The following is a 57671-nucleotide window of genomic DNA, read 5'->3' on the forward strand; positions in this document are numbered from 1 at the left end:
CTATTCCATAGTGATCGGGGCTTTCAGTATACAAGTCGCTCTTTTTATAAAAAGCTTATGAATGCAGGAATGACTCAAAGTATGTCCAGAGTAGGTAAATGCATTGACAATGGTCCTATAGAAGGATTCTGGGGAATCTTAAAAAGAGAGCGGTATTATGGAAAGAAGTTTACAAACAAAAAAGATTTAGTAGAAATGATTAAAGAATATATGACTTACTATAACAATAAACGTCTTCAGAGAAAGCTTGGTGTATTAACACCTTTTGAAAAACACCAAGCTTATTTGCAGGTAGCATAAAAAACTACCACTAGATCTGAATCTAATGGTAGTAAAAAGTTTTTATTTTTTTAGTTGTCTACTTGACGGGTAGCAGTTCAAAATGTAGCATCCTTTTATTTTAATGTTTTTGAAAATTTAAGTTTTTTATGTTTGAAGCGTTTTTTATGTTTACGTTTAATGATTATAATAAGTATAACACAAATACTTACTAGAATTCCCAGTAAAGTGAGGAAAGAGGAAAGAGGAAAAGTAATAAGTGGTTTAGTAGGCTGGTTTGCCGTATAGGGTGAAGAAGCATATTCAAAATCTGCTACTTTAAGATCACTACGTGCAAGAACTTTATTATTGTAAATATATTCAATGGAGCCTACGACATCGCCTGGACTTACGCCCATTTCGAGATATTCTGGGAGCGATATATTCGTAACAAGGTCACGTAATTTAATGTTTTTATTAATAAGTACGGATTCGTTGCTTGAAGCAATAATATCACATTTTGCAAATTCAATAAGTTTGCCGCTTTTAATAGAATAGATAGGTAGTGTGGAAATGACTTCATCTTGTGTAAGGAGATCAAAGATTTCATAGTTGTTGAAGCCATAGTCGAGTAATTTAGAAGTATCTTCATACATACCTTGTTTACTGCTACTTTTTAAAATAACGACGATAAGATCAATATCTCCTTGTCTGGCTGCTGTAACTAATGTATGTCGTGCTTGGTCAGTATACCCTGTTTTACCCCCAATAACATCTTGCCTATATAATGTACTATCACCAAATGGTGTTAATAATTTATGTTGCTGAGCAAGATAGCGTTTTTCATTTACTTTATTAGTTGGGGGAATCTCATAAGTGAAATTTCCCATGATTTCTAAAAAGTATTCATTGTTATAAAGAGCGCGCATAATAAGAGCCATATCTAGTGCAGTTGTATAGTGATTGTCGTCGTGCAAACCATGGGGATTAGCAAAATGAGTGCCTTTAGCTCCTAAAGATTCAGCCTTTCTAGTCATGGCAACAGCAAAGTTTTCAATAGATCCACTTACTTTTTCAGCGATACCATTAGCAACTTCATTTGCAGACATAAGAAGGAGTCCGTGTAAGGCTTGATCAACTGTAATTTGTTCCCCTACACGCATTCCAATGTGGCTACTATTAGGTTCTATCCCATAAATAGCTTCTTCTGAAAAGGTAATCATATCAGAAGGCTTCAGATTTTCAATAGCTAATAAAGCGGTCATAAGTTTTGTAATACTTGCAGGATATTGTCTAAGTGTACTATTTTTCTCAAATAAGATTTCCCCTGTTTTAGCATCCATCAAAATAGCAGATTCAGCTTCTACTGTAGGAGCTCCAGAAGAACTGTTATTGGCATCTAATTCAGCAGAATAAATAGGTGTATTAAATAATAATGTTAAAATTAATACAATATTAATAAATTGTCTAAAAGTATTTTTTTTCATAAGTACGATGATACTCCTTTCAATAGTAATAGTATATAAAAAATATAAGTATTCGTAAAGGTCAAGGTGACTAAGTTATGCAAAATATGTTAAAACTTTGTACAAGAGGTGATTATGTGATAAAATTATTAAATAAGTATAAAGTTCTGTTTATCTTTATATTACTAACTGTTTCTAGTTTAATTTATAGCATAGCTCATCAAGACCAAGAAGTTATTGAAATTATTCAAACAACAGAATTAGAAAGCTTATCTATAGATGAAGAAGTAGAAATACCTCATGAACAGATTGTTTCTACTAATAAGATGGTACCTGTTTTTATTTGTGGAGCCATTAAGAGGCCAGGTGTTTATGAGATTAGGGAAGACAGCCTTATAGAGGAAGTCGTCATGAAAGCTGGAGGATTTACTGAAGAGGCTAATAGGGAAGCAACTAATCTTGCAAGAGTTGTAACAGCACATGAGCAAATCTATATCCCGAAAGTAGGAGAAGAAATTGACAAAGTGATGGATTCATATGACAATAGATTAAGGGAAAGTGAGTCTGGTCGCACGAATATTAATACAGCAGAAATTCAGGAACTTGAAAAGCTTCCGGGAATTGGAGAGGTGAAAGCGAGTCAGATTATTGCATATAGAAATGAGCATGGATTATTTAAAAATTTAGAGGAGTTAAAAAATGTTTCTGGCATTGGTCAGAAGACTTATGAAGCTTTACTAGAATATATTACAATAGAATAGGAGGAGTTAAAATGAATAGTAGAGTATTAGTGGTAGATGATGAAAAACTCATTGTTAAAGGAATAAAGTTTAGTCTTGAACAAGAAGGCTGGGAAGTGGATGTAGCTTATGATGGGGAAGAAGCCCTTAATCTGGTTAAACAGGGACATTATGATGTGATGATTTTAGATGTGATGCTTCCCAAATATGATGGGCTACAGGTATGTCAGCTTGTAAGAGAGTTCTCCAATATTCCTATTGTTATGCTTACAGCAAAAGGTGAGGATATGGATAAGATTATGGGACTTGAATATGGAGCAGATGACTATGTGACGAAGCCTTTCAATATTTTAGAACTTAAAGCACGTATTAAGGCTATTTTAAGACGCTCTGTACAAAGTGAGAAAGAACAGAGTAAAAAGCTCCTTGAAGTAGGCAGTTTAAAATTAGAGTTAAGTAGCAAACGTGTATTTTTAAATAATCAAGAAATCAATTTAACAGCTAAAGAGTTTGATATGCTTGAACTTTTTGCAACCCACCCAGGTAAGGTGTATAGCCGTGATCAGCTTCTTGATACAATTTGGGGGCGTGACTACCCTGGTGATGTTAGAACAGTAGATGTACATGTAAGAAGGCTGCGTGAAAAGATTGAACCAAATCCAGGGCAACCTGAATATATTCATACTAAATGGGGGGTAGGTTACTATTTTAAGGATTAAGATGAAATGGTTCCATAGCCTAAGATGGAGATTATTTATCTTATTCTTTTTAGTAAGCTTTTTGCCATTTATGTTTTTTTCTCCTATATTAATGGGGCGTATGGAATCTTATTATATTGAACAAAGTAAGCACGATTGGCTTAGGGAGGCAAATCGTATCTCAATACAAATTACGCAAGGTAACTATCTCAAAGACCAATCAAGTTATACTTACTTTGAGTCCTATATTAAGGGACTTGGTAAAGAAAAGGGATTTGATGGACGTATTGTAGTTGTAGATAGACTAGGTTATATTATTGCAGATTCAGCAGCTGCTGATAAAGGGCATACCATTATGAATAAGCAGGTTTTTGATGCCCTTAATAAAGAAGAGAGTGCACAGGTTTTTATAAGAGAAGACCAAGAAGTGATGAGTGCAGTTGTTCCTATAGTAGATAAAGAAAATAAAGATGAAGTATTAGGTACCGTTGTAGTTACAGCCTATATAAATGATATTTATGATTCATTAGGTGAAATGCGTAATCAAGTTTACTTATTATCTTTATTTACAAGTTTTCTGATAGGCTTATTAAGTTTCTTTACTTCTTCTTTTATTTCAAGACCACTTAAACTTCTTATGAAATTTGTACAAAAGATTACGAATGGCCAGCTTGACCAAAAAGTAGATATTAAAGGGAAAGATGAAATTGCAGAACTGGGTAATGCTTTTAACCATATGGCTGAGCAGTTGCAACGTGTCGAACATTCTAGACAGGAATTTGTATCTAATGTATCTCATGAATTAAAAACACCTTTATCTTCTATTAAGGTTCTAACAGAATCTTTATTATTTCAGGAAAATGTACCTGTAGAAATGTATCAGGAATTTTTTATGGATATTAACTCTGAAGTGGACAGGCTCAATAATATTATTAGTGACTTATTGACACTTGTTAGGCTGGATCAGACAGAAGTACCGATGAACATTAAAACAACCAACCTAAATGATATGACACAAGCCATTTTAAAAAGACTTATTCCTTTGGCTAAGAAGAAAGACATTAAGCTTATTTATCAAAGTCATAAGGAAATTTTTGTAGATATTGATGAGGTGAAGTTGACACTTGCTATATCCAATCTTATTGAGAATGCTATTAAGTATACACCAGAAGGTGGAGAAGTAAGAGTTATTTTACAAAGTGACCTTCAAGATGCATGGGTAAGTGTAGAAGATACGGGTATTGGTATTGCAAAAGATGAACAATCTAAAATATTTGAACGCTTCTATCGAACAGATAAAACACGTAATAGGGAAACAGGGGGAACAGGCCTGGGGCTTTCTATTACATACCGTACAGTTATTATGCATAATGGTTCGATACAAGTAGAAAGTGAAGAAGGTAAAGGTTCTATTTTCACAGTTCAAATACCGATTAGGCAGATATAAGAGGAGGCAGAAGAGGATGAACAAATGGATACGTATCCCCCTCCTATTACTAAGTTTAAGTTTTCTTTTATTAGGTGTAGGGTGCTTTAATGGTAATAGTTCAGGTGGGGATTTAGAAAAAGTTAACCTTTATTTTTATGATGAACATCAGAATGCATTAGTTATGGAAGAACGTAAACTTGAAATAACGGCTGATATGTCGAATGAACGCCTGATGCTTACAGTCATTGATGCACTTGCAAAAGGACCGCAGACAAGTAACCAAGGTGCAAGACCCATAAACTTTAATATTGACCAGGCTATTTTAAAGGAACGCAGTGCTTTTATTAATTTTACAAAGGATTATGATAAATTAGATACGCCAACACAGATTATTCATCGGGCTATGCTTGTCTATACGCTTACAGAGTTAGAATTTATTGATAAAATTGAATTCTTTGCAGGGGATCAGCCACTTGTCAATAGCAATGGCGAGAAGATTGAACCAGTAGAGCGCAAAGATATTTTAATTAGTGTACTCAATCCTAAGCCACCGACAAATAGTCAGATTATTACTTTATACTTCCCAGGACCACAAGGTGATTTGCTTTATAAAGAACCAAGGGAAATTAGAGTCGATAATAATACACCACTTGAAAATTATATTCTAGCAGAGCTTATAAAAGGTCCTGTCACACAAGGATTGGTAGCACCACTACCTATAGATACAAAGGTTAATGCTATTAAAACACAAGATGGGGTATGCCAAATTGATTTGTCTTATGATTTACAAGTACCACAGCTGGCTAATGGTTTACGAGAAGATATTGTGATTTATTCTATTGTAGACTCATTAACAGAGTTATCAAGAATCAAAAAAGTTATTTTCCTAAAGGATGGAAAGAAACAGACAGAGTTCACACTTCCAATCCATACAGGTGGTATCTTTGAAAGGAATGAAGCGATTATTGCACCGACTCCATAGACCCTTAGTTTGGGTAGGAATTTATTTTATATTAGGATTAATAGGGGGAATGATAAGAGAGAATATCTCATATCATTCCTTTTTTATTTATGGTTTAATTGTACTTGGAAGTAATTTAGTGATTATACATTACACAAAGAAATGGGCTTATATGCTCTTAATTATTATGATGGGGATAGGAAGCGTAAGTATGCAGATGCATCCTGTATCTAAAGAACAGTTTTTAGCAGGAGAACAGGTCACTTTAAAGGGGATTATAATAGATGAAGCAGAAACAGCTTTTAATCAAGTTCTTATTTTAGATCAAGTGATAAACGTACAAAAGGATAAAGCAGTAGCCTTAAGAAGTAAGATTAAAGTGATTACAAATTATCAAGAGGACTTTCATTTAGGAGAGACTGTACTTATACAGGGAAAAGTAAATCCTTTACCTAAGCAGTACAATCCCTCTGACTTTGATTATGGTCTTTATTTAAAAAGTCAGGGAATTGTCAATGAAGTCAAGCTACAACAAGTTATAAAAAGATGGCCTTATAAAGGTGTACTTTATAAAATAAGAGAGAAAGTGCGTATGCAGATTGAGTACATTTTTAAAGGACAAGATGATGGTTTAGTTAGTGCCTTAGTATTAGGAGAAGACGGAGATTTAAATACAGATATAAGAGCGTTGTATGAACAATTAGGGATAGCACATGTACTTGCTATTTCAGGTTTGCATATGAGTATAATAGCAGCTGGTATCTGGTGGTCCTTAGGGATTATGGGCCTAAACTATGAAATGAGAAATGGGATTAGTCTAATAGGCATATGGAGTTATAGCATATTTGTAGGTATGAGTGTATCTATTATACGGGCAAGTATCATGTTGACAATTATGCTTGTTGTAAGAAGTTTGTGGGAGGAAGAAGATTTATTAAGTAGTTTAGCATTAGCTGCTTTAATTATTTTAATAGTCAACCCTTTTCAACTTTACCAGGTAGGATTTCAGCTTTCTTTTATAGCTTTATTAGGTATAGCTTTTTATCAGTCTGTTTATCACTTTATAAAACATGAGTGTAGCTGTGCTAAAAGTGTGCTTAAGGTATGCCGTATACTTTTACCTTCTATATGTATAGGGCTTTTTATAAGTCCTGTTATAGCTTATCATTTTTACGAGATACCTCTTTTAAGTGTACTGCTTAATGTACTGCTGGTTCCTATTTTTGGACTTTTGCTCCCTTTAATATTTATAACACTTTTAGTAAGTACAGTAATGCCTGGGATTAGTTTTATATTAGCTTATAGTATTTTAGGTTTTCTAGGAAGTATTAAAAGTATAGGGACTTTTTTGGCTACATTACCTTTTACAACTTTAATAATAGGTAGGCCAAGTGGTTTGTTCCTTATCCTACACTATAGTATGTTATGTATATTGGGTTTTAAACTAAAAAAGATATGGAATAAAAGAAACTACTATTTAGTAGGAGTAGGAAGCCTTATAATCCTAGTAGGTATTTTAAATACAGAAGGTTTTATGAATATTACACATCTTTACGTAGGGCAAGGAGATTGCACTGTTGTGACAACACCAAAAGGCAAGACTTTACTTATAGACAGCGGGCCGGAGCAGTCTGGTAAAAAGGTAGAAAACTATCTTAAATATAAAGGAAAAAGGCAAGTAGACTTAGCTATTGTTTCACACCCTCATGAAGACCATATAGGTGGATTACTTTATTTAATAGAGGAAGGTTATAATGTAAAGGCAGTTATATGGCAAGTGCCTGATGATCTAAAAGATGAATATGCCTTTAGACTTAAGAAGTTGTGTGAAAAGCAGAAAATTCCACTTTATAAGGGATATAGAGGCAATGAAGTTAGAATAGATGATGTTTGTCTTCAGGTGCTTTGGCCTTACAAAGATGCTGACTATAGCAATGCCAATGAAGCTTCACTTGTTTGTGTATTAAAGTATGGAGAATTTGAAGAACTGTTTACAGGAGATATTGGATTTGCTACAGAAAAGTATTTAGAAAATGATTTAGATGATTTAGAGATTTTGAAGGTTCCCCATCATGGATCAAGTTATTCATCTTCCTCAAAGTTTTTAGAGAAACTAAGCGTAGAATATGGTATGATTAGTGCAGGTGTTCGAAATCTTTATGGTCATCCTAACAGATTAACATTAGAAAGACTTAAGGAGCAGCAAATAGAGATTATGCGTACAGATATACAAGGTGCGCTTTTTGTTCGAACAGATGGTAAACAGTATACGGTGCAGTCACAAATACAGGAGGAATAGGTACGTGAACCAGAAGGGGATTACCCTCATTTATGGTGAGGAAGAATGGATTAAAAATGAGGCTCTAAATAAAATTAAAAGTCAAAGTGTAGATGAATCAGATTTAATGAATTATACTACATTTGAAGGCAAGGATCTTATTGTTTCTAATTTGATAGACACAGGTGAAACAATGCCGTTTTTTGCAGAGGAAAAACTCATTGTTGTAAGAAAAAGTGGACTTTTTAAGGCGGGTAGAAAAGAAGATACACAAAATCTTCTTGACTGGCTTAAGAAAAAGCCTAATTATACGAAGATTGTCTTTGTGGAAGATGAAATTGATAAACGTAATGCACTTTATAAGTATGTCAAAAGTGATTTTGAAGTAATAGAAGGGGTATGCCCAGATGATGAAGCTTTAATGCGTATTTTGAAAGAAGCTTGTAAAGAGAGAGGACTTAAAATAGAAGATTATCTTATCCGATATTTAATCATGAATTTGCCACGTAATATTGGACATATTTTAATTGAACTAGATAAACTAGCATCTTATGTAGGTAAAGAGGCTGTTACAAAAGAAGTGATTAATGAGGTTTGTGTATTCTCATTAGAACAAAGAGTATTCGAGCTTCTAAAAGCAGTAAGCCAAAAAAATACGAGCCAGGCTCTAGCAATTTATAATAAACTTATTGAAAGTAAAGAATCACCTATAGGTGTACTTGTACTCATAGCTAGACAGTATCGTATTTTATTACAGGTAAAATATTTGCTACGAACGCAAACACCGATTAAGCAAATTAGTCAAAGTGTAGGTGTACCTTATTATGTGGCACAGGATTTAAGTAAGCAAGCTCAAAGTTTTAGTTTTAAAGTCCTTCAGGATATTTTAGAACTTTGCCTTGAAAGTGATAGTGCTATTAAAACAGGTAAGATGGAACCTGTTAAGTGTATTGAACTTCTTATTATTAAATGTATTACAATACAATAAAAGAACAATAAAAAACTACTAACCTTAAGGTTAGTAGTTTTTTGTATTAAATTACGCCATTTTGTTAACTAAACGAGTTAAAGTTGATTTTTTACGAGCAGCTGCATTTTTGTGGAAAAGACCTTTTGCAGTAGCTTTATCGATAGCTTTAACAGCAACTTTTAATTGAGCTTCTGCTAATGCTTTATCATTGTTGTTTGCTGCAGCAACAACTTTTTTGATGTATGTTTTAACTGCTGAGTTAAGTGCACGGTTACGTGCTGTTCTAGTTGCGATAACTTTAATACGTTTTTTTGCTGATTTAATATTTGCCATGTGATGGCACCTCCATTCATATTCTATGGACACGGTTTGGGGAATTATGAACGGTTAATCATATCATGGTACATTATATAGTATTACCAGAGACAAGTCAATGTATAGTCTCTAAATTTATGGTAAAAATACTTGAAGAGTAGTACAGAAAGGATGACGTTATGGAAAAAACGCTTACAAGCTGGACACCACGTACGGATTTAGCCTTAGAAATCGGTATGGAACTTAATAAAAATAATACAGAAGCTGACGGATATCATATAGAGGGTGTAGAGGTTAAAATGACTCAAAATGAAAAATTTCCTATTACAACAACTTATGTGCATATTCAGAATGAATTAGGCGAAAGAAATATGGGGAAACCTATTGGGCATTATATTACAGTAGAGTCTCAAGATATGAAGGATAACAATCCAGAAGTACATCAAGAAATTATTCATATCGTTTCTACAGAGATTAAAAAGTTATTACCTAAAAAGTCAGAACTCCATGTATTAGTTGTAGGACTTGGTAACCGTTATGCTACACCAGATATGTTAGGTCCCGAGGTATCTGGAAAAGTACTTGTTACAAGACATCTTAAAGAACATGCTCCAGAAGCTATAGATGAGTCAGTCAATACTTTAAGTAGTCTTACACCAGGTGTTATGGGATTAACCGGTATTGAAACTGGAGAAATTATAAAAGGGGTTGTCGAAAATATTAAACCAGACTGTATAATTGCTATTGATGCACTGGCGGCAAGAAGTCCAGAACGTATTAATTCTACCATTCAAATTAGTGATACAGGTATTTCTCCAGGTGCAGGAATAGGAAACAAACGTAAGGAACTTAGTGAAGCTACAATGGGATGTCCAGTACTAGCTATAGGTGTTCCTACTGTTATTGATACGGCAACTCTTGTTAATGATACATTAGACCATATGATACATCAAATGCTTACACATGCACCCGATCATGCTTTTTACAGCCTTCTTAAGGAAGTTAGTGAAGAAGAAAAATATAGTATGATTAAGGAAATTCTTGTTCCCCAATTAGGTAATCTTTTTGTAACAGCTAAAGATATTGATGAAATTATTACCTACCTTACGACTATTATCTTTAATAGTATCAATATTGCAGTGCATCCTGGTATAGGATTAGATGATATTAATAAATACTCTAATTAGTCATAAATCCCCTTTCTAAATTATACAATAGTAAAGACAGGCTATAAGAGGGGGTACAGGATGAATAAAAATAAATTGAATATTAAACCATATGGCATACGACTTGCACTAACACTTATGATTATTTGTGGTACGTGGAAGTTGTATGCTCTATTAAATGATAAGACGAATCAACAAGCACCATTGCTTTTTACAAAGCTTACAATGCCAGCCTATAGTCAAGAAGTGCTAAATATAGATATTGAAGAAGAAGTTGCAACATCTATAAAAAGGCTCAGTATGCCCCTAGCACTTGTTAAACAAACTATGCCATTTAGTAAACTAATAGATAGAGGGAGTTATGAAGAAGAACTTTCAGGACATTTTCATATTCCTGAAGAGGAAGAGCTGATTACCCTTGAAAAAGATAATCTCTATACACCTGATTTGCCTACGCCTATTAAGCAACAAATTAACTTAGATCAATTAAGTGATCCACAATATCTTTTAAATAAAATCTATACAGGGGATCGTAATATTCTTACTATAGATGAAGAACTGTTTGAAGAGTGGGATTTTAAAGAGCTAGCGCAAAGAGAGTTTAGAATAGATGAATCCGTAGAGGGACCTAAAGTTCTTGTTTTCCATACACATGCAAAAGAACTTTTTGCAGATGAAGAAACAGGTGACTTAGGTGTAGTAGCTGTAGGCAATGCATTAGAGGAAATTTTAGAGGAAGAATATGGTATTGAAACCTTACATGTTACAGATCATTTTTATGAAAATGACACAACAACGAGTACAGATGGTTGTTATGAACGTATGGAGGCTGTAATACAAACTGTATTAGATCAAAACCCATCTATACAGATTTGTATAGATTTACATAGGGATGGTATTGAGGGAGATGCTAAAGTAACGGGGGATTTAAATGGCGAAGAGGCAGCAAAGATTATGTTCGTAAATGGTATGACCAGGCAGAAAAATCAAGCTGGAGAAAATGTTCCTATGAAGTCTCTAGTTAATCCTTATTTAGAAGATAATCTAGCCTTTTCACTGCAGATGCAGATAGAAGGGATGAAATACTATCCTCAGCTTATGCGAAAAATCTATTTAAAAGGTTACCGCTACAGCCTAAATATGAAACCTATGTCACTTCTTATCGAAATTGGTGCGCAAAACGAAACCAGTGAAGAAGCTATTAGAACAGCTGAACCTATTGCACATCTATTAGCAAAGGTTCTTGAAAAGGATTGATACATGTAAAAGGGTTATGCTATAATAAAACGAATATACTAGAGAAAATATTAAGGAGGAGCAATATGTCTCTTTCAAGACAAGAAAAAATTAGAAATTTTTGTATTATAGCACATATTGATCATGGTAAAAGTACATTAGCCGACAGGATCATACAAATGACAGGTACTCTTACAGAAAGGGAAATGCAAGAACAAGTTCTTGATAATATGGATTTAGAACGTGAACGTGGGATTACCATTAAATCACAAGCTGTAAGGCTTGTTTATAAAGCAAAAGATGGTGAAGAATATATCTTTAATTTAATTGATACACCAGGACACGTAGACTTTAATTACGAAGTATCTAGAAGTTTAGCAGCCTGTGAAGGTGCTATTCTGATTGTAGATGCAGCTCAAGGTATTGAAGCTCAGACACTTGCCAATGTATACCTAGCACTTGATCATGATCTTGAGATTATGCCAGTTATTAATAAAATTGATCTTCCAAGTGCAGACCCAGATGCTGTTAAGAATCAAATTGAAGATGTTATTGGTTTAGATGCTAGTGAAGCACCGCTTATTTCAGCTAAGAATGGTATTAATATTGAAGACGTGCTTGAACAGGTTGTAAAAAGTGTGCCGGCACCACAAGGTGATGAAAATGCACCACTACAAGCCCTTATCTTTGACTCTCTTTATGACCCTTATAAAGGTGTTATTATCTTCTGTAGTATTAAAGAAGGTACAGTGAAAAAAGGTATGAAGATTCGTATGATGGCTACAAAAGCTGAATTTGATGTTGTGGAAGTTGGAACATTTGGTGCAGGTGCCTTTAGACCAACAGATAGCCTTAAAGCGGGTGAAGTAGGTTATATCACTGCAAGTATTAAGAATGTAAAAGATACAAGTGTTGGGGATACGGTAACAGATGCTAACAATCCTACAGCAGAGCCATTGCCAGGTTATAAAAAAGTAAATCCAATGGTTTACTGTGGCCTTTATCCAGCAGATGGTTCAAAGTATGGAGATCTTCGTGATAGTCTTGAAAAACTCCAACTTAATGATGCAGCACTTACATTTGAACCTGAAACATCTGTAGCATTAGGATTTGGTTTTAGATGTGGTTTCTTAGGACTTCTTCATATGGAGATTATTCAAGAGCGTTTAGAGCGTGAATATAACTTAGATCTTGTTACAACAGCACCTAACGTTATTTATCATGTCTATAAGACAAATGGCGAGCGTATCGATTTATCTAACCCTTCTAACCTTCCAGATCCATCTCATATTAAACATATGGAAGAGCCTATGGTAAAAGCACAAATTATTGTGCCATCTGATTATATCGGTGCAGTTATGGACCTTTGCCAAGAAAGACGTGGTATTTATCATGGTATGGAATATTTAGAGGGTACACGTGCGGTACTTACGTATGATCTACCACTTAATGAAATTATTTACGATTTCTTTGATGCACTTAAATCTAGAACACGTGGTTATGCATCATTTGATTATGAGCTTACAGGTTATGCAGAGTCTAAGCTTGTAAAACTTGATATACTTGTTAACAAAGAAATGGTAGATGCACTTTCTCTTATCGTGCATGAATCTAATGCAGTAGAGAAAGGTAGAAAAATTGTTGAAAAGCTTAAAAAGGAAATTCCAAAGCATTTATTTGAAATTCCAATCCAAGCTGCTATTGGCAATAAAGTTATTGCCAGAGAAACCATTAGCGCTATGAGAAAAGATGTTCTTGCTAAATGTTATGGTGGGGATATTTCACGTAAACGTAAACTTCTTGAGAAACAAAAAGAAGGTAAGAAACGTATGCGTCAAGTTGGTAATGTAGAAGTGCCACAAGCAGCATTCATGAGCGTTTTAAAACTTGATGAATAGAGGGACTATATGAAAATAGGATTGTATGTACACATACCATTTTGTCATTCTAAGTGTTATTATTGTGATTTTTTATCTTTTCCTAATAAAGGACAAGAAGAAATTTATGTAGATGCACTTGTAAAGGAAATTCAGCATTATGGTCTGAAGGTAAGAGGCCTGCACACAATCGGTAGTCTATTTATTGGTGGAGGTACCCCTACGGTACTTCCACCTTTTTTATTAGACTGTGTGCTAGAGGCTATTAGATTAAATTTTGACATTGAAGAAGATGCAGAGTGGACAGTAGAGTCTAACCCTGGAACCATTTTAGAAGAGCATGTTGAAAGTTTTAAAAAGAATGGGGTTAATAGAGTAAGTTTAGGCCTTCAAGCTGTACAGAATCATCAGCTTAAGCAGATTGGACGTATTCATATTTTTGAAGATTGGAAACGTAGTATCATGCTACTTAGAAATCATGGTATGACTAATATTAATACAGATATTATGTTTGCACTCCCTAATCAGACTATGGAAGAATGGCAAGATACAGTAGAGACAATGATTGCTTATGAATTGCCACATATTTCAGCTTACTCTTTGATTATAGAAGAAGGGACTGTGTTTGGAAAAAAATATGAAGAAGGTACACTTAAGACTATTGATGAAGAGACAGACCGTCAGATGTATACCTTTGTAAAAGAACGTTTAAAAGAAGCAGGGTATACTCAGTATGAGATTTCAAATTGGGCTAAAGATGGATTAAACTGCAGGCATAATGAACTCTACTGGGAATGTGGATTTTACTTGGGTCTAGGATTAGGTGCACATGGTTATATGGATGAGATACGTTACCATAATACAGTAGTATTTAATGACTACCTTACAGCAAAAGGTCAGCCTGACAAGCTCGTTACAGAAAGAGAGACGATTACACCCAAAATTGCTATGGAAGAATATATGTTTCTGGGATTACGTATGTTAAAAGGTATAAGTATAGGGGAATTCTATAAAAAGTTTGGGGTTTCCATTTTTGAAATATATAGGGAACCTATAGAAAAATGGATGAAGGAAGGAATCCTGATACACAATAAAGACAGGCTTTTTTTAAGTGAGCAAGGTATTGATTTATCTAACCAAGTATTCGTTTCTTTCTTATTAGATTAGATCTTATAAAGGTTAATAATTTATTCAAAATATATTTACTAAATCGTATTGACATTACTATAAAAGAATGATATCTTAAAAATGTAGTTAGCACTCGTAAACGATGAGTGCTAACAAAAGAAAAAGGAAGTGAAATCATGGATATAAATGAAAGAAAAATAAAGATTCTCGAAGCCATTATTCATGATTATATACAGACAGGAGATCCTGTAGGATCAAGGACAATTTCTAAAAAATATGATCTTGGTATAAGTTCTGCAACCATTCGTAATGAAATGGCTGACCTTGAAGATTTAGGGCTTATTGTACAGCCACATACTTCAGCAGGACGTATTCCTTCGGATAAAGGTTATCGTTTATACGTTGATAATCTCATGCAATATCCGGATATCGCTCCTGATATTCAGAAGGTTGTTGCAGAGGTCATTCATAGTAAGTTTGACAAAATTGATAAGTTACTTGAAGAGACAGCAAAGCTTATTTCAACTGTAACACATTATGCAACAATTGCATCTCCACCTACTATACATCAAACAAAGATTAAACATCTTCAACTGGTGCCAGTAGATGAAAGAAATGTAGCTATTGTCATTGTTACAGATGCTAACATTGTAAGACATTATGTGATTCGTACAAAGAAAACTTTAGACTATGCACTATGTGGTATTTTAACGAATATTATTAATGAAAGTCTAACAGGTACATCATTGGATGAACTTAGTATAGATAAGATGCGTATCCTTGAAGAGCGTATGCTAGGGTATAAAGATATAGCAGTAGACCTAATGCATGCTATTATTGATACACTTGAATCTGAAGATATCCCAAATGTATTTACAAGAGGCATGACAAATATGCTTAATTTCCAAGAGTTTAATGACATTGAAAAAGCGAAAAAGCTTTTTGAAGTACTTGAACAAAAGCCTTACTTATATAAAATGCTTAAACATAAACCGAGTACAGAAGTAAATATCAGCATTGGTGAAGAAAATGGGTTAGAACCTATGAAAGAGTGTAGTATTATTACAACAAGCTATGAGATAGGAGATTATAACTTAGGTACAATCGGTATTATTGGTCCAACACGTATGAATTATGGACAGGTAGTATCACTACTTGAACATATTTCTCATCATATTAAAAATATGCTAATTGAAGCAAAAGAGTAATTCAGAAAGGATGCTGGTTCATGGAGGAAAAAGAAATTAAAGATCAAGTGCAAAATGAAACGGTAGAAGAAGTTACAGTAGAAGAAGTTAAAGAAGAGGCTCAAGAAGAAGCAGTTGAAGAGGTTAAGTCTGCAGTCGATGAGAACATTGAGCGCCTTCAAAGACTTATGGCTGAGTTTGATAACTACCGTAAGCGTACTGAAAAAGAAAAACAAAACATTTATGACTTAGCAGTAAGTACTACAGTAACAGAACTTTTAGGAACTGTAGATAATTTTGAAAGAGCTTTAAAACAAGAGACAACTGATAAATCATTCTACGAAGGTGTATCTATGATTTATAGACAACTCTTAACAGTTCTAGAAAAATTAAATGTAACTCCTATTGAAGCAGCAGGCAAAACATTTGATCCAGATTATCACAATGCAGTTCTACACATAGAAGATGATACTTTGGAAGAAAATATAGTTGTTGAAGAGCTTCAAAAAGGTTATTTATATAAAGAAAAAGTAATCCGCTACAGTATGGTTAAAGTAGCTAATTAATAAAGAAGTAAAGATTAGGAGGAAAAAATAATGGGAAAAATAATTGGTATTGATTTAGGAACAACAAACTCTTGTGTAGCAGTTATGGAAGGTGGAAAACCTGTTGTAATCGTAAATACAGATGGTAATAGAACAACACCTTCAGTAGTTGGTTTCACAAAAACAGGAGAAAGACTTGTAGGTGATGTTGCAAAACGTCAAGCAATTACAAACCATGATCGTACAGTAGCATCAATCAAACGTCACATGGGTACTAACTACCGTGTAAGCATCGATGGAAAAGATTATTCACCACAAGAAATTTCAGCAATTACACTTCAAAAACTTAAAGCTGATGCTGAAAGTTACTTAGGTGAAGCTGTAACAGAAGCTGTTATTACAGTTCCTGCATACTTCTCAGATAGCCAAAGACAAGCAACAAAAGATGCTGGTCGTATTGCTGGTCTTGAAGTAAAACGTATCATCAATGAGCCAACAGCAGCAGCGCTTGCATATGGTCTTGAAAATGAACAAGAACAAAAAATCATGGTATATGACCTTGGTGGTGGTACATTCGACGTATCTATCATTGAAATCGGTGATGGTGTTATCGAAGTATTAGCAACAAGTGGAGATAATCACCTTGGTGGGGATGACTTTGACCAACGTATTATCAACTATTTAGTAGAAGAGTTCAAAAAACAAGAAGGCGAAGATTTATCAGCAGATAAAATGGCTATGCAACGTCTTAAAGAAGCAGCAGAAACAGCTAAGAAAGAACTTTCTTCTAAATCAACAGCTAATATCTTAATTCCTTTCATCTGTGCTGCAGGTAAAAACTTAGATATTACACTTACACGTGCTAAATTTGATGAATTAACAAGTGACCTTGTAGAACGTACAATGGGACCAGTAAGAACAGCACTTAGCGATGCAGGTCTTAATGCAAACGAACTTGATAAAGTATTATTAGTTGGTGGTTCAACACGTATTCCAGCTGTTCAAGAAGCTGTTAAACGTATCACAGGAAAAGAACCATTCAAAGGAATCAATCCAGATGAATGTGTAGCTGTAGGTGCTGCTATTCAAGGTGGTAAACTTTCAGGTGAAGCAGGTGTTGGTGATATCCTTCTTCTTGATGTAACACCACTTTCACTTGGTATTGAAACATTAGGCGGTGTTGCTACAGTTCTTATTCCAAGAAATACAACAATCCCAACTAAGAAAAGCCAAGTATTCTCAACAGCAGCAGATAACCAACCAGCAGTTGATATCCATGTTGTTCAAGGTGAAAGACCAATGGCTAACCAAAACAAAACACTTGGTAACTTCAAATTAGATGGTATTATGCCAGCTCCACGTGGTATTCCACAAATTGAGGTTGGATTTGATATTGATGCAAATGGTATTGTTAAAGTAACAGCTAAAGATCTTGGTACTGGTAAAGAACAGCACATTACTATTACTGCAAGCACAAACTTAAGTGAAGATGAAATCAACAAAGCTGTAGCTGAAGCAGAACAATATGCTGCTGAAGATAAAAAACGTAAGGAAGCAATCGATGTTAAAAATGAAGCAGATAGCATGGTATTCCAGACAGAAAAAATGATGAAAGACATGGAAGATAAACTTGATGCTACAGATAAAACAGACGTTGAAGCGAAACTTAATAAATTAAAAGAAATCAATGACCGTGTAAATGTAGAAACAATTACAGATGCAGAGGTTAATGAACTTAAAGAAGCTAAAGAAGCTTTAACACAAGCATTCTACGCAATTTCTGAAAAAATGTATGCACAAGCTGCTCCAAATGCAGCACCTGGTGCTGATGCAGGAAGTGCAAACGCAAACGATGATGTAATCGATGCAGATTTTAAAGAAGAATAAGAGTTAACAAATAGAACGGTCAAAGAGTTATACTCTTTGACTGTTTCTACGTTGTGAGTGTATAATGGAAGAAGTCAATAAAATGGGATGGTGAAAAACGTGGCAAAAAGAGATTATTATGAGGTTCTTGGTGTTCAAAAAGGTGCAAGCGATGCTGAGATAAAAAAAGCATATAGAAAACTAGCAAAGAAATATCACCCAGATACTAATCAAGGGAATCCAGAAGCTGAAGCGAAGTTCAAAGAAGCAAGTGAAGCTTATGAAGTTTTAAGTGATGAACAAAAAAGAGGTGCTTATGACCGTTATGGACATAGTGCTTTTGAACAAGGCGGAGCTGGTGGCGCTGGCGGATTTAGTGGCGGTTTTGATTTCGATATGGATGATATCTTTGGTAGTGTATTTGGTGACATGTTTGGAGGCGGTGGTAGACGTCGTCCACGTGGGCCTAGACCAGGTAATGATATTAAACAAACTATTCAAGTTGAATTTGCAGAAGCTGCTTTTGGTGTAGAAAAAGAAATTAAGATTCAAACATCTGAAACATGCGAAACTTGTCATGGTACAAAAGCAAAACCGGGAACAAATCCAACAACATGTACAAAATGTAATGGGACAGGTCAAGTACGTGTCACACAACGTACAATCTTAGGCGCAATGCAAAGTGTTCAAACTTGTGATGCTTGCCATGGTGAAGGGAAAATCATCAATGAGCCTTGTCAAACATGTCATGGACAAGGTAAAGTAAGAACAAGTAAAACAATTACTGTAAGCATTCCAGCAGGAATTGATCATGGTCAAACACTTCGTATTCAAGGAAAAGGTGAAGCAGGAGATGTGGGTGCACCAAATGGCGATTTACTTCTTACTGTTTATATTAAAGCACATGAACTCTTTGAACGTCGTGGTATGGATGTTTATATGCGTATGCCAATTAATTTTGCGCAAGCAGCATTAGGGAGTGAACTTTCTATTCCAACACTTGATGGTAATGTGAAATTCACTATTGGAGAAGGTACACAAACAGGGACTACATTTAGACTCCAAGGTAAAGGAATTCCAAGTCTTCGTAACAAAAAACAACGTGGTGATCAATATGTAGAAGTTTATGTAGAAGTACCTAAAAACCTTACAGCTAAACAAAAAGATTTACTACGCGAATTTGCAGATGGTACAGTAGAGCATCAGCCAGAGCAGATGAACTTCAGAAAGAAAATAGAAAAATTCTTTAACAAAAATTAGATAAAAGTAGGAGGATTACCCAGTGGATTATATTCAAATTGCGATTGAGACAACACATGAAGCAGTAGAAGCCATCAGTTATTTTTTAGTAGAGGAAATGTCAGGTGGTGTAGAGATATGTGACCCTATAGATGTGGTTTCTCAAGACCGCTCTCAGGTAATTTTTGATTTAATAGATGAAAGTTTGATAAGTGAAGATATGGACACTGTGGTGGTTAAAGCTTACTTTTCAACAGAAATTGATATTGTAGAAAAAGTTGAAGCTATTAAAGGGCATTTAAAGCATATTAGTGAATTCTTAAATATTGGAACAGGTAAAATTACTTTACTTGATATTCCAGAAGAAAAATGGGCAAATGAATGGAAGAAATACTATAAGCCTGTTAAATTAGGTGACCATATTGTCATTAAGCCAAAATGGGAAACTTATGAAGCAGAGGTAGATGACCTTATTATAGAAATGGATCCAGGTATGGCATTCGGGACAGGAACACATGAGACAACAGCTATGTGTGCGCAGCTTGTTGAAAAGTATATAAGACCAGATCAGACTATTATAGATATTGGTACAGGTAGCGGTATTTTAGGGATTATTGCAGCTAAAATGGGTGCACAAAAAGTTATTGGTGTAGATATTGATCCTGTAGCAGTTAAAGTAGCTAAGGAAAATGTAGCTTACAATCATGTAGAAGACCAGATGGAAGTATATGCAGGTAACTTAATTGATGTTGTAAAAGAAAAAGGTCAAATTGTCGTATCTAATATTATTGCGGATGTTATTATTATGCTTGCAGATCAGGTAGAGCAGGTTATTACAGAGGAAGGCATATGGATTGCTTCAGGAATTATACAGATGAGAAAAGACGATGTTATAGCAGCTATTGAAGCAAATGGTTTTGAAATCATAGAAATTCACGAGCAAAAAGAGTGGGTAGCTGTTGTTGCTAGAAGGAGAAAATAATCAATGGCAAAGTTTTTCGTTAATGCTCAAAATATTTCAGAGACAGAAATTATCATTGATGATGAAAATGTTAATCATATTAAGAATGTATTAAGGCTCCAAACAGGAGATGAAATTATAATAAATGATAGACAAGGTCATGACTATAAGTGTATAATAAATGCAATAGAACAAGGTAGAATTATAGCTCTTATAGACAGTGTAACCCATTCATTAGCAGAACCTCAGGTAGAAGTTGTGCTATTCCAATCCCTTATTAAAGGTGAGAAAATGGATTGGGTAATTCAAAAAGCTGTGGAAATAGGTGTAACAAAAATTATTCCTATTTGTACTACAAGATGCGTCGTAAAATTAGAAAATCCTAAAAAAATGGCTTCTAAAGTAGAGAGATGGAACAAAATTGCAGAGTCGGCAGCTAAACAAAGTGGCAGAGGGGTTGTACCAGAAGTGGTTTTACCAATATCTATGTCGGAAAGTATAGCTTATGCTAGAACTAATGCATTATGTGCCATTATTCCATATGAGAAAGAACGTGAAATAGGTATTAGAAAAGTTTTACAAAGCACAGAGGCTAAAAGTTTTGGAATCTTTATTGGGCCAGAAGGTGGATTCACAGAAGAAGAGATTGAAGAAGCACTTCATCAAGGAGTGCATTCGGTAAGCCTAGGTAATCGCATTTTACGTAGTGAGACAGCGAGTTTAGTAACACTGGCTAATATTATGTATGAAATGGGAGAGATGGGATAATGGACGACCTCACTTTTATCGTAGTAGATGATGCCGTTTTTATGAGAACTGTACTTAAGAAGATGCTTATAGAAGCTTCCTATCAAGTTGTAGGAGAAGCAGGAAGTGGTTTAGAAGCGATAGCATTAGCTGAGAAGCTTAAGCCTGATATGATGACACTTGATATTACTATGCCTGAAATGAGTGGTATAGAAGCTATAGAAGGAATTTTAAAAGTAAGCCCAGATACGAAGATTATTATGTGTTCAGCAATGGGACAGCAATCAAAAGTGGTAGAATCTATTAAAAAAGGTGCTAAAGACTTTATTGTCAAGCCTTTTGAAAAAGCGAGAGTACTCCAGGCCATTAACAACGTAAAAAATCTATAAGAGGGGGGAGACCCCCCTTTTTTATGGAATTATTTTGAGAGCGGAAAGGAAAAAGGTATGAGAGAAATTTATTTAGATAATGCAGCAACCACAAAGCCTCTTGAGTGTGTGATTGAAGCAGTTTCTGAGACAATGCGCCTTGAATATGGCAATCCATCTTCTTTGCATAAAAAAGGTATTGAAGCAGAAAATAAGATTAAAGAAAGTACAGCTTTTTTTGCTAATTTATTAGGTGCAAGTGAAGATGAGATTTTCTATACATCAGGTGGTACAGAAAGTAATAACTTAGCTATCATAGGAAGTGCACTTGCTTATCAGAAGACTGCAAAGCGTATTATTACAACAGCTATCGAACATCCTTCAGTAGGTGATGTTTTTACTTATTTAAAAGGGCAAGGGTTTGATGTAATTATCTTAAATGTAGATGAAAAGGGTTACATTAATCTAGAGGAATTAGAGGCAAGTATTAATGAAGAAACTTCTTTAGTAAGTATTATGCATGTTAATAATGAAATTGGAACTATCCAAGACATTGAAAAAATAGGAGCTCTCATTAAAAAGAAAAATCCTAGAACGCTCTTTCATGTAGATGCTGTACAGTCTTTTACTAAAATACCTGTATCCGTACGTAAAGCTCAAATAGACCTTCTTTCTATTAGTGCACATAAATTTTATGGGCCAAAAGGTGTAGGATTACTCTATAAAAATAAAAAAGTAAGACTGCAAAATATGCTTCATGGTGGTGGACAACAAAAAAATATGCGTTCAGGAACAGAAAATGTTCCAGGCATTTATGGTATGTATATTGCAGCAAAATATGTATTTAACCGTCAACGTGAAATTTTAGAGCACTATAAAGCATGTAAAACTTATTTATATACACGTATTTTAAATGAGATCGAAGGTACACATCTTAATGGGGATGTGGTAGAAGTAAGTGCACCACATATTCTTAATATTGCATTTGAAGATATACGTGCAGAAGTACTCCTTCATTCCCTTGAGCAGAATCATATTTATGTATCTTCAGGTTCAGCATGTGCATCTAACAAAATGTCTAAAAGTGGGACATTAGCAGCTATTGGACTTAATGGGCAGGCACTTGACAGTGCTATACGTTTCTCATTTAGTATAGATGTTACAGAAGAAGACTTAGAAACATGTGTAGACGTATTGAAAAAACAACTTGTATTACTTAGAAAATTTACACTAGGAGGAAAGAAAAGATGACAAATGTCTTTTTAGTTAAATATGGTGAATTGGCTATTAAAGGTAAAAATCGCTATATCTTTGAAAATAGACTAGTAGCAACAATTAGAAGAAACCTTAAACCACTTGGGAAGTTTGAAGTTCAGAAGGAACAAGGACGTATTACGGTAGAACCTAAAGAGGATAATATTGATCCACAAATCGTTATTGATAAACTAAGTCGCGTGTTTGGTATTATTGGAATTGCATATGGTACAAAAAGGGAAGAGGTTTCTTTCGATGCAGTGAAAGAACTTGCTCTTGAACATATGAAAGCAGAACTTGAGCATAAAGACTACCTTACTTTTAAGGTGAATACAAAACGTGCAGATAAACGTTTTCCAATGGCTTCAATGGAAGTAAGCGCAGAGCTTGGGGCCTATCTTTTAGATGAGTTTCCTGATAAGCTTAAAGTAGATGTACACAACCCAGATATGATTCTTACAGTAGAACTTAGAAATGGAACTTATGTTTATTCTAAGACACATAAAGGTGCAGGCGGTATGCCATATGGTACAAATGGTAAATCAACACTTCTTTTATCAGGTGGTATCGATAGTCCTGTAGCAGGTTGGATGATTGCAAAACGTGGTGTTGAAATTGATGCGGTTTATTTCCATAGTCCTCCTTACACAAGTGAACGTGCGACACAAAAAGTTATTGATTTAGCTAAGAAGGTTGCTATGTATACAGGTGGTATGAAAGTTCATATTGTACCATTTACAGATATTCAAATGGCTATCTATGAAAAGTGCCCACATGAACAATTAACGATTATTATGCGTCGTATTATGATGGAAATTGCACAGCGTATTGCTGAAAGCAATGAGAGCATGTCTCTTATTACAGGAGAGAGTATCGGTCAAGTAGCAAGTCAAACAATGCATAGCTTAGTTGTGACAGATGATTCTGCACGTATGCCAGTATTTAGACCTCTTATTGGATTTGATAAAGAAGAAATCGTACAAATTGCTAAAAAAATAGATACTTTCGAGACATCTATTTTACCTTATGAAGACTGCTGTACAATCTTCGTACCAAAACATCCAGAAACTAAACCTCGTTTAGAGTCTATTGAACGTTCAGAAGAAGCGCTTGCAGATTGTATTGAAGAAATGATTGAAGAAGCAATCCGTACTACAGAAGTTGTTTCAGTATAAAATTAAAAGTCTACTTGAAAAAGTAGACTTTTAATATATGGTTATGATTTTTAGATTAGAAACTCTTTTAAGTGCATCATAAGCATGCTTGCGCTTTGGTCATCATGGATATCCAGTTTTAGAGGTTTGCTAAGGTCTAGGCTGAAGATGCCCATGATTGATTTAGCATCGATAACATATCTACCAGATGTTAAATCAAAATCACCATCGTACTTACTGATAAGATTAACGAACTGTTTTACTTTTTCGATAGAGTTTAAACTAATGGTTACAGATGTCATGCTTATTCCTCCTTACAATACTAATTGTATCATATATGGAACAAAGATGAATGTCAATATACTGACTATTACATGAAATATTTAGATAGAGGAGAACACCATGTTACAAAATAAAAATAAAAAATATATTGCAACCTATACCCTAGGATGCAAAGTAAATCAATACGACACAGAAGCTGTTGTAGAGCAATTTAAGGCAGAAGGCTATGAAGAAGTGGCTTTTGATGAAGTTGCAGATGTATATCTTGTTAATACATGTACAGTGACACATTTAAGTGATAGAAAATGTCGTCAGATGCTACGTAAAACAAAAAAACTTAATCCAGATAGCGTACTTGTTGCTATGGGATGCTATGCTCAAGCAGCAGGGGAGAAAATTAAAGAAGACGTATCAGAAGTAGACATTATTGTAGGAACGAATAAAAGAAGTGAAATCTTAAAGCTTGTAGAAGAATATCATAATAATCAAGAGACTTATAATTATGTGAGCAATATTATGGATGTAGAAGAATTTGAAGAGCTTCAAATTAGTAATATGGGCGAGCATACACGCGTCTACCTTAAAATTCAGGAAGGCTGTAACAATTACTGCACATACTGTATTATTCCATATGTAAGAGGTAAAATCCGTAGCCGTAAATTAGAGAATGTAGTACAAGAAGCGCAAAGGCTTGTAGAGGCTGGTTTTAAAGAAATTATCTTAACAGGAATACATGTTCTAGCATATGGGAAAGATTTAGGTAATGTAACACTTCTAGATGCTATAAAAAAAGTACATGATATAGAAGGCGTTGAACGTATTAGGTTAAGCTCAATAGAGCCTGTAGCCATAACAGATGAGTTTTTAGAAGCTATTAGCCAACTTCCAAAGCTCTGTCATCACTTCCATCTTTCTTTACAAAGTGGTTCTGAAACTGTTCTAAAACGTATGAATCGTAAATATACGGCGCAAGAATATAAAGAAAGTGTACAAAGATTACGTGGTGTATGGCATGATGTCGCTATTACTACGGATATTATTGTGGGATTCCCAGGTGAAACGGATGAAGAATTTAAAGAAACAGTAGACTTTGTTAAGGAAATTGGTTTTGCGCAAGTACATCTTTTCCCATATTCTAAGAGAGAAGGCACAGCAGCAGCTAGGATGAAAAATCAAATTGATAGTCCTATTAAAGATGAACGTATGAAAGTGTTAAAACAGGTTACATTAAAGAGTCAAGATGCTTTTCTAGATGAACATATAGGTAAAGAAGTAGAAGTTTTATTTGAAAAAGCCGAAGAAGGCATGGCACAAGGTTATACAAGTAACTATATGAAAGTTGAAGTAGATACAGAACTTCATCTTGAGAATACAGTCGGTAAAGTATATATTGAGACAAGAGAGCACGAAGTGCTTAAAGGAAAGCTTTTATAGAAAGGTCAAAACATTTTATAATTGCATATAACCTTAGATTGTATTATCATATAGCTAAGATAGAAGTGTAAATATTGGAAGGTGAAGCAAATGAAAAACATAAACGAAACAGTGCAATTTCATTTTGAGATGCCTGAAAAGGCTTCAACTCGTGATATATTAATGGATGTTTACGAAGCGCTTAATGAGAAAGGATATAATCCTATTAATCAAATTGTAGGGTATATTATGTCAGGCGATCCAACTTATATTACCAGCTATAATGGTGCACGAAATAAAATTAGAAAATTAGAACGTGATGAGATTTTAGAAGAATTAGTAGCTTATTACCTAAAGAAATAAGCGCTATAAGGCTCATCTTATAGGAGGTTTTAAGCTTGCGTATACTCGGACTAGACTTTGGCACAAAGACGACAGGCGTAGCTGTAAGTGATCCACTTGGATTTACTGCACAAGGACTTGAGATTATTAGACGTACTGATAGCTATAATCTTAAGCCTACTATAAATAGAATTAAAGAAATTTGCGAAGAATATAAAGTAGAAAAAATTGTATTAGGATTCCCTAAAAACATGAATAATACAGAAGGTGAAAGATGTCAACATACTCTTGTTTTTAAGAAAAAACTTGAGCAGGCATTAGCATTACCTGTTGATTTATGGGATGAAAGACTTACTACAATGGAGGCAGAGAATGTACTTCTTGCAGCCGATGTAAGTCGTGGACGTAGGAAACAAGTCATTGACAAATTAGCAGCTGTGCTTATTTTACAAAATTATCTACAAGCACATAGTTAAAGGGGATTATTATGGATAAAATAAATTTTTATGATGAATTAACAGGTGAAACAATTCAATTTGAAGTAATCGATCAAGCAACAATAGATGGACAAAAATATTTATTAGTTGCTGATGAAGAGGATATTGCAACAATACTAAAAGAAATGAGTGAGGACGGAGACGAAATCACATATGAATTAGTAGAAGATGATGAGGAACTTCAAAAAGTAGCTTTAACCCTTATGGAAAGCGATGAATATGACATTGAAGTTTAGATGATAGGAAGTATCAATTGACAATAAGCTAAGGTACATTTATAATAAAAGTACTTAGGAAATCAATTTTTAGAGGGGCGAATATAATGAATGCAGCAACATTTAAAGAACGACTTAAAGAAAAAGGTTGTAAACTAACCACACAACGTAGAGGAATCTTAGACGTTCTTATTGAAAATTGTGATAAGCATTTATCTACAGAAGAACTTTATGCATTAGTAAAAGAGCGTTATCCAGAAATCGGTCTTGCTACAGTTTATCGTACTGTGCAACTTTTTGAAGAAATGGGTATCATTGATAAATTATATTTTGATGAAGGATGTAGTCGATATGAACTAAGTCATCAAGAAGAACATCACCACCATCATCTTATCTGCTCAAAATGTAATAAAGTTTTTGAAGTAGAAAATGATTTGCTTGCGGAAATCGAAGCCCATATACAAGATAAATATCGTTTTAAAGTCACAAATCACAAAGTTACTTTTTATGGACATTGTGAGGCGTGTTCAAAAAATATATAGATGGAGGTGCAGTTTTGGTGCCCAGAAAAACTAAAAATAAGTTACGCATCATTCCTCTGGGTGGTTTAGGAGAAATCGGTAAAAATATGACAGCTTTTGAATATGAAGATGATATTATTGTTGTCGATTGTGGATTAGCTTTCCCGGAAGACGAGATGCTGGGAATTGACTTAGTTATTCCAGATGTAACTTATTTAACAAAAAATGCAGAAAAAATAAGGGGGATTGTACTTACACACGGGCATGAGGACCATATTGGTGCGTTACCTTATGTGTTACAAGAACTCAATGTTCCTCTCTACGGAACAAAATTAACTATCGGACTTGTAGAGAATAAATTAAAAGAGCATAACTTACTTAGAACAACACAAAGAAATAATGTATCACAAGGGGAAACTATTAAACTTGGTGGTAGTTTTAAAGTAGAATTTATACGTTCTAATCATAGTATTGCAGATGCTGTTATGCTTTCTATTTGGACTCCAGTGGGGACCATTCTTCATACAGGGGACTTTAAAGTAGACTATACACCTATTAGAGGAGGACGTATTGATTTACATCGTCTTGCTGAACTTGGTAAGAAGGGCGTATTAGCACTTCTTGCAGATAGTACAAATGTAGGGCGTACTGGGTTTACACAATCTGAGAAAATGGTTGGATTAAAATTTGAAGATGTGTTTAATAAAGCAAAAGACAAACGTATTATGGTTGCAACTTTTGCCTCTAATGTAGATCGTGTTCAACAGATTATAAATGCAGCTTATAAATTTAACCGTAAGGTAGCTATTATAGGACGCAGCATGGTAAATGTTGCAAAGACAGCAAGTGAACTTGGTTATTTAGATATCCCAGAAAATACACTTATTGATGTAAATGATGTAAAGCGTTATAATGATGAACAAATTGTTATTATTATGACGGGTAGTCAAGGAGAGCCTATGGCAGCTTTATCACGTATGGCAACTTCAGAACATCGCCAGCTTGAAATTAAACCGGGAGATGTGGTTATTTTAAGCTCTACACCTATTCCAGGTAATGAGAAAACCGTTTCTAAAGTAGTCAATGAGCTCGCTAAAAAGGGTGCTACAGTTATTAAAGAGGATACACACGTATCTGGACATGCTGCAGAAGAAGAACTTAAACTTATTCATGCACTAGTAAAACCTAAGTATTTTATACCAGTACATGGTGAGTATAGACACCTTCAAAAACATGGAGAACTTGCTGTTGAGATGGGTATGCCAAAAGACCATATTACTATAGCTTCTATAGGTGATGTTATTGAATTAACACGTGAAAGCTGTAAGATTGCAGGTAATGTACCTTCAGGGCAAGTGCTTGTAGATGGGCTTGGTGTAGGTGATGTAGGAAATATCGTTTTACGTGATCGTAAGCATCTTTCACAAGATGGTCTACTCATTGTTGTTATGACACTTGAGCGTGAAACAGGTATGGTAGTGGCTGGACCAGACATTATTTCTCGTGGTTTTGTTTATGTAAGAGAAGCAGAAAATCTTATGGATGCGGCAAAAGTAGTAGTGCGTAAGGCATTAGATCGCTGTGAAACAAAACACATTGTAGAATGGTCTCAGATTAAAACTATTGTCAAAGATGATCTTAAAGAGTTCGTATGGCAAAAAACAAAGCGTAGTCCTATGATTTTACCAATTATAATGGAAGTATAAAAAATACCTAGCTTTTTGCTAGGTATTTTTTGATATCGCTTGCATTATACTATTTTTTATCTTATATTGACATAGGAAGAATGATTAGAAAGGATAAGCTTATGAGTGAAATTAACTACGATTATATCGTTCAATATATACGTGCACTTCATAATCCACCGGAAGGATTACTTCATGATATAGAGGTTGCTATTGCAAATGGAGAAGAGACATGGCCTATTATTAAGCCAGAGGTAGCAGATTTTATGAGAGTACTTTTAACTATGCAAAAACCAAAAGAAATTTTGGAAATTGGTACAGCTGTTGCATACTCTGCTATGTTAATGAGTGAGCATTTAGAAGAAGGCGGACATATTACAACGATTGAAAGATTTCCTTATATGTTGGGTGTTGCAAGAAAAAATATAAAACAAGCAGGTCTTGAAGAGGTTATTCAAATTATAGAAGGTGATGCTGCTGATATATTAAAAACATTGCCGAGTGAGCAGTATGATGTCATTTTTATGGACTGTGCTAAAGGGCAATACATTAATTTCCTACCTGACTGTATTAGATTATTAAGAAAAGGTGGTCTGCTCATTACTGATAATGTCTTGCATAAAGGTACTGTAGCAAAATCACGTTATTTAATTGACCGTAGACAACGTACGACCCATATGAGATTGAGAGACTTTTTATGGACCATTACACATTCAGAGGAACTTACAAGTAGTGTACTACCTGTTGGAGATGGTATAGCCCTAAGTTATAAAAAATAGGAGAGATTATAATGAAGAAAAAACGTGTAGAATTATTAGCTCCCGCAGGGAGCTTAGAATCATTAAAAGTAGCTGTACTTTATGGTGCTGATGCTGTTTATATGGGAGGTGGAAGCTATGGTTTACGTGCTAAAGCTAAAAACTTCACCCCTGAAGAAATGAAAGAAGGTATTGCATTTGCACATGCACATGGTGTACAAGTTTATGTAACAGCTAATATCTTTGCGCATAATCAAGATTTTGAAGGTATGGCAGAATACTTTAAATCACTTGAAGAAATGGGCGTAGATGCTATTATCGTTGCAGATCCAGGTGTATTTTCTATTGCTAAAGCAGCAGTACCTAATATGGAAATTCATATTTCTACTCAAGCTAACAACACAAATAGTCATACAGCTAAATTCTGGGCATCTTTAGGTGCACAACGTATTGTTGTAGCACGTGAACTTTCATTCCCAGAAATTAAAGAAATTCATGATAATATTCCAGAGGATATTGAGATCGAAGCTTTTGTACATGGTGCAATGTGTATGGCTTATTCAGGAAGATGCTTATTAAGTAATTACATGACACATCGCGATGCTAACCACGGTGAATGTGCACAGCCTTGCAGATGGAAATATCATGTTGTAGAAGAAACACGTCCAGGTGAATATATGCCTGTAGAAGAAGATGAGCGTGGTACTTATATTTATAACTCACGTGACCTTTGTATGATTGAATATATTCCAGAGCTTGTTGAAAGTGGCATTTACAGCTTTAAAATTGAAGGGCGTATGAAGACACCTCTTTATGTAGCAACAGTTGTTAAAGCTTATAGAGACGCTATCGACACTTATTTAGAAGATCCAAAAGCCTTTGAAGAAAAACGTAGTTATTTCCTTCAAGAGGTAGGTAAGGCAAGTCATAGAGAGTTTTCTACAGGTTTCTATGAACATAAACCAACAAGTGACGATCAAACTTACGGACATAACTCTTATGTACGTAACTATGATTTCTCAGGTATGGTTATTGATTATGATAAAGAAACAAAACTTGTAACAATTGAACAAAGAAGAAAGTTCTCTGTAGGTGATACAGTAGAGATTTTATTACCAAATAGACCGTTTATCAGTGTTAAGATTGAAGAAATGTGGGATGCGGAAGGTAACAGCATTGAATCTGCACCACATCCACTTCAAATTGTTAAGTTTAAAGTAGAAGAGGATGTAACTGTACCAGCACTTCTACGTAAAGAACAACCTCTTTAGACTAATTTTTTAAAATAGTATAAGCTCTTTACAAGAAAATACAAATTGTACGGGCACATTTCGTGCGCACATTCATACAATAAGTATGAACCCATTTTTTATGGAGGTGTGCCGAAATGTTGCCTTTTTTTTGTTTTTCTTATTTTAGCAGTATATCCTCTTTTCCACAGCCCCTTACACCAGAAGAAGAAAAGTACTATTTAGAACAATTAGGTAAAGGAAGTGAAGAGGCCAAGGATATTCTTATTGAACGTAATTTAAGATTAGTGGCACACATTGTTAAAAAGTATAGTAATTTAAATAAAGATATGGACGACCTTATTTCTACAGGAACTATTGGACTTATTAAGGGGATTACCTCTTTTGATACATCCAAAGGGACAAAGCTAGCAACATATGCTGCTAGATGTATTGAAAACGAAATTTTAATGAGCATTAGGTCAAGTAAGAAAGAAAAGAATGAAACATCTATTCATTCTCCTATAGGGATAGATAAAGAGGGAAATGAAATCAGCTTATTAGATGTGCTTTTTACGGAGAGTGAATCTATCTTTGATCAAGTAGATTTTGGAATAGAAATTAAGAAGTTATATGAAAAAATTGGACGCGTACTTAAACCACGTGAAAAGCTTATTCTAAGAATGCGTTATGGACTGGATAATACAGAAGAAAAAACACAGCGTGAAATAGCAGAGCAAATGGGTATTTCCAGGTCTTATGTTTCACGTATAGAGAAAAAAGCTTTGAAAAAACTTTATCAGGAACTTAGTAAAAGTTAAAAAAGGTGTTACAACATATCCTTTTAGGTATGCTGTAACACCTTTTTAATCTACAAAATTAATATCTTGAGATTGTTTATAGCGAGTCTTATAAAAATTATGTTCTTCAGCAGTTTGGCTGAAAGCATGTTTGCTGGTAGAAGCATCTTCTAGTACAAAATAATAATAATCATGTTCTTCAGGCATAAAAGCAGCACGAAGAGCACTTTCACCAGGAGTGCAGATAGGACCTTGTGGAAGACCTTCATGAAGATAGGTGTTATAAGGAGAGTCTAAAGAGAGGTCTTCATAAGTAAGCGTTTGTTTACGTTCAGGCAAAGCATACTGAATGGTAGAGCACATTTGTAATTTCATTTGTTGATTAAGGCGATTATAAATAACACCGGATATAGTAGGACGTTCTTCTTCTAGCTTAGCTTCACGTTCAATAATAGAAGCAATGGTTACGATGTCATGAAGTGTATAGTCTGAATTATAGAGATACTGATTATAACGACTTGTAATCTCTTCAAAACGTCTAAGCATGATAGAGACAATTTCTTCAGCTGAGGCATTTTTGTGAATGCGATAAGTATCAGGGAAGAGATAGCCTTCTAATTTATAGGTGCCTCCCTCAGGAATATCTTTTAAAAAGTCATAATCATATGTTTTATTTTCTATGGCATTTAGGAAAGCAGCTTTGCTTACAATTTGTTTATCTTCTAGACGATTGGCAATTTGAGTAATAGTAAAGCCTTCAGGAATAGTAAATTGAACTTCCTCTAGCGTATCAGGATTTGTAGTAAGGAGCTTTACAATATCATGATTAGTCATATTACTACTAATGGTATAAGTGCCTGGATATAAGTCATCTTCCAAGTCAGAGAGTTTAGCCTCTACTACAAACCAAAACTGGTTACCTATAAATTGTTCATCATAAAGAAGTTTGGCAAGTGTCTGGGCTGTAGTTTGTTCATCTACTTGAAGCTGCAGAGTATGTACGTTAGGAAGGGTTGGACGATTTTGGTCTTCTTCAATCATATTAAAGGTGTAATCAAAGCTTTTAGAAAAGACAATAATACTTCCACATATGGCAAGAGTAATGAGTAGTAAAGTGATAATCATATTTAAAAGCATTCTTTGAGTATGAGAGTGTTTTTTCATAACAGCCTCCTTGTTATTTTACTCAAATTATACATATTTTTATAATACAATTCAATATTTTAATATTTATAAAGATTGAATATAAATAAAGAGTTTGTTATACTAAAATGGTAGAATATGGAATAAAGGGAGTATTAATATGCCAAAGAAAAAAAGAATTTATTTAGCAGGATTACTATGTCTCGGTCTAATGGGGTATACGATAGAAGCAAAACAAGTAGAAAAACAGGAACTTAATAGCGAACTCCAAGTAGAGGAAGAACTTTATGAGCAGGTAGAAGAGTTAGAAGGTCAAGAAGAATTGGAAGAAGCCTGGCAGATTGATCAAAAGATCCAAGAAGCATTAAATATAGAACCAATTCGCTTTGAAAGTTTTATAAGTCAGGAGGGTGTTATAAATCAAAGTGATTTTGCAAGAATGCTTTGCTATACCTTAAGGCTTTCACCTCTCTATACACAAGTTCCTGATGAAGACCCTTACATTGCAAGTTTGAAAAAAGCTGGTATATGGAACGATGCCATACCACAGCAGCTTACAGAATTCGATCAAGATATTATTGATCAGTGTATACAAATGGCTAAAGATTATAAAGGAGAGAGTCTATCTACATCTTTTTTTAAGCCTACACCTATTGGTTTTATGCAAAAAAGTACCATGAGGGTTAAGGTGAATGAGCAGATTTATCCTATGTATTACTTAAGTGATGTTAATTATGTAAGGCTTTCTGATTTAAGGCAAATAGGATTTGAAGTAACTTCTTATGAAGATTATATGCATTTAATTTTAAAGGAGAATACAGAAGCACTGCCTAAAGTACCCGAAATAAAATCTTTGACTAACCAAGTTACTACTTTACATACAGAGAAGATTTACATAGGAAATGTATTAAGCTATGCATTAAAGTGTGGAGATGAAGTGCTTATTCCACTTAGGGGATTGAGTGAATACTATGATTTAAGCATTGAAGGGGAGTTATGCACGCTTAAAGAAAAGTATAATAGGAGTACCCATTATATAGAACTTGCGCCAGGTTTTGTACATAATATTTCAGATGAAATCATTCAGGTGCAAATAGTTAGCGTATTTTGGAATGGAAAAGAAATAATAGAGGATCAATTTACCATTCAAGAGCTTATGCCAGATGAATATTATCCTCTTCATGAAGGACTTTATGCCTTAAACCAGGAAGTCGTTCATGCAAGTACTATGGTGGCAGAAATCCAAACTGATACGATTAAGATGGTTGTTCCTTATAAAAGTTATGGGCAACATACAGAAAGTCTTTTGAAAAGTTATACACGCCATCAAAATGAAACTTTAGAGACTTATATGAATAAGCTTTTTCCAGAATCTAAGATTATAGGAACTATGAAGTATGATACGAAAGGTTTTAAAAAGGGGGAAAAAGTAGAGGTATGGGCAGCAGAAGATGGCTATTATTATTATTTATTAAAAGAGGGTAAGAAGATAGAGGTACCGTGGAATAGTGTAAGCATTCCACCTAATCCGACTGTATGTAAAGAACAAGTGCCAAACGAAGTCATAGAAGGTTATGTTAACAGTAAGCAGGTTAAAAGTAAAACACCGTATTTTATCTGGACCGACCTTTATAGACAAAGAACTTATGTTTTTGAGAATAAAGGAGGAAGCTGGAAGCTTTTAAAAAGTATGCCAACTTCTACAGGAAACAATAAAACACCTACACCAACAGGCGAATTTGAAGTCCAAGGTTATGTGCCAGCCTTTGGAATGGACAAAGGATACCGTTGCAAAAATGCACTCCATTTATTTGGAGATTATCTCTATCATTCTGTTATGTTTGATGTAGGGGGGAGATATGTGTTAGGAGGACAGGGGCAGTTAGGGGAAAGAGCTTCTCATGGATGTCTTAGACTTTCACCAGAAAATAGTGAATGGCTTTATCAAACTATACCTTTAGGTACAAAAGTTTGGATTAGATAATAAATAAAATGGATTTGGAATATGCTAGGTTATGTGATAAAATATTTAAGTCTAAAACATTTAGAAAATACTAAGGAGGAATAAACATGTCAGACTTAAACAAAGAGTACAAAAGTGCATGGGAAACATACACAGAAGAAGACAAAAAAGCTTTATTTGCTTATGGTGAACGCTATAGAAAATTCATTTCTGATAATAAAACAGAACGTGAATGTATAAAAAGTATGGTTAAAACAGCCGAAGAAGCTGGATACAGAAATATTGAAGACTGTATTGCAAAAGGTGAAAGACTTCAAGCTGGAGATAAAGTTTATGCAAATTACAATGATAAAACTTTACTCATGTTCTGCATTGGTCAGGAACATATTGCAAATGGACTTAATCTTTTAGGCGCACATCTTGATTCACCAAGACTTGACCTTAAACCAAATCCACTTTATGAAGATACAAACTTTGCAATGTTCAAAACACATTACTATGGTGGTGTTAAAAAGTATCAATGGGTAGCTATGCCACTATCTATCCATGGTATTGTTGCTAAAAAAGATGGTACAGTTGTAGATGTTGTTATTGGTGAAGATGAAACAGATCCAGTAGTAGGTATTTCTGACTTACTTATCCACCTTTCAGGTGAACAAATGCAAAAGAAATTAGGAGAAGCTATTGCAGGTGAAGATCTTAACATTTGTTTAGGTACACTTCCGTTAGAGGGTGAAGAAAAAGATAAAGTAAAAGCAAACATTTTAAAGCTTCTTAATGACAAATACGGCATTACAGAAGAAGACTTTGTATCAGCTGAAATTCAAATCGTTCCAGCAGGTGCTGCACGTGACTACGGCTTAGATAGAAGTATGGTTATGGGATACGGTCAAGATGACAGAGTATGTGGCTATGCATCTTTTGAAGCACAACTTGAAGTAGAAAATCCAGCACGTACAACAGGTACAATTCTTGTTGACAAAGAAGAAATCGGTAGCGTGGGGGCTTCTGGTATGCAATCTAAATTCTTTGAAAATATGGTTGCAGAGCTCATTGGTCTTACAGGTGAGTACTCAGACCTGACTTTAAGAAGAGCTTTAAGTCGCTCAAAAATGTTATCCTCTGATGTAACAGCAGGACATGATCCTAATTATCCATCTGTTTTAGAAAAAAATAACGCAGCATACTTTGGTAAAGGTGTTGTATTTAGCAAATATACAGGTTCACGTGGTAAATCAGGTTCAAATGAAGCGAATGCAGAATACGTAGCTTACTTACGTAGAATTATGGAAGAAAATAATGTTATCTGGCAAACAGCAGAACTTGGACGTATTGATTTAGGTGGCGGTGGTACAATCGCTTACATCTTAGCAAACTACGGTATGGACGTAATTGACTGTGGGGTACCAGTTCATAGCATGCATGCACCATGGGAAATTACAAGTAAAGTAGACCTTTACGAAATGCGTAAAGCGTATATTGCTTTCTTAAAAAATGCATAATATTAAACTAGAAAAGTAAGAAAGGAAGTTTAAAAATGGAAAACTTAAATCCAATTGTAACCATCACAATGGAAGATGGGAGTATTATCAAAGTAGAACTTTATCCAGAAATCGCACCAAATACAGTAGCAAACTTCATCAGCCTTGTAAAAAAAGGATTTTATGATGGACTTACTTTCCACCGTGTAATTCGCGGCTTTATGATTCAAGGTGGATGTCCACAAGGTACAGGTACAGGTGGACCAGGTTACCATATTAAAGGTGAATTCAGTGGAAATGGTGTACAAAACAACTTAAAACATACTAAAGGAGTTATCTCTATGGCACGTGCTATGGATCCTAACTCAGCAGGTTCACAGTTCTTCATTATGCATGAAGATTCTCCACATCTTGATGGCCAATATGCAGCATTTGGTAAAGTTGTAGAAGGTATAGATACAGTAGATTATATTGCCACAGTACGCACAAATCCTATGGATAAACCACTTACACCAGTTGTGATTAAATCTATGACAGTAGATACAAAAGGTAAAGAATACGACGAACCAGTTAAAAAGTAGGTGAATAAATGTCTTTTATTGATTTGCACTGTGATACAGCCAGTCTTATATTTGAGAACAAGGCCCACCTTAATCGCAATGACTATCATGTAGACATAGAAAAAATGAAAGCATCCCACTATCTTGCACAGTGGTTTGCTTTCTTTATTGACATAAAAGGGCTAAAAAATACAGATCCTTTTATCTATTTAAAGGAAATGTATGCATACTTTAAAGCAGAAGTAGAAGCAAATCCGGATACAATATGTATTGTTTCTACTTATAAGGATTACTTAAAATGCAAGGCAGAAAATAAAATTGCAGCTTTTCTCTCTTTAGAAGAAGGAGAAGCTATAGCAGGTGTGAATGATCCTTTAGAAAAGCTTATGGAGCTTGGTGTCACTATGATGACACTTACGTGGAATCATATGAATACATGGGGATACCCCCATTCCATCCTAAAAGGTCTTACCCCTAAAGGTTGCGAGCTTTTAGAAGGGCTTAATCATACACCCATCCTACTAGATGTCTCCCACTTATCAGAAAGTGCCTTTAAAGATATTACAAGACTTTATAAGAAGCCTATTATTGCTTCACATTGCAATGCAAGAAACTATTATGACCATACAAGAAATCTATCAGATGAAGCTATGAAGGTTATTGCAGAAAGTGGCGGCATTATAGGAACTAACCTCTATAGTTACTTCCTTAATACTTCAAACCATACTTCTATAGAAGATCTACTTAGAAATATGCAATATGTTTATAATCAGGTAGGAGAAGAAGCTTTAGCGATTGGAGCAGATTTTGATGGAATGAGTTGTAATTTAGAAGTATGTAATTGCGGAGAAATGGATAAACTTATGGGTAGCATGACACGTATTTTTCCAATGCGTATCATAGAAAAAATCTGTTATAGTAATGCGGAACGCATCATTCGAGAAAATTTATAAGCTTTTTCTTGGAAAAAATGTCCACTAATGCTATAATGGGAATATAGTTCTTTTAATTAAGAAGGGAGAATTACAATGGAAGAAAATAAAACATGTGGATGTTCACACGATGAAGGTTGCTGCGGTGGCGCTTCACATACTCATGATCATGAAGGATGTGGATGTTCAGGTGGACATGATGAACCAGTAATCTACGTAACATTCGAAGATGAAGACAAAGAAGTAGCTTGCGATGTATTAGGAATCTTTGAAGTTGAGGATCAAGAATATATTGCTTTAGCACCACAAGATGAAGAAGAAGTACTTATCTATCGTTATTCAGAAAACGGAGAAGATATCCAATTAGATGAAATCAACTCTGATGAAGAATACGAAAAAGTAGCTGCTGAATTCGATGATTTATTCTTTGGTGAGTTAGAAGAAGCTCCAGAAACAGAAGAATAACTTAAAACAGGATACTTAAGTATCCTGTTTTTTTATGTTTACGACTAAGGGGCTTTAACCTATAATAAAGACTATGAAAAAGGATACTATACTTAAAAAGAAACTAGAAAATACATTAAATTGTTCAGGTGTTTATAAAATGCTTGACGAAAAAGGTAATATCTTGTATATTGGAAAATCTATTGCCTTAAAAAAACGTATTCACTCTTATTTTGCTAAAGAGCTGAATCGCAATAATAAAGTTAAACAAATGGTTAAACGTATAAAGGATATAGAGGTCTATTACACAGACACAGAACTTGATGCACTTCTCTTAGAATGCAAGTGGATTAGACAGTATAAACCGCCTTATAATACGGCTTTAATGCATCCAGAAAAATATAGTTATTTTACTGCTACAGATGAAGGTTGTATTTTAGAATGGGTGAAAAACAAACCTATGAAAGAGGCATTTATTCTAGGTCCTATGACACATAAAAGCCTTGCAAGAGGTGCTTATGCTTACTTGAAAAAACGTTACCCATATGCAGTTTGTTCTAGAAAAATAGGAAGCTGTATGGATTATGTAACGGGGAGGTGTAAGGGGTATTGTGCAGATGATCATTATCCATCCTTAACAGCTCAAGTGATAGAGGAACTAAAAAATACAAAAATCATCGAAGAGCAGCTGACAAAACAAATGGAAAGACTAGCAGATAACTGGGAATTTGAAAAGGCAAAGGAAGTATATGAGCAATTAAAAGGGCTGAAATATATGAGTAAACTTTATGAGATGACTACAGTTATACAAGAAGAAACTTATATAGGTAAACTACCTATTCCAGATACTTTTTATTATAAATACTATCTTATTAAAGGTGGTCAGATCGTAGCTACTTTAAAAGGCGTAGGTGCTGAAGAAGAAGAAATTCTAAAGAAACTACGTAGGATAGGAAGATTGGAACATAAAGTGGTTCTAGAGGTAGATAAAGAGAATATTGAGACTATAAAAATCATCTATAGCTTTAGAAAGAAAAAAATGAAAGTCTTTAAAGTATAAAATTTGAAACATTTCCCTATACTATAACAAAATACAAATGAAAGAGGATTTTTGTGAAAAAAGTAGTGTTTTGTTTAAGTATAGTAAGTGTTTTACTGTTTATGTTTATTATGAATAAGTCTATTGAAATCAGCAATTGGAATGCAGATAACCATCCTATTGCAACAGTGTATTTGAGCAATGATACAAGTTTTAAGGTAGAGCTATATCCTGAAGAAGCTCCTAATACAGTGAATAATTTTATTTATTTGGCACAGTCTCATTATTATGATGGTACGAAGATTAATCGTATATTGCCAAACTACTTAATTCAAGCAGGGGACCCTATTGGTAACAAAAAGGGGTTTCCAGGTTATTATATTAAAAGTGAGTGTCGCTACAATGGTGTAAACAACCGTTTAAAACATAAAAAAGGTACACTTTCTATGGCACGTAGTGAAACCTTTAATACAGAAGGCAGCCAGTTTTTTATTTTGCTTCAAGATGACTGGCAGTTAGATGGAAAGTATGCAGCCTTTGGACGTATTATAGAGGGTATGGAATATGTAGTAGAATTAGGAGAGGCCGGAGTCAATGTAGATTATACACCTGTCAAACCTATTCAGATAGATACCATTAAAGTAGAAAATTATGAAGCAGTCTATGAGATGCCTAGTGTACTCAGTGTACAGGAAGTTTTAGCTCAAGATGATTAAGCATCATTATGAATACTTAATTCATTGGTGTATTTCACCTACTTTATTTGTAAGTTCTTCCTATAAAAAGAGAGCGCTAACACCAAGAGAACGTGGTAAACGTGTCAGGACACTGAATATTACTTATTTTACTGTAGCATGTATTTTGTTTACCAGTATTATAATTTTATATATGACACATACTATAACTCATATAAACACCTTTTTAATTGGATTTTATATACTGTGGAGTTTATCACGTGTCAATGAAATCTTTATGGCTTTTATGAAAGATGTCTTTGATAAGCTTAACCCTAGAAAACGTAAGAAAAATGGCTTGCAGTACTATGAACGCATTGCATTAGCTTTAAGGAGCTTTATAGAGCTTATTCTTCATTATGCCATGCTTTACTATTTATTAGATACATGTTTTGTAAGATATGGTCTTTGGAACGGCCTCTTTAATCAACCACTACGTGACCCGCTTACAGCACTTTATTTTAGTTTAATTACAATCGTATCCATTGGATATGGTGACTATTATCCTATACATCCCATTAGTAAGCTTTTGGTGATGTATGAAATTATAAATGGTTTATTATTATTAGCAGTAAGTTTTACCGTTTATGTCGGATTAGATTTAGATGAAAAAGAGGCCTCTTAGCCTCTTTTTTTGTCTGATTCAAAACTTGACAAGTGTTGAAGCATATTTTACAGTATTAAAATGAGAATAAATTTGCAGGTGATAAAAAATGAAAAAAGATAATTATGGAAATCAAAGTATTTCCTCGTTAAAAGGTGCTGACAGGGTAAGATTACGTCCAGCAGTTATTTTTGGCTCCGATGGGATTGAGGGATGTCAACATTCGGTATTTGAAATTTTATCAAATGCAATTGACGAGGCTAAAGAAGGTTATGGAAGTGTGATTGATGTAACACTTTGCAAAGATCATTCCATTATCATACAAGATTACGGAAGAGGGATGCCCCTAGATTATAATGAAAAAGAAGGTCGTTATAACTGGGATCTTATTTTTTGTGAACTTTATGCTGGGGGGAAATATAACAATAACAGTGGGGAAAACTATGAGTTTAGCTTAGGACTTAATGGTCTAGGTGCTTGTGCGACCCAATATAGTTCAGCCTTTATGGATGTTAGAGTTTATAGAAATGACTATGAATATGAACTTCACTTTGAAAGAGGTGAAAATATTGGAGGCCTAAGAAAAAATAAGGCAACTTATAAGTCTACAGGAACGTGGATTCATTGGAAGCCAGATTCAGAAGTTTTTACAGATATTAGAGTAAGTAGCAGCTACTTTCACAATGTGCTTAAGAGGCAGGCTATTGTTAATAAAGGCATTAAATTTAACTTTAAAGATGAAATTCTAGAAGAAAAACATGTTTACCTTTATCCAGAAGGGATAGTAGGCTATGCCAAAGAAATAGCAGCTGAAAAACAGTTTAGTGAACTCATTTTCATGCAACATGAGACAAGAGGGCAAGATAGCCCAGAGAGACCGGAATATAAACTTAAGTTTGAAATTGCTTGCACGTTTTGTAATGAAGCCAATTTATTAGAGTACTACCATAACTCAAGTTATCTTGAATATGGTGGAGCGCCAGATAAAGCAGTCAAGAATGCTTTTGTCTATTGCATAGATCAATATATTAAGAATGAGAACCTTTATAATAAAGATGAGAAGAAAATTACATTTGTAGATATACAAGATAGTCTCATCTTAATTGTCAACTCTTTTTCAACAGTAACAAGTTATGAGAATCAGACTAAAAAGGCCATTACAAATAAATTTATTCAAGAAGCTATACAGGACTACTTAAAAGACTATTTATCTATTTACTTTATTGAAAATAAAGATGAAGCAACACGTATTGCAAAACAAATCCTTATTAATAAACGAAGCCGTGAGAAAGCGGAACGTACACGTATCAATGTACGTAAACAGTTAGGTGGTACAATTGATATTACGAATCGTATTAAGAAGTTTGTAGATTGTAGATCAAAAGACCTAAATAAACGTGAGCTTTATATTGTAGAAGGAGATTCTGCGCTTGGTTCATGTAAATTAGGGCGTAATGCAGAATTTCAAGGTATCATGGCTATTCGAGGGAAAATCTTAAACTGTCTTAAATCAGATTATGATAAAATCTTTAAAAGTGATATTATTGTAGATTTGCTTAAGGTATTAGGTTGTGGGGTAGAAATTACGAGTAAACACAACAAAGAGTTGCATACTTTCGAACTTGAAAATTTAAGATGGCATAAAGTTATTATCTGTACAGATGCCGATGTAGATGGTTATCAGATTCGTACACTTGTATTAACTATGTTGTATGCTTTAGTGCCAACACTGATTAGAGAAGGTAAAGTTTTCATTGCGGAAACACCACTTTATGAAATCAATACAAAAGATCATACTTACTTTGCTTATTCAGATTATGAGAAAACAAAAATCTTAGAATCTCTTAAATGCAAATATACCATCCAACGTTCAAAAGGGCTTGGTGAAAATGATCCAGAGATGATGTGGGAAACAACTATGAATCCAGAGACAAGAAGATTGATTCAAGTGATGCCAGAAGATGCTGAGGTTACAAAAGAAGTATTTGAGAGGCTTCTTGGAGATAATTTAGCAGCCAGAAAAGCATTTATTGCAGAAGTAGGTCATGAGTATTTAGACTTATTGGATATGAGTTAAGAAGGGGGAAGAAGAAATGGACGAGAAGATTATTAGACAGAATATATCCGAGACATTAGAATCCAATTACATGCCATATGCTATGAGTGTAATTGTCTCTCGTGCACTACCTGAAATCGATGGGTTTAAACCATCTCATCGTAAATTACTTTATACAATGTATAAAATGTCACTTTTAAAGTCTGGTCGTACAAAGTCAGCGAATATTGTTGGACAAACTATGAAGCTTAATCCTCATGGAGATAGCGCTATTTATGAGACTATGGTGCGTCTTACAAAGGGTTATGCAGCACTCAATACACCTTTTATAGATTCTAAAGGAAACTTTGGTAAAATTTATTCAAGAGATATGGCTTATGCGGCCTCAAGATATACAGAAGCAAAGCTCAGTGATATTTGTGAAGAACTTTTTGGTGATATAGAAGAAGATTCAGTGCCGTTTGTAGATAACTATGACGGTAAGATGAAAGAACCTACTTTGCTTCCTGTTACATTTCCTAATATTTTAGTTAACCCTAATCAAGGGATTGCTGTAGGAATGGCTAGTAATATATGTAGTTTTAATTTAGGCGAAGTATGTGATGCAACTATTGCATACCTAAAGTCAGATAAGGAAGATGTAACAGATTATATTCTTGCACCTGACTTTTCTACAGGTGGAGAGCTTATTTATAATAAAGAAGAAATGAAAAGTATTTTAAATAGTGGGCGTGGTTCCTTTAAAATGAGAGGGAAATACGAGTATGTTAAAAAGGAAAACTGTATTGAAATCACAGAAATCCCTTATACAACAACAATAGAAGCTATTATTGATAAAATTGAAGATGCTGTTAAACAAGGCAAGATTAAAGAGATTTCAGACGTACGTGATGAAACAGACCTTTCAGGTTTAAAGCTTACTATTGATTTAAAACGTTCAGCTGATCCTAATATTGTTATTGAAAAGCTCTTTAAACTGACAACACTTGAAGATACTTTCAGCTGTAATTTTAATGTACTTATTGATGGAATGCCAAAAGTATTAGGTGTCAAATCCATCATTGAGGAGTGGGTAAGATTTAGAAAAGATTGTCTTATTAGAAAGTTTACTTTCAATATTGATAAAATGCAAAAAAGACATCATCTTTTACTTGGGCTTAAACAAATCTTATTTGATATTGATAAGGCTATCGATATTATCAGAAATACTGAAAAAGAAAATCAGGTTGTACCAAACCTTATGCGTGCCTTTGAACTTACTCAAATGCAAGCTGAGTTTGTAGCAGAGATTAAATTACGTCACCTTAACAAACAGTATATTTTAAATACTCTTCAAGATGTAGATAAGCTTGAAAAGGAGATTGCTAAGTATACAGAAATTATTAATAGCGATACAAAACTTAAAAAAGTTATTAGTGATGAGTTAAAGCAAACTAAGAAGAAATATGCTGTGCCAAGGCGTACAACTTTAATTGAACCACATAAAGTAGTTGCTTTACCGAGTGACGCTTTAATAGAAGACTATAATCTTAGATTTTTCTTTACAGAGCATCAGTATCTGAAAAAGATTTCACTGGCTTCTCTTAGAAGTAGCGGGGAGCAGAAGCTGAAAGATAATGACCAAATTATTCAAGAAGTTGAAACCACTAATAAAAGCGATGTACTCTTCTTTACGAATAAGTGTAATGTCTATAAAGTAAAAGCTTATGAAATAGAAGACTGTAAAGCAAGTCAATATGGGGTATACTTACCTAATATTTTAGACTTAGAGGTTGATGAGACAATTATTTATATGTATCCAACCATGAATTATACAGGCTCTATCTTATTTGGATTTGAATCAGGAAAAGTCGCACGCGTGCCACTTAATGTATATGAAACAAAGACAAATAGAAAGAAACTGGTTAAAGCTTATTATGGTAAAAGTAGTTGTGTAGGTATCTGCGTCATTTATGAAGAAGGTTATATTGAATGTATTAGGACAGATGAAAAGTGGGCCATTATCCCAACAGAACTGATTGAAGAAAAAGCGAAGCGAGATACACCAGGTATACAGGTGTTAAACATTACTAAGAAACATAATATGGCTCATATTAAGCCAATTATGGAAATAGATGAAAAAATAGAAAAGCTTGCCACTAAAGCATTACCGGCAAACGTAAAAAATATAGGGACAACAAAAGATTAAGACTAGCAATTAATGGAGGGAATCATGAGGGGACAATTATTAAACAGTAAGCGTATTGTTGTAAAAATCGGTACGTCTTCTTTAACCCATGACAATGGTAACACAAATTTAGACAAGATGGAAAAACTAGCAAGGGTTTTAACAGATTTAAATCATCAAGGAAAGGAAATAATACTTGTATCATCTGGTGCAATTGGTACAGGTTCAAGACGTATTGGTTTAACTGAAAGACCACAAGAACTTGAAATGAAACAAGCAACAGCTGCTATTGGCCAAGCTATTTTAATGCAAATTTATGAAAAGTTTTTTGCAGAATATAATCAAGTTATTGCACAAGTTCTTTTAACTAAAGATGTTATAGAAGATTCAATTAAAAATCAAAATGCTAAAAATACACTTTTTGCTTTATTAAAGCTAGGTGTTATTCCAATCATTAATGAAAATGACTGCATTTCTACAGCACAGATAGAAGGATACCGTTTTGGAGATAACGACACACTTTCTGCTATGGTTGCTCAGCTCGTAGATGCTGATCTGCTTATTTTATTAACAGATATTGATGGGCTTTATACAGATAATCCAAAAGTTAATAAAGAAGCTACACTCATTAAAACAGTAGAAGAGATTACACCTGAGATTGAAGGCTTAGGAAAGGATACAGGTTCCCAATTTGGAACAGGTGGTATGACAACAAAGATTACAGCAGCAAAAATAGCTAAAGAGAATCAGACACATACAGTTGTTGCCTTAGGGGACGATACACGTGTTCTTTACGATATTTTAGAAGGTAAAGAAGTAGGAACTTGGTTTATAGGAAAATAAGAGAGGTAAAAAGAATGGAAATGGAAAAGCTTATTGCACGTATTAATGAACTTGCAAACAAGAAAAAAACAGAAGGATTAACACCAACAGAACTTGAAGAACAAGCAACACTTCGTGCGCAGTACTTACAAATTTTTAGAGGTAACTTCAAGAATCAATTAGCTAATACAAAAATCCAAACACCAGATGGGAAATTGCATCCACTTAAATATATGCCAAATAAATAAAGGCTTATCTAAGGACAGAACATGATACTTTAATGTGTTCTGTCTTTTTTATAGTTTAATAGAAGTCTACCTCTATAGTATATAAAAGCAGCAGAGAGGATAAAAGGCTTCTACTAGACGAAAACTTAAGATTAGTGTACAATAAGAACAAATGTTCTTGTGAAGGAGATTGTATGATAGCATATTTAATAGGTGAAATCACCGATATAGAAGATAACAATATATATATTGAAGTAAATGGCGTAGGTTATGAAGTTTTTATGCCCTATGATCATGATGGACAGATGCTTCGCGTAGGAACAAAAATGAAAGCTTATATTTACGAACATATTAAAGAAGATGCTTATGATTTATATGGTTTTACAATGAAGATGCAAAGAGACCTCTTTAAAAAGCTTATAGGTGTGAATGGTATAGGGCCTAAAAGTGCACTTCAGATGATGAATATGTATGAAGTGAACCATCTCATTGAAATTATTATGATGCAGGATCATAAAGCACTTGGAAAAGTAAGTGGAATAGGGCCTAAGACAGCTCAGCGTATTACTCTTGAACTTAAAGATGTCGTACAGAAATTTGCTATGCCAGATTTAAGCTATCTAGAAAAAGGGCTTCCAGAATCAACAGGAAGCAATAAAGAAGAAGCAGTAGAAGCTCTTGAAGCATTAGGTTTTACTACAGCCGATGCTAGAAAAGCAGTACAAGCTATTTTTGATTATTCTGATACAACAGAAACTATTATTAAGAAGGCACTTGCCTTGCTGATGAATTAGGGAGTGAAAAAAGTGGATACACGTATGATGTCAGCAGACTTACAAATTGAAGATACGGATATAGAAAGTAGTATTAGGCCCATTACTTTGGAGGAGTATATTGGTCAAAGTGCTATTAAAGAAAATCTAAGTATTTTTATTCAAGCTGCTAAACTAAGAAATGAGGCACTTGATCATGTGCTACTCTATGGACCACCGGGACTTGGTAAAACAACACTTGCAGGCGTTATTGCGCATGAAATGGGTGTTAAAATCAAAGTGACAGCTGGGCCAGCTATTGAAAAACCGGGTGATATTGCAGCTATCCTTAATAACCTTCAGCCAGGCGATTTACTTTTTATAGATGAGATTCACCGCATGCCACGTCAAGTAGAGGAGGTGCTTTACTCAGCTATGGAAGATTATCATATTGATATTGTTGTAGGGAAAGGACCTACTGCTAAATCTATTCGCCTCTCTCTTCCACCCTTTACATTAGTAGGTGCTACAACAAGAGCAGGGATGCTGAGCTCTCCACTTCGTGATCGTTTTGGCATTGTACAAAGACTAGAATATTACTCTTTAGAAGAATTAGGACAGATTATCCAAAGAACAGCGAGTCTTTTAGAGGTAGAATGTACATCTGAGGGGGCTATGGAAATTGCAAAATGTTCAAGAGGTACACCACGTCTTGCAAATAGATTATTAAAGCGTGTGCGAGATATTGTATGGATTAAATATGAGGGGCATATTAATCAGGAGACTGCATTAGAAGCACTTAAACTCCTTAATATTGATACATACGGCCTAGATGAAATAGACAGGCGTATATTAAATACTATTGCTTATCAATTTAAGGGAGGACCTGTAGGACTAGAAACACTTGCAGCTACTATTGGAGAGGAAAGAGAGACATTAGAAGATGTTTATGAACCTTATTTGATGCAGCAAGGCTTATTACAGCGTACACCAAGAGGACGCATGTTGACTGATGCGGCAAAAATTTTAATTAAAATGCCGCCAGAGTTAAACAATTAAGATAGTTTTTTACATTCATCTATGATATAATGACAAAAAATATACTTATATAAAGTCATAGTGGGGTGCTACAGATGGCAAAGAATAAAGTAGAAGTCATGATAGGTGGACAAGTATATGCTTTACAAGGCAATGAATCTCGGGAACATATTCAAAAAGTAGCGCATGTACTCGATAAAAAAGTAGTAGAAATGCAAAAAAACAGCCTGGCAAGACACTTGAATCAGTCACAGAAACATTTTATGATGGCACTCAATATTGCAGATGAATATTTAAAATTAGAGGAGGAAAGGGACCTCTATAGTAAAGAACTTGCAAAGTGCAATGAAGAAAATCTTGCGCTTGCAGAGCGAATTAAAGAAATGGCCCTTGAAATCAATGAACTTAAGATTAACAAATAACATTAATAGTTATACTAAAAGGGGTAAGTAATTGCCCCTTTTATAATGAATAAATGAAAGAAGGACAAAGTGTGAGACAAGTAGAATTACTAGCACCAGTTGGCAAATTTGAAAATGCACTTGCGGCAATTGAGAATGGGGCCAATGCCATATTCGTAGGAGGCAAAGTTTTTAATGCAAGACAATTTGCAGATAACTTTGAAGAAGATGAACTAGAAAAAATCGTAGATTATTGTAAGTTACGTGGTGTAAAGACCCACATTACTGTTAATACTTTAATTAAGGATCAAGAAATAGAAGAGCTTATGGCTTATTTACAAAAGCTAGCACGCTTAAAAGTAGATGCCATTATTGTACAAGATTTGGGCGTAGCCTATTTGATTAAAACCTATTTTCCAGAGATTGAACTCCATGCAAGCACACAGATGAGTGCGCACAGTATTGAAGATGTTATGTTTCTTAAAAGCTGCGGATTTAAACGTGTGGTACTAGCAAGGGAAATGCAGCTTGAGGAAATTAGAGCCATTAAAGAAGCTGTAGATATTGAAATTGAGACCTTTATTCATGGAGCACTTTGTTACTCTTATTCTGGTCAATGTTTGTTTAGTAGTCAAATTGGTGGACGTAGTGGAAATAGAGGACGATGTGCACAGCCTTGCCGTATGGGATATGCCCTTTTAAGAGGAGAAGAAGAGGTTGTTAAATCAGCTTACTTATTAAGTCCAAAGGATTTATGTACTTTAAGTTTCCTTCCTGAGCTTATGAAGTGTGGGATTGACTCGTTTAAAATGGAAGGCCGTATGAAATCACCAGAGTATGTAGCTTCTGTTACAAAGGTCTATAGAAAATATATTGATCTTGCTTTAAAAGATCCTAAAAACTATAAGGTTGAGCAAGAAGATATGGAAATGCTACAGTCTATTTTTAATCGAGGAGGCTTTTCAGAAGGGTATTACTTCAAAAAAGCAGGTGCCGACATGATTACAGAGAAGACGCCTAAAAATATTGGTTTAAGAATTGGCTATGTAGTCAAATATGATAAGAAAACCAAGATGGCTACTATTCATACCAATAAGACACTTAATCCTGGAGATGGGCTTGAAATCTGGAACAAGAAAAAGCATACAGGAACAGGTATTTCAAAAGTATATCCAGCAGGCCAGCAGTTTACTGTACGTGTAGAAGATTGGGTAGATGAAAAGAGTCCAGTATACTTATCTAAAAATAACACTTTATTAAAAGTGCTTAAGAAGACCTATGAAAAAGCTCAAAGAAAAGTAGAGGTAAGTGGACAGGTGATAGGAAAAATTGGTGAACCGGTTCGTTTTACTTTAACTTATGGGATTTATACAGCTGAGGTAGTAGGAGATGTACTAGAGCCAGCTCAAAATGCACCTATTACACAAGACATTGCCTTTGAAAAATTATCTAAGTTAGGGAATACTTCCTTTGAATTAACGGAGTTAAAAGGGCACTGGGAAGATGGCGCTTATATGACAATCAGTAAGCTTAATCAGCTTAGAAGAGAGGCAGTAGAAAAATTAGAAGCTTTAATTTGTGAGAAAGATGAAGCCCGTATTTATAAGACTTATGAAAAAGTGCAAAACCCTATTTGGGAGGGGCCAAGGACACATAGTGTGCAGGTGCATACATTAGAACAGTTAGATGCGGCACTCATGTACTCAGAAGTAAGTAAAATTTATTGGGAATGGCGTTATAATGATATAGCCTTAGAAGAAGCTTTTAGCAAATGCCAAGAAGCAGAAAAAAGTTTTTATATTGTCTTTCCAGCTATTACAAAAGAGAAGACATTGATGTGTATTAAAGAACGTATTCAGTTTTGGGAAAACCTTTCTATAAGTGGATATGTTATTCGTACATTAGGTGTTTTTGAACTGCTTAAAAATAGTGCTAAAGAAAAAGTAATCGATTATAACTTAAATATTATGAATAATGAAGCTGTTTATCATTGGCTAGAGTATGGGGCAACAAGAGTTACTACATCAGCAGAACTAGCAAAAGAAGAGCTTGAACAGTTGAATGGGCCACTCGAAACGATTATTTATGGCAAGTTACCCGTTATGACAACTGAACAATGTGTATTAGGAAATCACAAGCTTTGTCATAAGAAGAAGCCTACACTTGAATATAGCTTATCTGATCGAAAAGGTGCAAAATGGCCTATTTTAACAGATTGCATAGCTTGTAAGATGCAGATTCTTATGCATGAACCTCTTCTTATAGAAGAGAAATATTTAGAAGATGCAGCGATCATGGTATATCGTATATTATTTACAGATGAAAAAGCAGAACAGGTTAAAGAAATACTTTCTTATTTAATAAGACAGGAGCCAACTGGAGTAACTGGGCAAAAAGCAAGTTTCTTTAAGCCTATTGATTAATCATTATATAGAGAAAAAAGAGGTGATAAAGTGCCTTATTTAGAGCTAATGATTTTACTAAGTCGTTATATATTCGCGGGGTTTGGTCTAATTTTTATTGTATTAGTATTTAGTTATATGAAACCTTTTATTAGTTACTCTCTTGGACAGCCTCAGCAAAAAAACACATTGCTTTATATATGTATTAGCTTTCTACATCTAGGAGGAACTGCTATTTTATTTGGAAAAGCGCCTAGTCTTGCAGTAAGGCAGGGAATTTTATTTAATAGTATTGTATTCTTTGCTGTTATGACACTAGCGAGGTGGATGATTAAACTACTAAAAAGACAAGATGAGCTCATTATATGGCATATTATTTTCTTTCTAATAGATGTAAGCTACATTATGCTGGAACGCTTAAATCATACTGAAGCCACAAAGCAAATAGTATGGTTTATTTTAGGGATGAGTATTGCATTATTTTTGCCTAATTTATGTAGTAGATTAATTAGACCTAAATATAAAGTACTTTATATGATTTTGACAATTGGAATGATTGTATTGCCTTTTATATTTGGAGAAGCTAAATATGGAGCGATCAACTGGGTACAAATAGGACCGATAGGTTTTCAGCCATCTGAGTTTGGCAAAGTAACTTTTATTATGTTTTTAGCAGCACATTTCCATGAGTTCACTTATAAAGAGCATAAGATGAAAGAATTACTTATAGCTTGTGGTATTACAGGTTTTATTCTTCTTACCTTAGTTATACAAAGAGATTTAGGTGGTGCACTTTTATATGGACTTACCTTCCTTGTCATGCTATATATTGGGACGAAAAAGGCTTTTCTACCATTGTTAGGTATTATAGGTGGGGTAGGAGCATCCTTCATTGCTTATATGTTATTTGGGCATGTACGTGTAAGAGTGCAAGCATGGTTAGATCCATGGGCTGATATTGCTAATACAGGCTATCAAGTTGTGCAAGGTCTATTCGCCATGGGAACATGGGGCTGGTTTGGAAGTGGACTTACAAGAGGCATACCAACAACTATACCTATTGTAACAACAGATTATATTTTTGCTGCTGTTTGTGAGGAGTTTGGGAATTTATTTGGACTCATTATTCTGCTATGTTTTCTTGCACTTATTTTACAAGGACTTAAAGCAGCACTTATTCAGCTCGATGACTTTTCAAAGTTTCTATGCGTAGGATTTGTAGTTATTTTAGGGCTTCAAACCTTAATTATTATAGGTGGTGTTATGAAACTCCTTCCTCTTACAGGGATTACACTGCCATTTGTAAGTTATGGAGGAACTTCTTTGTTTGTCAGTCTAGGCATGATGGGCATATTGACTTATCTCATAAGAAAGACATTAAAATTTGCACGCAAAGAAGGTGAAACCTATGAAGAATAATCGCTATATTTATAGAGTAGCAAGTGTTTTTATTATTATCTTTATCTGTGTAGGTGCGTATTTAGGCTATTTCACAGCAGTAGAGAGCAAAAAAATCGTTATGAATCCTTATAACAAACGTTTAGATCATTTAGAGGCTGAGGTAGTAAGAGGTAATATTTATGATGCTCAGGGCGTACTTCTTGCGACAAGTGAAGAAGGAGGCAGAAATTATCCTTATGGCAGTACCTATGCGCATGCTATAGGCTATGTAGGACATGGTAAAGTAGGGGTAGAGGCTATGGCAAACGTAGAACTTCTCTACCCAGACTACCATGCAAAGGCTTTGCTAAATTATGCTTTTGCAGGAGAAAAGTTCAAAGGGCATGATGTCTATTTAACACTTGATCATACGCTACAAGAAGCGGCTCAAAAAGGATTAGATGGCAGAAAAGGTGCGGCTATTGTATTAGAGCCTAGAACTGGTAAAATTAGAGCTATGTATGCCACACCTGGATTTAATCCCAATAAAATCAGTGTAAACTGGGATAACCTCACACAAGATACTGAAGAAAGTCCACTACTTAATAGAGCTACGCAGGGACTTTATCCACCAGGTTCTACTTTCAAAATTCTTACGACTATTGCTTATCTAGAAGAAAAGGGAGATGTAGCCTTTAATTTTGAATACGATTGTAAAGGTAGTATTACAAAAGATAATCACCAAATTAAATGTAATAATGGTAAAGCACATGGGGTAGTTAATTTAGAATCAGCATTTGCTAAATCATGTAATACGTACTTTGTTGAATTAACGGATCAGGTTCCTATCGCTAAACTTAAACAGGTAGCGGATAAGCTTCTATTTAACCAAGAGTTACCTGTAAAAGTAGAGTATAAAAAAAGTCAGTTTAGTCTAAACGCAAATAGCAGTTCCTTTGATAAATTGATTACTTATATTGGACAAGGAGAAACACTTGTTTCGCCTTTACATCTAGCTATGATAGGTTCTATTCTTTATAATGATGGCGTACTTATGGTGCCTTATATGATAGATTATTCGCTAGATACAAGGGGGGAAATAGCTTTAAAAAACTTGCCTGAATATCAAGGAACTTATTTAGATGAAAAGACATGTAGTACATTAAAATCACTTATGACAAAGGTGGTAACAGAAGGAACTGGTAATAGGCTTTATCGTAAAGATATGCTTATAGGTGGTAAAACAGGTACAGCTCAAAATGAAACAAGCAAAGACCATTCTCTTTTTGTAGGGTTTGTAGAACCTAAAGATACAAAAAAAGAAAGTCTTGTACTAGCCGTTGTTGTAGAACAAGGTGGCCAGGGTGCGAAAGCTTTAGATGTAAGTCAAACGATTATAGAAGCTTATGCGCAGAGGTAACCTTCTTTATCTAGTTGAAAAAAAGTTTCAAACAAGCTATACTTAAATACAACTAGAGTTTAAAAGAAAGACAGGTGGCTTTATGATACAGACTGTCAGTTGTGGTGGTGTAGTGATCTATAAAGGAAAAATACTCACCTTATATAAAGACTTTAAGAGTAAGAGAGAGTATAAATATGTAGGGTGGGTATTACCTAAAGGAACTGTTGAATTAGGTGAAACACATGAAATGACGGCAAAAAGAGAAGTTAAGGAAGAAGCCGGTGTAGATGCCAAAATTATAGGATATATTGGTTCCAGTCAGTATCATTTCCGAGGGAAAGAAGATATGGTGAGCAAGACAGTACATTGGTATTTGATGAGTGCAGATAATTTTTATAGTAAACCACAAAGAGAAGAACACTTTGTAGATAGTGGCTACTATAAATTTCATGAGGCTTATCATCTTATTAAATTTTCTGATGAAAAGTATATTCTTAAAAAGGGCTATCAGATGTATTTAGACCTAAGAAAGCAGAATAAATGGGGAATTGAGCATAATAAAAAAACCTGAAGAATATTCTTCAGGTTTTTTTATTATGCGGATAAAGGGAATCGAACCCTTACGATGTTACCATCGGCAGATTTTGAGTCTGCTGCGTCTGCCAGTTCCGCCACATCCGCAAGTGCTCTATAATAATAACATATATTTCTAGGGGAAGCAAGTCTTATTGTATAATTTTTCTAGATGAAACTATAATATTAATGTTAATTAAATAAAAATATGATATGATAAAAAAGATTGGTTTGTACGGAAAGGAGAGGAACTCTTGGAGGAAAGATTAGAAAAGCGTCTGATTCAAAAGGCTCAAAAGGGCGATGTAGATGCATTTGAACAATTAATTTTAGGCTATGAAAAGCTTATTTATAATATTTGCTTGCGTATGCTTCATGATGAACAAGAAGCTTATGATGGTGCACAGGAAATTTGTCTGAAAATATGGAGGCAAATAAATGCTTTTGAAGGAAATGCCAAGTTTAGTACATGGATATATCGTATTGCCACTAACCAATGTCTTGATCTTTTAAGAAAAAGAAAAAATAAAGAGGAAATTTCTCTGTTTAGGCAGTCAAAAGAAGAGGATTCAGAGTGGGTATTAGAAGAAAAAGAACTAGCTGATCCTATGAATGAACATGTACAGCAGTTAGCGCTAAAGGATATTATGCTTCAAGCACTTAATGAGGTAAAAGAAGAGCATAAGCAAATTCTTCTTTTAAGGGATTTAGAAGGTTATAGTTATGAGGAAATTGCAGATATTTTAGTTATCAGTAAGGGGACTGTTAAATCGAGGCTTTCAAGGGCACGTCTAGCTATGAAACAAATTTTAACACAAGATAAGGAACCTTATAAGTCATTTTTTCGTCATAATATAAAGAAGGAGGGCAATTTATGAAATGTGAAGATTACCAAGAACGTATATCCCTTTATGTAGATGATGTATTAACATTAGATGAAAAGAAGCAACTAGAAAAACATCTTGAACATTGCCTTTCATGTAGAGAAACTTTAGAGACTCTGCTTATGATGAAATCCGTTATGCATGAAATAAAAGAGGTAGAAGTGCCTAAAACTTTTCATGATGATTTGCATAAACGTTTATGTCAAGAGGTTAAGCCTAAGAAGAAGGTCTATAAGTGGATGCCTTATGCCTCCGGTTTAGTAGCAGCACTATTAATTGGCTTTGTGCTTGTAGATGGTGGTGTTAGCCAAGAGCAACCTATACAAGACGCTCCAATGCCAATGGCAGTTAGTCTAGATAATAATGGGGTAGCACCAATAGCTATGGAAAACGAATCTGAAGTAGCTGATGTAGGTAGACAGTCAAGAGGTGCTATGCCTTCAGAAGAAGTTTGGCAAATAAATTGTACAGACTTAAAGGCTGCAAAAGCATTTTTAGAAGATTATACGACTCAGCATGAAGTGAGTATGGTGGAATGGCAAATAGATAGTGAGTATCATTTGTTATTAGAGCCTATTGAAGATAAGGAAGTATTAAAAAGTATTTTAGAAGACGAAATGTGGGTAGATGGGGCTATTCAGATTACTGTAATGGATACATCTAAAGTACATCTTATTTTGAATGTGCAAGAATAAAGGTAGATGACTTGACAGCTACCACTCTTTTTGTTACATTATAGTCATAAATGCATAATTTTAGATTTTACGATGAAAAAGAAGAGTAGTAAAATAAAGAGCGTTTAAGCGAGATCAGGAGGGTGAAAGCTGATTACGACTTGTTTTATGAAGGCACTTTGGAGTGAAATATTGAAAGTGGGATACATGTTATCCAATTAGGGTGGAACCGCGGAAGTTACCTTTCGTCCCTTGCTATAGGCAAGAGATGAAAGGTTTTTTTATTTCATCAATTTTTAGGAGGTAACAAAATGAAAGAAAAATCTATGCAACAAGTTGTTGCTGTAGCAAAATCAAGAGGATTTGTATATCCAGGTTCAGAAATTTATGGTGGCCTTGCAAATACATGGGATTACGGCCCATTAGGTGTAGAACTTAAAAATAATGTTAAAAAAGCATGGTGGAAAAAATTCATTCAAGAAAGTGCTTATAACGTAGGTGTAGACTGTGCAATCTTAATGAATCCACAAGTATGGGTGGCTTCAGGGCACGTAGGAGGCTTTAGTGACCCTCTTATGGACTGTAAAGAATGTAAAGAAAGATTCCGTTCTGACAAAATTATTGAAGACTTTCTTCATGAGAAAGGTGAAGACCAAGTTGTAGATGGTTGGAGTAATGAACAAATGCAAAGCTTTATTGCAGACAATCAAATTCCATGTCCAACATGTGGTGCGCACAACTTTACTGATATTAGACAATTCAACCTTATGTTCAAAACTTTCCAAGGTGTAACAGAAGATTCTAAAAATGTTGTTTATTTAAGACCAGAAACCGCACAAGGTATCTTTGTAAACTTCAAAAATGTACAAAGAACAAGTAGAAAGAAAGTACCATTTGGTATTGGACAAATTGGTAAATCATTTAGAAATGAAATTACACCAGGTAACTTCATTTTTAGAACACGTGAATTCGAACAAATGGAACTTGAATTCTTCTGTAAACCAGGTACAGAGCTTGAGTGGTTTGATTACTGGAGAAGCTATTGCAAAAACTGGCTTCTTAATTTAGGGGTAACACCAGATAATATGCGTATGCGTGATCATGCCCAAGAAGAGCTTTCCCATTACAGTAATGCAACTTCTGATATTGAGTATTTATTCCCATTTGGATGGGGTGAACTTTGGGGTATTGCATCTCGTACAGACTATGACCTTAAAAAACATAGCGAACACTCTGGCGAAGATATGTTATACTTTGACCCAACAACAAATGAAAAATATGTGCCATATTGTATTGAACCATCACTTGGAGCAGACCGTGTAACGCTTGCATTCCTTTGTGAAGCTTATGATGAAGAAGAACTTGAAGATGGCGATACACGTACAGTATTCAGATTCCATCCAGCTTTAGCACCAGTAAAAGCTGCGGTATTCCCATTATCTAAAAAGTTATCTGCAGAAGCAACAGAAGTTTATCAAATGCTTCTTAAGCACTTCAATGCAGAATATGATGAAAGTGGTTCAATTGGTAAACGTTACAGAAGACAAGATGAAATTGGAACACCATTCTGTATTACATTTGATTTTGACTCATTAGAAGACCAAATGGTAACAGTAAGAGATCGTGATACAATGACACAAGAACGTGTCGCTATTAAAGATTTAGTAGCTTATATTGAAGGTAAAATGGAATTTTAATTCCTAAAATAAAGAACCTGTATACTTTTAGTATACAGGTTCTTTATTTTGTAGAATTATATAGAATGAATATTTTTAATATTATTAAAATGTAATCAAGAGAAAAGCATTGTAATAAATATACAAAAAGTAATAAATATTAAACTAATAAACAAGATCTTATTTATAAAAAATTAATCTAATTTTTGTATAAAAATTATTAAAATATTAAAATGTATTATAAAATATTAAAATAGTATTTTAAAATATAAAAATTGTGATATAATGATAACGAAAACGGAATAGATAGCAAGTCTAGTTCGAAGGTAATTTCCAAATGAAAAATTTAGGAGGGTAATAACATGAACCAAAAATGGGTATATATGTTTAAAGAAGGAGATCCAAAAAATAAAAATCTTCTCGGGGGCAAAGGCGCCAATCTTGCAGATATGACACAATTAGGTTTACCAATTCCTCAGGGATTCACCGTTACGACAGAAGCTTGTACTGAATACTATAATAATGGACAAGCACTTTCTAATGAAATTGAATCACAAATTAAATCATGTTTAGTAAATTTGGAAGAATTATCAGGTAAAAAATTTGGAGACAATACAAATCCATTATTAGTTTCAGTTCGTTCTGGAGCTCGCGTATCTATGCCAGGTATGATGGATACTGTTTTAAACTTAGGACTTAACGATGAAGCTGTTGTTGGTCTTGCAAATAAAA

General features: G+C 34.4%; 56 protein-coding genes, 1 tRNA gene and 1 other annotated feature (1 of these 58 running past the window's edge). Of the genes, 52 read left to right on the forward strand and 5 right to left on the reverse strand.

Annotated elements, in window-relative coordinates:
* A partial coding sequence (locus H8718_RS12565; protein ID WP_249333187.1) for an IS3 family transposase occupies positions 1-300 on the forward strand: 300 nt, incomplete at its 5' end.
* 95 nt (positions 301-395) lie between these two features.
* On the opposite strand, the gene H8718_RS12570 is transcribed toward H8718_RS12565, so the two are convergent.
* Positions 396-1745 carry a D-alanyl-D-alanine carboxypeptidase family protein gene (locus H8718_RS12570; protein ID WP_249333188.1) on the reverse strand — a complete coding sequence of 450 codons (1350 nt, stop codon included), beginning with the start codon at positions 1743-1745 and terminating at the stop codon, positions 396-398.
* Positions 1746-1822: 77 nt separating this feature from the next.
* On the opposite strand from H8718_RS12570, the gene H8718_RS12575 reads away from it, so the two are divergent.
* From H8718_RS12575 to holA, 6 genes are all read left to right on the forward strand, one after another.
* Positions 1823-2485 carry a helix-hairpin-helix domain-containing protein gene (locus tag H8718_RS12575; protein ID WP_249333189.1) on the forward strand — a complete coding sequence of 221 codons (663 nt, stop codon included), beginning with the start codon at positions 1823-1825 and terminating at the stop codon, positions 2483-2485.
* Between the two features lie 11 nt (positions 2486-2496).
* On the forward strand, positions 2497-3183 hold the full coding sequence (locus H8718_RS12580) for a response regulator transcription factor (protein ID WP_177669701.1): 687 nt from the start codon (positions 2497-2499) through the stop codon (positions 3181-3183).
* A gap of 100 nt (positions 3184-3283) precedes the next feature.
* The gene (locus H8718_RS12585) at positions 3284-4609 is read left to right on the forward strand and encodes a sensor histidine kinase (protein WP_249333190.1); all 1326 of its coding nucleotides are present in this window, start codon (positions 3284-3286) and stop codon (positions 4607-4609) included.
* A gap of 16 nt (positions 4610-4625) precedes the next feature.
* Entirely contained in the window at positions 4626-5573 is a 948-nt protein-coding gene (locus H8718_RS12590; protein WP_177669706.1) for a GerMN domain-containing protein, read from the forward strand.
* Between the two features lie 49 nt (positions 5574-5622).
* Entirely contained in the window at positions 5623-7851 is a 2229-nt protein-coding gene (locus H8718_RS12595; protein ID WP_249333191.1) for a DNA internalization-related competence protein ComEC/Rec2, read from the forward strand.
* Positions 7852-7855: 4 nt separating this feature from the next.
* A complete protein-coding gene (gene holA, locus H8718_RS12600) occupies positions 7856-8818 on the forward strand; it encodes a DNA polymerase III subunit delta (RefSeq protein ID WP_249333192.1) in 963 nt (320 codons plus the stop codon).
* Positions 8819-8869: 51 nt separating this feature from the next.
* Here holA and rpsT read toward each other — a convergent pair whose 3' ends face one another.
* Positions 8870-9133 carry a 30S ribosomal protein S20 gene (gene rpsT, locus H8718_RS12605; protein WP_177669711.1) on the reverse strand — a complete coding sequence of 88 codons (264 nt, stop codon included), beginning with the start codon at positions 9131-9133 and terminating at the stop codon, positions 8870-8872.
* A gap of 161 nt (positions 9134-9294) precedes the next feature.
* On the opposite strand from rpsT, the gene gpr reads away from it, so the two are divergent.
* The 13 genes from gpr (at position 9295) to thiI (ending at position 23864) form a co-directional block, all read left to right on the forward strand.
* Complete coding sequence (gene gpr, locus H8718_RS12610) at positions 9295-10302, forward strand: GPR endopeptidase (protein WP_249333193.1); 1008 nt, start codon at positions 9295-9297, stop codon at positions 10300-10302.
* A gap of 60 nt (positions 10303-10362) precedes the next feature.
* A complete protein-coding gene (locus tag H8718_RS12615) occupies positions 10363-11538 on the forward strand; it encodes a stage II sporulation protein P (protein WP_249333194.1) in 1176 nt (391 codons plus the stop codon).
* 65 nt (positions 11539-11603) lie between these two features.
* Positions 11604-13415 (forward strand): translation elongation factor 4, encoded by a 1812-nt coding sequence (gene lepA, locus H8718_RS12620; protein ID WP_177669717.1) that lies wholly within the window; start codon positions 11604-11606, stop codon positions 13413-13415.
* A 9-nt stretch (positions 13416-13424) separates the two neighbouring features.
* Positions 13425-14561 (forward strand): radical SAM family heme chaperone HemW, encoded by a 1137-nt coding sequence (hemW, locus tag H8718_RS12625; protein WP_249333195.1) that lies wholly within the window; start codon positions 13425-13427, stop codon positions 14559-14561.
* A gap of 137 nt (positions 14562-14698) precedes the next feature.
* Positions 14699-15730 carry a heat-inducible transcriptional repressor HrcA gene (gene hrcA, locus H8718_RS12630; RefSeq protein WP_177669721.1) on the forward strand — a complete coding sequence of 344 codons (1032 nt, stop codon included), beginning with the start codon at positions 14699-14701 and terminating at the stop codon, positions 15728-15730.
* A gap of 20 nt (positions 15731-15750) precedes the next feature.
* The gene (grpE, locus tag H8718_RS12635) at positions 15751-16275 is read left to right on the forward strand and encodes a nucleotide exchange factor GrpE (protein WP_177669723.1); all 525 of its coding nucleotides are present in this window, start codon (positions 15751-15753) and stop codon (positions 16273-16275) included.
* A 30-nt stretch (positions 16276-16305) separates the two neighbouring features.
* Positions 16306-18141, forward strand: coding sequence for a molecular chaperone DnaK (gene dnaK / locus H8718_RS12640; protein ID WP_249333196.1), 1836 nt, complete (start codon positions 16306-16308; stop codon positions 18139-18141).
* Positions 18142-18228: 87 nt separating this feature from the next.
* Positions 18229-19380 carry a molecular chaperone DnaJ gene (gene dnaJ, locus H8718_RS12645; RefSeq protein ID WP_283246217.1) on the forward strand — a complete coding sequence of 384 codons (1152 nt, stop codon included), beginning with the start codon at positions 18229-18231 and terminating at the stop codon, positions 19378-19380.
* Positions 19381-19402: 22 nt separating this feature from the next.
* Positions 19403-20341, forward strand: a complete 939-nt coding sequence (gene prmA / locus H8718_RS12650) for a 50S ribosomal protein L11 methyltransferase (protein WP_249333197.1) — start codon at positions 19403-19405, stop codon at positions 20339-20341.
* A gap of 3 nt (positions 20342-20344) precedes the next feature.
* Complete coding sequence (locus H8718_RS12655) at positions 20345-21088, forward strand: 16S rRNA (uracil(1498)-N(3))-methyltransferase (protein WP_177669731.1); 744 nt, start codon at positions 20345-20347, stop codon at positions 21086-21088.
* The gene (locus H8718_RS12660) at positions 21088-21456 is read left to right on the forward strand and encodes a response regulator (RefSeq protein ID WP_177669733.1); all 369 of its coding nucleotides are present in this window, start codon (positions 21088-21090) and stop codon (positions 21454-21456) included. Before H8718_RS12655 ends, H8718_RS12660 begins: the two co-directional genes overlap by 1 nt.
* Before the next feature lie 57 nt (positions 21457-21513).
* Positions 21514-22686 carry a cysteine desulfurase family protein gene (locus H8718_RS12665; protein WP_177669735.1) on the forward strand — a complete coding sequence of 391 codons (1173 nt, stop codon included), beginning with the start codon at positions 21514-21516 and terminating at the stop codon, positions 22684-22686.
* Positions 22683-23864, forward strand: coding sequence for a tRNA uracil 4-sulfurtransferase ThiI (gene thiI, locus H8718_RS12670; protein ID WP_177669737.1), 1182 nt, complete (start codon positions 22683-22685; stop codon positions 23862-23864). The genes H8718_RS12665 and thiI overlap by 4 nt, the downstream gene beginning before the upstream one ends.
* Before the next feature lie 50 nt (positions 23865-23914).
* Here the strand turns inward: thiI and H8718_RS12675 are convergent, their stop codons facing one another.
* Entirely contained in the window at positions 23915-24145 is a 231-nt protein-coding gene (locus H8718_RS12675) for an HPr family phosphocarrier protein (protein ID WP_177669739.1), read from the reverse strand.
* Positions 24146-24245: 100 nt separating this feature from the next.
* Between H8718_RS12675 and mtaB the strand changes: the two genes are divergently transcribed.
* From mtaB to sigK, 9 genes are all read left to right on the forward strand, one after another.
* Positions 24246-25559: a tRNA (N(6)-L-threonylcarbamoyladenosine(37)-C(2))-methylthiotransferase MtaB gene (gene mtaB, locus H8718_RS12680; protein ID WP_177669740.1), complete on the forward strand. Its 1314-nt coding sequence runs from the start codon at positions 24246-24248 to the stop codon at positions 25557-25559.
* Positions 25560-25649: 90 nt separating this feature from the next.
* A complete protein-coding gene (locus tag H8718_RS12685; protein ID WP_177669742.1) occupies positions 25650-25901 on the forward strand; it encodes an IreB family regulatory phosphoprotein in 252 nt (83 codons plus the stop codon).
* A gap of 35 nt (positions 25902-25936) precedes the next feature.
* Positions 25937-26356: a Holliday junction resolvase RuvX gene (ruvX, locus tag H8718_RS12690; RefSeq protein WP_177669744.1), complete on the forward strand. Its 420-nt coding sequence runs from the start codon at positions 25937-25939 to the stop codon at positions 26354-26356.
* An 11-nt stretch (positions 26357-26367) separates the two neighbouring features.
* Positions 26368-26613, forward strand: a complete 246-nt coding sequence (locus tag H8718_RS12695; protein WP_177669746.1) for a DUF1292 domain-containing protein — start codon at positions 26368-26370, stop codon at positions 26611-26613.
* 86 nt (positions 26614-26699) lie between these two features.
* The gene (locus tag H8718_RS12700; RefSeq protein ID WP_177669748.1) at positions 26700-27134 is read left to right on the forward strand and encodes a Fur family transcriptional regulator; all 435 of its coding nucleotides are present in this window, start codon (positions 26700-26702) and stop codon (positions 27132-27134) included.
* Positions 27135-27151: 17 nt separating this feature from the next.
* Complete coding sequence (locus tag H8718_RS12705) at positions 27152-28819, forward strand: ribonuclease J (protein ID WP_249333211.1); 1668 nt, start codon at positions 27152-27154, stop codon at positions 28817-28819.
* Positions 28820-28899: 80 nt separating this feature from the next.
* Entirely contained in the window at positions 28900-29577 is a 678-nt protein-coding gene (locus H8718_RS12710; RefSeq protein ID WP_249333198.1) for an O-methyltransferase, read from the forward strand.
* Positions 29578-29588: 11 nt separating this feature from the next.
* Positions 29589-30827, forward strand: a complete 1239-nt coding sequence (locus tag H8718_RS12715; RefSeq protein ID WP_177669752.1) for a peptidase U32 family protein — start codon at positions 29589-29591, stop codon at positions 30825-30827.
* A 116-nt stretch (positions 30828-30943) separates the two neighbouring features.
* A complete protein-coding gene (gene sigK / locus H8718_RS12720; protein ID WP_177669753.1) occupies positions 30944-31606 on the forward strand; it encodes an RNA polymerase sporulation sigma factor SigK in 663 nt (220 codons plus the stop codon).
* 45 nt (positions 31607-31651) lie between these two features.
* Here the strand turns inward: sigK and mltG are convergent, their stop codons facing one another.
* Complete coding sequence (gene mltG, locus H8718_RS12725) at positions 31652-32749, reverse strand: endolytic transglycosylase MltG (protein ID WP_177669755.1); 1098 nt, start codon at positions 32747-32749, stop codon at positions 31652-31654.
* Positions 32750-32888: 139 nt separating this feature from the next.
* On the opposite strand from mltG, the gene H8718_RS12730 reads away from it, so the two are divergent.
* The 19 genes from H8718_RS12730 to H8718_RS12820 all read left to right on the forward strand — a co-directional run bounded on the left by H8718_RS12730 (position 32889) and on the right by H8718_RS12820 (position 53703).
* Positions 32889-34712, forward strand: coding sequence for a L,D-transpeptidase (locus tag H8718_RS12730; protein ID WP_177669757.1), 1824 nt, complete (start codon positions 32889-32891; stop codon positions 34710-34712).
* Between the two features lie 86 nt (positions 34713-34798).
* Entirely contained in the window at positions 34799-36193 is a 1395-nt protein-coding gene (locus H8718_RS12735; RefSeq protein WP_249333199.1) for an aminopeptidase, read from the forward strand.
* A gap of 35 nt (positions 36194-36228) precedes the next feature.
* Positions 36229-36753 carry a peptidylprolyl isomerase gene (locus H8718_RS12740; RefSeq protein ID WP_177669761.1) on the forward strand — a complete coding sequence of 175 codons (525 nt, stop codon included), beginning with the start codon at positions 36229-36231 and terminating at the stop codon, positions 36751-36753.
* Positions 36754-36761: 8 nt separating this feature from the next.
* Positions 36762-37685 (forward strand): dipeptidase, encoded by a 924-nt coding sequence (locus H8718_RS12745; RefSeq protein ID WP_249333200.1) that lies wholly within the window; start codon positions 36762-36764, stop codon positions 37683-37685.
* 75 nt (positions 37686-37760) lie between these two features.
* Positions 37761-38129 (forward strand): DUF1292 domain-containing protein, encoded by a 369-nt coding sequence (locus H8718_RS12750; protein WP_177669765.1) that lies wholly within the window; start codon positions 37761-37763, stop codon positions 38127-38129.
* A gap of 73 nt (positions 38130-38202) precedes the next feature.
* A complete protein-coding gene (locus H8718_RS12755; RefSeq protein ID WP_283246218.1) occupies positions 38203-39168 on the forward strand; it encodes a GIY-YIG nuclease family protein in 966 nt (321 codons plus the stop codon).
* Positions 39169-39221: 53 nt separating this feature from the next.
* Positions 39222-39863, forward strand: a complete 642-nt coding sequence (locus tag H8718_RS12760) for a peptidylprolyl isomerase (protein ID WP_177669769.1) — start codon at positions 39222-39224, stop codon at positions 39861-39863.
* Entirely contained in the window at positions 39856-40506 is a 651-nt protein-coding gene (locus H8718_RS12765) for a potassium channel family protein (RefSeq protein ID WP_249333202.1), read from the forward strand. Before H8718_RS12760 ends, H8718_RS12765 begins: the two co-directional genes overlap by 8 nt.
* 88 nt (positions 40507-40594) lie before the next feature.
* A complete protein-coding gene (locus tag H8718_RS12770) occupies positions 40595-42562 on the forward strand; it encodes a DNA gyrase/topoisomerase IV subunit B (RefSeq protein WP_177669772.1) in 1968 nt (655 codons plus the stop codon).
* Between the two features lie 16 nt (positions 42563-42578).
* A complete protein-coding gene (locus tag H8718_RS12775; RefSeq protein WP_177669774.1) occupies positions 42579-44729 on the forward strand; it encodes a DNA gyrase subunit A in 2151 nt (716 codons plus the stop codon).
* A 24-nt stretch (positions 44730-44753) separates the two neighbouring features.
* Positions 44754-45551 carry a glutamate 5-kinase gene (gene proB / locus H8718_RS12780; protein ID WP_177669776.1) on the forward strand — a complete coding sequence of 266 codons (798 nt, stop codon included), beginning with the start codon at positions 44754-44756 and terminating at the stop codon, positions 45549-45551.
* A 14-nt stretch (positions 45552-45565) separates the two neighbouring features.
* Positions 45566-45778 carry a DUF896 domain-containing protein gene (locus tag H8718_RS12785; protein ID WP_177669778.1) on the forward strand — a complete coding sequence of 71 codons (213 nt, stop codon included), beginning with the start codon at positions 45566-45568 and terminating at the stop codon, positions 45776-45778.
* Between the two features lie 173 nt (positions 45779-45951).
* Positions 45952-46551, forward strand: coding sequence for a Holliday junction branch migration protein RuvA (ruvA, locus tag H8718_RS12790; protein WP_177669779.1), 600 nt, complete (start codon positions 45952-45954; stop codon positions 46549-46551).
* Positions 46552-46563: 12 nt separating this feature from the next.
* Positions 46564-47568 carry a Holliday junction branch migration DNA helicase RuvB gene (ruvB, locus tag H8718_RS12795; RefSeq protein WP_177669781.1) on the forward strand — a complete coding sequence of 335 codons (1005 nt, stop codon included), beginning with the start codon at positions 46564-46566 and terminating at the stop codon, positions 47566-47568.
* 74 nt (positions 47569-47642) lie between these two features.
* On the forward strand, positions 47643-47969 hold the full coding sequence (locus H8718_RS12800; RefSeq protein ID WP_177669783.1) for a cell division protein ZapA: 327 nt from the start codon (positions 47643-47645) through the stop codon (positions 47967-47969).
* A gap of 71 nt (positions 47970-48040) precedes the next feature.
* A complete protein-coding gene (locus H8718_RS12805) occupies positions 48041-50371 on the forward strand; it encodes a U32 family peptidase (RefSeq protein ID WP_177669785.1) in 2331 nt (776 codons plus the stop codon).
* Positions 50372-50401: 30 nt separating this feature from the next.
* Positions 50402-51769, forward strand: a complete 1368-nt coding sequence (locus H8718_RS12810; protein ID WP_177669787.1) for an FtsW/RodA/SpoVE family cell cycle protein — start codon at positions 50402-50404, stop codon at positions 51767-51769.
* Positions 51759-53150, forward strand: coding sequence for a peptidoglycan D,D-transpeptidase FtsI family protein (locus H8718_RS12815; protein ID WP_177669789.1), 1392 nt, complete (start codon positions 51759-51761; stop codon positions 53148-53150). The genes H8718_RS12810 and H8718_RS12815 overlap by 11 nt, the downstream gene beginning before the upstream one ends.
* A gap of 82 nt (positions 53151-53232) precedes the next feature.
* A complete protein-coding gene (locus H8718_RS12820; protein WP_177669791.1) occupies positions 53233-53703 on the forward strand; it encodes an NUDIX hydrolase in 471 nt (156 codons plus the stop codon).
* 26 nt (positions 53704-53729) lie between these two features.
* Here H8718_RS12820 and H8718_RS12825 read toward each other — a convergent pair.
* A tRNA-Leu gene (locus H8718_RS12825) sits at positions 53730-53813 on the reverse strand.
* 146 nt (positions 53814-53959) lie between these two features.
* On the opposite strand from H8718_RS12825, the gene H8718_RS12830 reads away from it, so the two are divergent.
* From H8718_RS12830 to ppdK, 4 genes are all read left to right on the forward strand, one after another.
* Positions 53960-54583: an RNA polymerase sigma factor gene (locus H8718_RS12830; protein WP_177669792.1), complete on the forward strand. Its 624-nt coding sequence runs from the start codon at positions 53960-53962 to the stop codon at positions 54581-54583.
* Complete coding sequence (locus H8718_RS12835; protein WP_249333203.1) at positions 54580-55284, forward strand: anti-sigma factor family protein; 705 nt, start codon at positions 54580-54582, stop codon at positions 55282-55284. The genes H8718_RS12830 and H8718_RS12835 overlap by 4 nt, the downstream gene beginning before the upstream one ends.
* A gap of 63 nt (positions 55285-55347) precedes the next feature.
* Positions 55348-55519 (forward strand) — a binding site (T-box leader).
* 55 nt (positions 55520-55574) lie between these two features.
* Complete coding sequence (locus H8718_RS12840) at positions 55575-56960, forward strand: glycine--tRNA ligase (RefSeq protein WP_177669796.1); 1386 nt, start codon at positions 55575-55577, stop codon at positions 56958-56960.
* A gap of 341 nt (positions 56961-57301) precedes the next feature.
* Positions 57302-57671: the beginning of a pyruvate, phosphate dikinase gene (gene ppdK / locus H8718_RS12845; protein ID WP_249333204.1), read on the forward strand. Its footprint extends 2255 nt past the window's final position; only the first 370 of its 2625 coding nucleotides appear in the window; the start codon lies at positions 57302-57304; its stop codon lies off the right edge, out of view.

This window comes from Zhenhengia yiwuensis (assembly GCF_014384995.1).
Lineage (GTDB): Bacteria > Bacillota > Clostridia > Lachnospirales > Cellulosilyticaceae > Zhenhengia > Zhenhengia yiwuensis.

Coding starts and splice junctions, on each gene's coding strand:
- H8718_RS12570 (WP_249333188.1), bottom strand. CDS start 1,745: ATGAAAAAAAATACTTTTAGACAATTTATTAATATTGTATTAATTTTA.
- H8718_RS12575 (WP_249333189.1), top strand. CDS start 1,823: ATGCAAAATATGTTAAAACTTTGTACAAGAGGTGATTATGTGATAAAA.
- H8718_RS12580 (WP_177669701.1), top strand. CDS start 2,497: ATGAATAGTAGAGTATTAGTGGTAGATGATGAAAAACTCATTGTTAAA.
- H8718_RS12585 (WP_249333190.1), top strand. CDS start 3,284: ATGGAATCTTATTATATTGAACAAAGTAAGCACGATTGGCTTAGGGAG.
- H8718_RS12590 (WP_177669706.1), top strand. CDS start 4,626: ATGAACAAATGGATACGTATCCCCCTCCTATTACTAAGTTTAAGTTTT.
- H8718_RS12595 (WP_249333191.1), top strand. CDS start 5,623: ATGATAAGAGAGAATATCTCATATCATTCCTTTTTTATTTATGGTTTA.
- rpsT (WP_177669711.1), bottom strand. CDS start 9,133: ATGGCAAATATTAAATCAGCAAAAAAACGTATTAAAGTTATCGCAACT.
- gpr (WP_249333193.1), top strand. CDS start 9,295: ATGGAAAAAACGCTTACAAGCTGGACACCACGTACGGATTTAGCCTTA.
- H8718_RS12615 (WP_249333194.1), top strand. CDS start 10,363: ATGAATAAAAATAAATTGAATATTAAACCATATGGCATACGACTTGCA.
- lepA (WP_177669717.1), top strand. CDS start 11,604: ATGTCTCTTTCAAGACAAGAAAAAATTAGAAATTTTTGTATTATAGCA.
- hemW (WP_249333195.1), top strand. CDS start 13,425: ATGAAAATAGGATTGTATGTACACATACCATTTTGTCATTCTAAGTGT.
- hrcA (WP_177669721.1), top strand. CDS start 14,699: ATGGATATAAATGAAAGAAAAATAAAGATTCTCGAAGCCATTATTCAT.
- grpE (WP_177669723.1), top strand. CDS start 15,751: ATGGAGGAAAAAGAAATTAAAGATCAAGTGCAAAATGAAACGGTAGAA.
- dnaK (WP_249333196.1), top strand. CDS start 16,306: ATGGGAAAAATAATTGGTATTGATTTAGGAACAACAAACTCTTGTGTA.
- dnaJ (WP_283246217.1), top strand. CDS start 18,229: ATGGTGAAAAACGTGGCAAAAAGAGATTATTATGAGGTTCTTGGTGTT.
- H8718_RS12655 (WP_177669731.1), top strand. CDS start 20,345: ATGGCAAAGTTTTTCGTTAATGCTCAAAATATTTCAGAGACAGAAATT.
- H8718_RS12660 (WP_177669733.1), top strand. CDS start 21,088: ATGGACGACCTCACTTTTATCGTAGTAGATGATGCCGTTTTTATGAGA.
- H8718_RS12665 (WP_177669735.1), top strand. CDS start 21,514: ATGAGAGAAATTTATTTAGATAATGCAGCAACCACAAAGCCTCTTGAG.
- thiI (WP_177669737.1), top strand. CDS start 22,683: ATGACAAATGTCTTTTTAGTTAAATATGGTGAATTGGCTATTAAAGGT.
- H8718_RS12675 (WP_177669739.1), bottom strand. CDS start 24,145: ATGACATCTGTAACCATTAGTTTAAACTCTATCGAAAAAGTAAAACAG.
- mtaB (WP_177669740.1), top strand. CDS start 24,246: ATGTTACAAAATAAAAATAAAAAATATATTGCAACCTATACCCTAGGA.
- H8718_RS12685 (WP_177669742.1), top strand. CDS start 25,650: ATGAAAAACATAAACGAAACAGTGCAATTTCATTTTGAGATGCCTGAA.
- H8718_RS12695 (WP_177669746.1), top strand. CDS start 26,368: ATGGATAAAATAAATTTTTATGATGAATTAACAGGTGAAACAATTCAA.
- H8718_RS12700 (WP_177669748.1), top strand. CDS start 26,700: ATGAATGCAGCAACATTTAAAGAACGACTTAAAGAAAAAGGTTGTAAA.
- H8718_RS12710 (WP_249333198.1), top strand. CDS start 28,900: ATGATTAGAAAGGATAAGCTTATGAGTGAAATTAACTACGATTATATC.
- H8718_RS12715 (WP_177669752.1), top strand. CDS start 29,589: ATGAAGAAAAAACGTGTAGAATTATTAGCTCCCGCAGGGAGCTTAGAA.
- sigK (WP_177669753.1), top strand. CDS start 30,944: ATGTTGCCTTTTTTTTGTTTTTCTTATTTTAGCAGTATATCCTCTTTT.
- mltG (WP_177669755.1), bottom strand. CDS start 32,749: ATGAAAAAACACTCTCATACTCAAAGAATGCTTTTAAATATGATTATC.
- H8718_RS12730 (WP_177669757.1), top strand. CDS start 32,889: ATGCCAAAGAAAAAAAGAATTTATTTAGCAGGATTACTATGTCTCGGT.
- H8718_RS12735 (WP_249333199.1), top strand. CDS start 34,799: ATGTCAGACTTAAACAAAGAGTACAAAAGTGCATGGGAAACATACACA.
- H8718_RS12740 (WP_177669761.1), top strand. CDS start 36,229: ATGGAAAACTTAAATCCAATTGTAACCATCACAATGGAAGATGGGAGT.
- H8718_RS12745 (WP_249333200.1), top strand. CDS start 36,762: ATGTCTTTTATTGATTTGCACTGTGATACAGCCAGTCTTATATTTGAG.
- H8718_RS12750 (WP_177669765.1), top strand. CDS start 37,761: ATGGAAGAAAATAAAACATGTGGATGTTCACACGATGAAGGTTGCTGC.
- H8718_RS12755 (WP_283246218.1), top strand. CDS start 38,203: ATGAAAAAGGATACTATACTTAAAAAGAAACTAGAAAATACATTAAAT.
- H8718_RS12765 (WP_249333202.1), top strand. CDS start 39,856: ATGATTAAGCATCATTATGAATACTTAATTCATTGGTGTATTTCACCT.
- H8718_RS12770 (WP_177669772.1), top strand. CDS start 40,595: ATGAAAAAAGATAATTATGGAAATCAAAGTATTTCCTCGTTAAAAGGT.
- H8718_RS12775 (WP_177669774.1), top strand. CDS start 42,579: ATGGACGAGAAGATTATTAGACAGAATATATCCGAGACATTAGAATCC.
- proB (WP_177669776.1), top strand. CDS start 44,754: ATGAGGGGACAATTATTAAACAGTAAGCGTATTGTTGTAAAAATCGGT.
- H8718_RS12785 (WP_177669778.1), top strand. CDS start 45,566: ATGGAAATGGAAAAGCTTATTGCACGTATTAATGAACTTGCAAACAAG.
- ruvA (WP_177669779.1), top strand. CDS start 45,952: ATGATAGCATATTTAATAGGTGAAATCACCGATATAGAAGATAACAAT.
- H8718_RS12800 (WP_177669783.1), top strand. CDS start 47,643: ATGGCAAAGAATAAAGTAGAAGTCATGATAGGTGGACAAGTATATGCT.
- H8718_RS12815 (WP_177669789.1), top strand. CDS start 51,759: ATGAAGAATAATCGCTATATTTATAGAGTAGCAAGTGTTTTTATTATT.
- H8718_RS12820 (WP_177669791.1), top strand. CDS start 53,233: ATGATACAGACTGTCAGTTGTGGTGGTGTAGTGATCTATAAAGGAAAA.
- H8718_RS12835 (WP_249333203.1), top strand. CDS start 54,580: ATGAAATGTGAAGATTACCAAGAACGTATATCCCTTTATGTAGATGAT.
- H8718_RS12840 (WP_177669796.1), top strand. CDS start 55,575: ATGAAAGAAAAATCTATGCAACAAGTTGTTGCTGTAGCAAAATCAAGA.